Annotated in this window: 46 protein-coding genes (2 of these 46 only partly in view); 36 read left to right on the top strand and 10 right to left on the bottom strand. The window is 72.0% G+C overall.

What is annotated here, in order from left to right; all coding sequences use genetic code 11:
• The 9 genes from TR50_RS48030 to TR50_RS04700 all read left to right on the top strand — a co-directional run.
• Window positions 1-2,281, top strand: partial view of a RelA/SpoT family protein gene (locus TR50_RS48030; protein ID WP_439654200.1) — the 3' portion only. Its footprint begins 470 nt before the window's first position; only the last 2,281 of its 2,751 coding nucleotides appear in the window; the start codon falls outside the window, past its left edge; it ends in the stop codon at window positions 2,279-2,281.
• A gap of 27 nt (window positions 2,282-2,308) precedes the next feature.
• Window positions 2,309-3,856: a GTPase HflX gene (gene hflX, locus TR50_RS04735; RefSeq protein WP_042414328.1), complete on the top strand. Its 1,548-nt coding sequence runs from the start codon at window positions 2,309-2,311 to the stop codon at window positions 3,854-3,856.
• 274 nt (window positions 3,857-4,130) lie between these two features.
• Window positions 4,131-5,744, top strand: a complete 1,614-nt coding sequence (locus TR50_RS04730) for a diaminobutyrate--2-oxoglutarate transaminase family protein (RefSeq protein WP_152648241.1) — start codon at window positions 4,131-4,133, stop codon at window positions 5,742-5,744.
• A 269-nt stretch (window positions 5,745-6,013) separates the two neighbouring features.
• Window positions 6,014-7,624, top strand: coding sequence for a pyridoxal phosphate-dependent decarboxylase family protein (locus tag TR50_RS04725; protein ID WP_042414325.1), 1,611 nt, complete (start codon window positions 6,014-6,016; stop codon window positions 7,622-7,624).
• Complete coding sequence (locus TR50_RS04720; RefSeq protein WP_063774992.1) at window positions 7,621-9,780, top strand: IucA/IucC family protein; 2,160 nt, start codon at window positions 7,621-7,623, stop codon at window positions 9,778-9,780. The genes TR50_RS04725 and TR50_RS04720 overlap by 4 nt, the downstream gene beginning before the upstream one ends.
• Before the next feature lie 113 nt (window positions 9,781-9,893).
• A complete protein-coding gene (locus TR50_RS47865) occupies window positions 9,894-10,613 on the top strand; it encodes a GNAT family N-acetyltransferase (RefSeq protein ID WP_236654281.1) in 720 nt (239 codons plus the stop codon).
• A gap of 210 nt (window positions 10,614-10,823) precedes the next feature.
• Window positions 10,824-12,416 carry a lysine N(6)-hydroxylase/L-ornithine N(5)-oxygenase family protein gene (locus tag TR50_RS04710; protein ID WP_063774991.1) on the top strand — a complete coding sequence of 531 codons (1,593 nt, stop codon included), beginning with the start codon at window positions 10,824-10,826 and terminating at the stop codon, window positions 12,414-12,416.
• Window positions 12,417-12,449: 33 nt separating this feature from the next.
• Window positions 12,450-13,304 carry a carbon-nitrogen hydrolase family protein gene (locus TR50_RS04705; protein ID WP_042414323.1) on the top strand — a complete coding sequence of 285 codons (855 nt, stop codon included), beginning with the start codon at window positions 12,450-12,452 and terminating at the stop codon, window positions 13,302-13,304.
• A 12-nt stretch (window positions 13,305-13,316) separates the two neighbouring features.
• Window positions 13,317-15,434, top strand: a complete 2,118-nt coding sequence (locus TR50_RS04700; protein ID WP_084699727.1) for an ATP-dependent DNA helicase — start codon at window positions 13,317-13,319, stop codon at window positions 15,432-15,434.
• 322 nt (window positions 15,435-15,756) lie between these two features.
• On the opposite strand, the gene lexA is transcribed toward TR50_RS04700, so the two are convergent.
• A complete protein-coding gene (lexA, locus tag TR50_RS04695) occupies window positions 15,757-16,443 on the bottom strand; it encodes a transcriptional repressor LexA (RefSeq protein WP_042414319.1) in 687 nt (228 codons plus the stop codon).
• 568 nt (window positions 16,444-17,011) lie between these two features.
• On the opposite strand from lexA, the gene nrdR reads away from it, so the two are divergent.
• The 6 genes from nrdR (at window position 17,012) to TR50_RS04665 (ending at window position 23,629) form a co-directional block, all read left to right on the top strand.
• A complete protein-coding gene (gene nrdR, locus TR50_RS04690; protein WP_042414304.1) occupies window positions 17,012-17,494 on the top strand; it encodes a transcriptional regulator NrdR in 483 nt (160 codons plus the stop codon).
• Window positions 17,495-17,636: 142 nt separating this feature from the next.
• The gene (locus TR50_RS04685) at window positions 17,637-20,528 is read left to right on the top strand and encodes a vitamin B12-dependent ribonucleotide reductase (RefSeq protein ID WP_042414301.1); all 2,892 of its coding nucleotides are present in this window, start codon (window positions 17,637-17,639) and stop codon (window positions 20,526-20,528) included.
• Between the two features lie 414 nt (window positions 20,529-20,942).
• The gene (locus TR50_RS04680; protein ID WP_236654260.1) at window positions 20,943-21,839 is read left to right on the top strand and encodes a hypothetical protein; all 897 of its coding nucleotides are present in this window, start codon (window positions 20,943-20,945) and stop codon (window positions 21,837-21,839) included.
• A gap of 110 nt (window positions 21,840-21,949) precedes the next feature.
• Window positions 21,950-22,621 carry a hypothetical protein gene (locus TR50_RS04675; protein ID WP_042414298.1) on the top strand — a complete coding sequence of 224 codons (672 nt, stop codon included), beginning with the start codon at window positions 21,950-21,952 and terminating at the stop codon, window positions 22,619-22,621.
• A 43-nt stretch (window positions 22,622-22,664) separates the two neighbouring features.
• A complete protein-coding gene (locus tag TR50_RS04670) occupies window positions 22,665-23,297 on the top strand; it encodes a histidine phosphatase family protein (RefSeq protein ID WP_042414295.1) in 633 nt (210 codons plus the stop codon).
• Between the two features lie 32 nt (window positions 23,298-23,329).
• On the top strand, window positions 23,330-23,629 hold the full coding sequence (locus TR50_RS04665) for a YciI family protein (protein ID WP_042414291.1): 300 nt from the start codon (window positions 23,330-23,332) through the stop codon (window positions 23,627-23,629).
• Here the strand turns inward: TR50_RS04665 and dapA are convergent.
• Window positions 23,605-24,510, bottom strand: coding sequence for a 4-hydroxy-tetrahydrodipicolinate synthase (dapA, locus tag TR50_RS04660; RefSeq protein ID WP_042414288.1), 906 nt, complete (start codon window positions 24,508-24,510; stop codon window positions 23,605-23,607). The two genes, TR50_RS04665 and dapA, sit on opposite strands and share 25 nt — an antisense overlap.
• Window positions 24,511-24,643: 133 nt before the next feature.
• Window positions 24,644-26,161 (bottom strand): MFS transporter, encoded by a 1,518-nt coding sequence (locus tag TR50_RS04655; RefSeq protein ID WP_042414286.1) that lies wholly within the window; start codon window positions 26,159-26,161, stop codon window positions 24,644-24,646.
• 163 nt (window positions 26,162-26,324) lie between these two features.
• Here TR50_RS04655 and TR50_RS04650 point away from each other — a divergent pair, with 163 nt between their 5' ends.
• The 3 genes from TR50_RS04650 (at window position 26,325) to TR50_RS04640 (ending at window position 28,544) form a co-directional block, all read left to right on the top strand.
• On the top strand, window positions 26,325-26,942 hold the full coding sequence (locus TR50_RS04650) for a TetR/AcrR family transcriptional regulator (RefSeq protein ID WP_052440711.1): 618 nt from the start codon (window positions 26,325-26,327) through the stop codon (window positions 26,940-26,942).
• 95 nt (window positions 26,943-27,037) lie between these two features.
• Window positions 27,038-27,721: a ribonuclease HII gene (gene rnhB, locus TR50_RS04645; protein WP_042414281.1), complete on the top strand. Its 684-nt coding sequence runs from the start codon at window positions 27,038-27,040 to the stop codon at window positions 27,719-27,721.
• 316 nt (window positions 27,722-28,037) lie between these two features.
• Entirely contained in the window at window positions 28,038-28,544 is a 507-nt protein-coding gene (locus TR50_RS04640; RefSeq protein ID WP_152648240.1) for a hypothetical protein, read from the top strand.
• A gap of 185 nt (window positions 28,545-28,729) precedes the next feature.
• On the opposite strand, the gene TR50_RS04635 is transcribed toward TR50_RS04640, so the two are convergent.
• Both TR50_RS04635 and TR50_RS04630 read right to left on the bottom strand, forming a co-directional pair.
• On the bottom strand, window positions 28,730-29,257 hold the full coding sequence (locus tag TR50_RS04635) for a hypothetical protein (protein ID WP_052440709.1): 528 nt from the start codon (window positions 29,255-29,257) through the stop codon (window positions 28,730-28,732).
• A gap of 361 nt (window positions 29,258-29,618) precedes the next feature.
• A complete protein-coding gene (locus tag TR50_RS04630; protein WP_042414275.1) occupies window positions 29,619-31,832 on the bottom strand; it encodes a RecQ family ATP-dependent DNA helicase in 2,214 nt (737 codons plus the stop codon).
• 180 nt (window positions 31,833-32,012) lie between these two features.
• On the opposite strand from TR50_RS04630, the gene TR50_RS04625 reads away from it, so the two are divergent.
• The 7 genes from TR50_RS04625 (at window position 32,013) to TR50_RS04595 (ending at window position 40,855) form a co-directional block, all read left to right on the top strand.
• Window positions 32,013-33,215, top strand: a complete 1,203-nt coding sequence (locus tag TR50_RS04625; protein WP_052440707.1) for a DUF4192 domain-containing protein — start codon at window positions 32,013-32,015, stop codon at window positions 33,213-33,215.
• A gap of 42 nt (window positions 33,216-33,257) precedes the next feature.
• Window positions 33,258-34,004 carry an NUDIX hydrolase gene (locus TR50_RS04620; protein ID WP_042363883.1) on the top strand — a complete coding sequence of 249 codons (747 nt, stop codon included), beginning with the start codon at window positions 33,258-33,260 and terminating at the stop codon, window positions 34,002-34,004.
• Window positions 34,005-34,114: 110 nt separating this feature from the next.
• On the top strand, window positions 34,115-35,239 hold the full coding sequence (locus TR50_RS04615) for an ATP-binding cassette domain-containing protein (RefSeq protein WP_052440705.1): 1,125 nt from the start codon (window positions 34,115-34,117) through the stop codon (window positions 35,237-35,239).
• A 327-nt stretch (window positions 35,240-35,566) separates the two neighbouring features.
• On the top strand, window positions 35,567-36,367 hold the full coding sequence (locus tag TR50_RS04610) for a hypothetical protein (protein WP_042414272.1): 801 nt from the start codon (window positions 35,567-35,569) through the stop codon (window positions 36,365-36,367).
• Window positions 36,368-36,620: 253 nt separating this feature from the next.
• Window positions 36,621-37,511 (top strand): FadR/GntR family transcriptional regulator, encoded by an 891-nt coding sequence (locus TR50_RS04605; RefSeq protein WP_439654196.1) that lies wholly within the window; start codon window positions 36,621-36,623, stop codon window positions 37,509-37,511.
• Between the two features lie 470 nt (window positions 37,512-37,981).
• The gene (locus tag TR50_RS04600) at window positions 37,982-39,628 is read left to right on the top strand and encodes an RNA polymerase sigma factor (RefSeq protein WP_042414670.1); all 1,647 of its coding nucleotides are present in this window, start codon (window positions 37,982-37,984) and stop codon (window positions 39,626-39,628) included.
• 435 nt (window positions 39,629-40,063) lie between these two features.
• The gene (locus TR50_RS04595; protein ID WP_042414267.1) at window positions 40,064-40,855 is read left to right on the top strand and encodes a S1 family peptidase; all 792 of its coding nucleotides are present in this window, start codon (window positions 40,064-40,066) and stop codon (window positions 40,853-40,855) included.
• A 229-nt stretch (window positions 40,856-41,084) separates the two neighbouring features.
• On the opposite strand, the gene TR50_RS04590 is transcribed toward TR50_RS04595, so the two are convergent.
• The gene (locus TR50_RS04590; protein WP_042414264.1) at window positions 41,085-41,318 is read right to left on the bottom strand and encodes a DUF7455 domain-containing protein; all 234 of its coding nucleotides are present in this window, start codon (window positions 41,316-41,318) and stop codon (window positions 41,085-41,087) included.
• Between the two features lie 557 nt (window positions 41,319-41,875).
• Between TR50_RS04590 and TR50_RS04585 the strand changes: the two genes are divergently transcribed.
• From TR50_RS04585 to TR50_RS04550, 8 genes are all read left to right on the top strand, one after another.
• The gene (locus TR50_RS04585) at window positions 41,876-43,981 is read left to right on the top strand and encodes a DNA gyrase/topoisomerase IV subunit B (protein WP_042414260.1); all 2,106 of its coding nucleotides are present in this window, start codon (window positions 41,876-41,878) and stop codon (window positions 43,979-43,981) included.
• Window positions 43,982-44,163: 182 nt separating this feature from the next.
• Window positions 44,164-44,670 carry a DUF1453 family protein gene (locus tag TR50_RS04580; protein ID WP_042414258.1) on the top strand — a complete coding sequence of 169 codons (507 nt, stop codon included), beginning with the start codon at window positions 44,164-44,166 and terminating at the stop codon, window positions 44,668-44,670.
• Between the two features lie 52 nt (window positions 44,671-44,722).
• On the top strand, window positions 44,723-45,874 hold the full coding sequence (locus TR50_RS04575) for a sensor histidine kinase (protein ID WP_042414255.1): 1,152 nt from the start codon (window positions 44,723-44,725) through the stop codon (window positions 45,872-45,874).
• Between the two features lie 60 nt (window positions 45,875-45,934).
• Entirely contained in the window at window positions 45,935-46,735 is an 801-nt protein-coding gene (locus tag TR50_RS04570) for a response regulator (protein ID WP_042414252.1), read from the top strand.
• Between the two features lie 51 nt (window positions 46,736-46,786).
• The gene (locus TR50_RS50325; protein WP_052440703.1) at window positions 46,787-47,413 is read left to right on the top strand and encodes a DUF485 domain-containing protein; all 627 of its coding nucleotides are present in this window, start codon (window positions 46,787-46,789) and stop codon (window positions 47,411-47,413) included.
• A gap of 43 nt (window positions 47,414-47,456) precedes the next feature.
• Complete coding sequence (locus tag TR50_RS04560; RefSeq protein WP_042414248.1) at window positions 47,457-49,016, top strand: monocarboxylic acid transporter; 1,560 nt, start codon at window positions 47,457-47,459, stop codon at window positions 49,014-49,016.
• Between the two features lie 352 nt (window positions 49,017-49,368).
• Window positions 49,369-51,162 carry an ATP-binding protein gene (locus TR50_RS04555; protein WP_063774989.1) on the top strand — a complete coding sequence of 598 codons (1,794 nt, stop codon included), beginning with the start codon at window positions 49,369-49,371 and terminating at the stop codon, window positions 51,160-51,162.
• Window positions 51,159-51,863: a response regulator gene (locus tag TR50_RS04550; RefSeq protein ID WP_042414245.1), complete on the top strand. Its 705-nt coding sequence runs from the start codon at window positions 51,159-51,161 to the stop codon at window positions 51,861-51,863. The genes TR50_RS04555 and TR50_RS04550 overlap by 4 nt, the downstream gene beginning before the upstream one ends.
• Here the strand turns inward: TR50_RS04550 and TR50_RS50320 are convergent.
• On the bottom strand, window positions 51,848-52,687 hold the full coding sequence (locus TR50_RS50320; RefSeq protein WP_084699724.1) for a GbsR/MarR family transcriptional regulator: 840 nt from the start codon (window positions 52,685-52,687) through the stop codon (window positions 51,848-51,850). The two genes, TR50_RS04550 and TR50_RS50320, sit on opposite strands and share 16 nt — an antisense overlap.
• Window positions 52,688-52,934: 247 nt before the next feature.
• Between TR50_RS50320 and TR50_RS04540 the strand changes: the two genes are divergently transcribed.
• Both TR50_RS04540 and TR50_RS04535 read left to right on the top strand, forming a co-directional pair.
• Entirely contained in the window at window positions 52,935-53,600 is a 666-nt protein-coding gene (locus TR50_RS04540) for a DUF4097 family beta strand repeat-containing protein (protein WP_042414242.1), read from the top strand.
• A gap of 150 nt (window positions 53,601-53,750) precedes the next feature.
• The gene (locus TR50_RS04535; RefSeq protein WP_042414238.1) at window positions 53,751-54,566 is read left to right on the top strand and encodes an alpha/beta fold hydrolase; all 816 of its coding nucleotides are present in this window, start codon (window positions 53,751-53,753) and stop codon (window positions 54,564-54,566) included.
• Window positions 54,567-54,665: 99 nt separating this feature from the next.
• Here the strand turns inward: TR50_RS04535 and TR50_RS04530 are convergent, their stop codons facing one another.
• From TR50_RS04530 to TR50_RS48420, 3 genes are all read right to left on the bottom strand, one after another.
• Complete coding sequence (locus TR50_RS04530; RefSeq protein WP_042414236.1) at window positions 54,666-55,589, bottom strand: ferredoxin family protein; 924 nt, start codon at window positions 55,587-55,589, stop codon at window positions 54,666-54,668.
• 139 nt (window positions 55,590-55,728) lie between these two features.
• Window positions 55,729-56,886, bottom strand: coding sequence for an IucA/IucC family protein (locus tag TR50_RS43915; protein ID WP_269084781.1), 1,158 nt, complete (start codon window positions 56,884-56,886; stop codon window positions 55,729-55,731).
• A gap of 86 nt (window positions 56,887-56,972) precedes the next feature.
• Window positions 56,973-57,461, bottom strand: coding sequence for a hypothetical protein (locus TR50_RS48420; RefSeq protein ID WP_052440698.1), 489 nt, complete (start codon window positions 57,459-57,461; stop codon window positions 56,973-56,975).
• A gap of 135 nt (window positions 57,462-57,596) precedes the next feature.
• Here TR50_RS48420 and TR50_RS04520 point away from each other — a divergent pair, with 135 nt between their 5' ends.
• Window positions 57,597-57,671 carry the 5' end (the start) of an IucA/IucC family protein gene (locus tag TR50_RS04520; protein ID WP_162837949.1) on the top strand. The gene runs 1,773 nt beyond the window's last position, so only the first 75 of its 1,848 coding nucleotides appear in the window; the start codon lies at window positions 57,597-57,599; its stop codon lies off the right edge, out of view.

Below are 57,671 nucleotides of genomic sequence, written 5' to 3'. Positions count from 1 at the left end.
GAAGATGCTGGTCGCCACCGGGCGTGACGTCCGGGTCATGGTGATCAAGCTCGCCGACCGGCTGCACAACATGCGCACGATCCGTCATATGAAGCCCGCCAGTCAGATCCGGATCGCCACCGTCACCCGCGACGTGCTCATCCCGCTGGCCGAACGCCTGGGCATCCAGGTGGTCAAGACGGAGCTCGAGGACATCGTCTTCGCCACCCTCCACCCCGACGAGTACGCCGCCACCAGAGACCTGCTGACGGCCGACGGCGCCCGCCGCGGCCGGTTGGGTCCGCCCGCGGCCGAACCGGGTGCGTCCGCCTCGTCCCTTCCGGCCGCCGGGGGAGCCGCGGGAGCACGGGGAGCAGCCGGAACGGCCGGACCGACCGGACCGGTCGATGAGGCCGGTGCCCACGCCGGTGTCGGCGGAGGCGCAGGCGGAGGCCCGGGCGGCCCTGCCGCCGCTGCCGGTGCCGCCCCGGGTGCGGGCGCCGCGGACGGCCCGGCCGCCGAGCCGTTGGAGGCGTTCGCCGCGCAGCTGCGTCGGCAACTGCGGGACGCCCGCGTCTCCGCCGAGGTCAGCGTCCGTCCGCGCCACTGCGTCTCGCTGCAGCGGGCCAGACTGCGCCGCGGTGCCGAGCTCGGACCGGCCGACTTCGGCCGACTGCTCGTCGTGGTCGAGGAGAACGCCGACTGCTACGCCGTCCTCGGCGAGCTGCACACCTGCTGGACGCCGCTGCCCGGCGAGTTCAAGGACTACATCGCCGCGCCCAAGTTCAACCTCTACCAGTCCCTGCACACCTCCGTGGCGACCGGGCACGGCGAGGTGGTGGAGGTGCTGGTCCGCACCGCGCGGATGCATCAGGTCGCCGAGTTCGGCGTGGTCGCGCTCGGAGCCCCGGGCGCTGCCGCGCTGGGCTCCGGCGAGGCCGGTGCGGAGACCGCCGTGGAGACCCCCGCGAAGTCCGCCGTGAATTCCGCCGTGGACGCCGCCGCTGAGGCCGCCGCGGACGAGGCCGAGGGGCGCGACCCGCTCGACCACACCGATCCGGCGCGTCCCGGCTGGCTGGCCCGGCTGCTGGACTGGCAGCGCGAGACGCCCGACCCGGACACCTTCTGGTCCCAGCTGACCGCCGACCTCGCGGGCGACGGGGAGATCACCGTCCTCGCCGGTGACGTGGGCGAGGGCGGGCGGTCCGCGCGGCTGCAACTGCCGGCGGGCGCCACCGGGGTGGACGCCGCCTACGCTCCGGGCGAGGAAAACGGCCACCGATGTATCGGCATGCGGGTCAACGGCCGTCTCACCGCCCTGTCCACCCCGCTCCAGGACGGGGACACCGTCGAGCTGCTCACCGAGCCGCCCGGTGAGGAGACCGCCGGGCCGGCCCCCGAGTGGCTGGCCCACGCCCGGACGCCGGGCGCCCGGATCGCCATCGAGCGCTGGCTCGCGGGACACCCGGATCAGGAGCAGACCGCGGGGGCGTCCCCCGGGCCGCTGGCCGGGGCGCCGCGCGCCCGGCGTGGGGGCGTCGGAGCACTGCTCGGCGGCGGTCCCGTCGACGCGAGCCGTGCCGTGATCACCGCTCCGGCCATGCCCGACGCACCGGTCCGGCTGGCCCGCTGCTGCACGCCCGTGCCGCCCGACGCGCTGCTCTGCTTCGCGATCCGCGGCGGCGGCCTCGCCGCCCACCGCGACGACTGCCCGACCGGCACGGCCATGCGCGGCGCGGGACGCCCGCCCGTCGTGGCGCACTGGCTGGAGAGTCCCACGCCCACCGGCTACCGGGTGACCATCCAGGCCGATGCTCTGGGGCGCCCGCGGCTCCTCGCGGACCTCACCGCCGCCATGTCCGGCGCGGGCGTCGACATCATCTCCGCCGAGGTCGAGCCCCCTCGCGAGCTACAGGTCCGCCACACGTACACGGTCGAGCTCCCGGCACCGGAGGCACTGCCCGAGCTGATGCGGGCGATGCTGCGCGTCCCGGGGGTGTACGACGTCTACCGCGCCGCGGGAACGGGTGGTCGGGCGTCCGGCCGCGCGGCGGCCCAGGCCGAGGCCGCGTCGTGGGCCGAAGCCGTGTCGCTGGCGGAGGCCGCGTCGTTGGCGGAGGCGGCAGCCGGACGGGAGGCCGTCGGCACGCGAAATGATGGTGACCTGAGCCGGAGGGGCGTGCGACCATCGAGGGGAATGCGCGGCAGACCTGCTGCGTTCTCCTCCTTGGGGGATTCCTCGCAGCACCTGGTCGGCCACTCGCAGGACGAGCGGCCGGAGCCGGAGCTGTCGAGGGAGTAGGGCCCCGACCGACTGCCAAAGGATGCAATGACCTCCACGTTCGAAACCCGCGACGCCGACGCGAACGACAACGGCCGCGGCAACCGCCGCCCGGCCGACCTGCGCGCAGAGGCACTGATGGACGAGGACCTCGCGGGAATCGACGGGGTTCCCGGGCGCCTCTACACCAACGACTACGACGGCGACCAGTACGACCGCTCGGACCGAGCGTCGCTGCGTCGCGTCACCGGGCTCTCCACCGAGCTCGAGGACGTCACCGAGGTCGAGTACCGACAGCTCCGCCTGGAGCGCGTCGTGCTCGTCGGCGTGTGGACGGACGGCACCGCCGAGGAGGCCGAGAACTCGCTCGCCGAGCTCGCCGCCCTCGCCGAGACCGCCGGTTCCCAGGTGCTCGACGGCGTGATCCAGCGCCGCGAACGGCCCGACCCGGCCACCTACATCGGTTCCGGCAAAGCCGCCGAGCTGCGCGACATCGTGCTCTCCACCGGCGCCGACACGGTGGTCTGCGACGGCGAGCTCTCGCCCGCCCAGCTGATCCACCTGGAGGACGTCGTCAAGGTCAAGGTGGTCGACCGGACCGCCCTGATCCTGGACATCTTCGCCCAGCACGCCAAGTCCCGAGAGGGCAAGGCGCAGGTCTCGCTCGCGCAGATGCAGTACATGCTGCCGCGACTGCGAGGCTGGGGTCAGTCCCTGTCCCGGCAGATGGGTGGTGGCGGCTCCGGCTCGTCCGGCGGCGGTATGGCCACCCGTGGTCCCGGTGAGACCAAGATCGAGACGGACCGGCGCCGGATCCGCGAGAAGATGGCGAAGCTGCGCCGGGAGATCGCGGACATGAAGAAGGGCCGCGACACCAAGCGCCAGGAGCGTCGGCGCAACCAGGTGCCGTCGGTGGCCATCGCCGGCTACACCAACGCCGGGAAGTCCTCCCTGCTCAACCGGCTCACCGGCGCCGGTGTGCTGGTGGAGAACGCCCTGTTCGCCACGCTGGACCCGACCGTCCGCCGCGCCGAGACGCCCGGCGGCCGCGTCTACACCCTGGCCGATACGGTCGGTTTCGTCCGGCACCTCCCGCACCACCTGGTCGAGGCGTTCCGCTCGACCATGGAGGAGGTCGCCGAGGCCGACCTGATCCTGCACGTCGTCGACGGCGCGCACCCCGAGCCGGAGGCCCAGCTGGCCGCCGTGCGCGAGGTCATCGTCGAGGTCGGCGCGCAGAACGTGCCGGAGATCGTGGTGATCAACAAGGCGGACGTCGCCGACCCGCTGGTCCTCGCGCGCCTGCTGCGCCGCGAGCCGCACGCGATCGCGGTCTCCGCGCGCTCCGGCGCCGGCATCGAGGAGCTGCTGACGCTCATCGAGTCCGAGCTGCCGCGTCCGTCGATCGAGGTCACCGCGCTCGTTCCGTACACGCGGGGCGACCTGGTGGCCAAGGTCCACCGCGACGGCGAGGTGCTGGGCGAGGAGCACAACGGCGAGGGCACCGTGCTGCGCGCCCGCGTCGGCTCCGAACTGGCCGCCGAGCTCGAGGCGTTCGCGCTCGCGCCGCTGGCACTGGCCGCCGCCGAGAGCTGACGGCTGCGAGCGCCGGCGGCCGAAGGGTCGCAAGCGCTGAGGGCTGAGGGCTGAGGCCCGTGCGCCCGGGATTCGTTCCCGGGTGCGCGGGCCTCAGCCCTTTCGTTTCCGCGTCGTCCCACGTGCAGCTCGTGTGCGGGGTTTGTGCAAGGCCGTTTCTCCGTGGCGCTCATGGTCGTTAGCCCGATGGAACGTCACCCGAAGGGGGTGCGTACCACCGCAACCGGGGCTGCTCGTTCGGGTGGTTGCCCGTCCGCGAGGAGGTACTGAGCCCATGTCCACCAGGGCCCCCATGTCGTCCACGGCACCGACCATCGCCGCGACTTCCCCAAGGAGCGTTGCCGCCGGCACCGCCGGCGGCAACGCCGAGGCGATCCTGGGTCGGCAGGCCGCTCGTGAGTCCTCTGCCCGCACGTACGCGCGGTCCCTGCCGATCGTCCCGGTCCGTGCCCGGGGCATGACCGTCGAGGGCGCCGACGGACGCCGCTACCTCGACTGCCTGGCCGGCGCGGGGACCCTCGCCCTCGGCCACAACCACCCCGTCGTGCTGGAGGCGATCCGCGCGGTCCTGGAGTCCGAAGCCCCCCTGCACGTCCTGGACCTGGCGACGCCGGTGAAGGACGAGTTCACCACCGCGCTGTTCGAGACGCTGCCGCCCTCGCTGGCGCGCGACGGACGCATCCAGTTCTGCGGCCCGGCCGGGACGGACGCGGTCGAGGCCGCGCTGAAGCTGGTCCGCCTCGCCACCGGCCGTCACGGCCTGCTCGCCTTCACCGGCGGCTACCACGGTCAGACCGCCGGCTCGCTCGCGGCCACGGGTGACGTCGCCGTGCGCGCCGGGTTGGGCGAGGGGGGTGGCGCGGGCGCTTCGGTGACCCGTCTGCCTTACCCCTACGCCTATCGCTGCCCGTTCGGCATCGGCGGCTCCGCCGGGGCCCGGCTGGGGACGCGGTGGACCGCCTCCCTGCTCGACGACCCGAAGGGCGGCGTTGAGCGCCCGGCGGGAATGCTCGTCGAGGTCGTCCAGGGGGAGGGTGGCGTCATCCCCGCTCCCGACGAGTGGCTGCGCGAGCAGCGGGAGTTGACCGCCCGCCACGGCATCCCGCTGATCGTGGACGAGGTGCAGACCGGCGTCGGCCGCACCGGCGCCTTCTGGGCCGTCGAGCACTCCGGGGTCGAGCCGGACGTCATGGTCGTCTCCAAGGCGGTCGGCGGCAGCCTGCCGCTGGCTGCGATCGTCTACCGCTCCGACCTCGACGTCTGGTCGCCCGGCGCCCACGCCGGCACCTTCCGGGGCAACCAACTCGCCATGGCGGCGGGCGCGGCGACGCTCCGCTTCGTCCGCGAGCAGGATCTGGCCGCCCGCGCCGCCGAGCTCGGCACCCGCATGCTGGCCCGTCTGCGGGGCATCCAGCGCGAACTCCCCGTCATCGGTGACGTGCGGGGCCGGGGCCTGATGCTGGGCATCGAGCTGGTGGACCACCAAGCCGCCCCCGACGACCTCGGCGCCCGCCCGGCCGCCCCCGAACTGGCCCACGCCGTCCGGGCCGAGGCGCTCCGACGAGGCCTGATCCTCGAACTCGGCGGCCGATACGGCTCGGTGGTCCGCCTGCTGCCACCGCTCACGATGACGGACGAGCAGGCGGAGGCGGTGCTGGAACGCCTCGCCGACGCGATCGACTCAGCCGCGCGCCTGCTCCACGGCCCGGACTGGCTGCCCGCCGCGAGACCGACGCCGGCACTGGCCGCGCGGACGTCGGGACCGACCCCGCTCGCTGCCGCTTCGACCCGCTCGACGGCTTCGACGCCGTCGACTGCTTCGACCCGCGCGACCCTCCCGACGCGGGCCGACCGTGTTCCGGTTGCCCGCTCCGGCGGTGTGGAATGACCCCGGAGGGAGCGCGGGGCAGGCGGTCCGAGCCCCCCGACGCGAGAGGCGCTGCCGCTGTTGCCGCTGGTGGTGTCGGCGCCGGTGCCGGTGCTGCGCCGGGGGGTGGCGCGGACTCCGGGAAGGCGGCAGACGCCGCCGGTTTCGTGGGCGCTGGTGCGGGCGCGGGCCTGGGGCTGGGCGGCGGTGCCAGTGGTGGCCGTGGTCGTGGGCGTGGCGGTGGCGCAGGGAGCAGGGGGCTCGCGCGGGGCGCGGAGCTCGCGGGCGGGTTGGACGGCCCCGAGGCTCTGGCGCCTCTGCTGGCGCAGGTGTTGGGGGCGCTGCGGGTCGGGGCGGAGGCACGGGGCGGGCCGCTGCCCGCCGGCGGTCCGACAGGCGTCGCCCGTCTGCTCCGCGAACTGCTCACCCCCGAGGCCCTGCTCCCCGAGACCGGCGACCCCGAAGCCCTCGTCGAGTTGACCCGTGCGCTGGCGGCCACCGCGGCGGATCCCGCCGATCCCGCGTGCGCCGCCCATCTGCACGTCCCGTCCCTCGCCGTCGCCGCCGCCGCGGACCTGGCCGTGGCCGCGCTGAACCCCTCCCTCGACTCCTGGGACCAGGCCCCCGGCGGCACCGAGATCGAGACGGCCGTGCTGCGGCTCCTCGCCGAGACGGTGGGGTTCGAACGTCCCGACGCCGCACGCGGCGTCTTCACCACCGGCGGGACCGAGTCCAACCTGATGGCCCTGCTGCTCGCTCGGGACGCCGTGCTGGCACGCGAGTTCGCCGTCCAGGGGGGTGGCGCGATCCCCGCTGAGGCGGCAGGACGGCTGCAGGTCTTCTGCTCGGCCGCAGCGCACTTCTCGCTCGCCCGAGCGGCCGGTGTGCTCGGCCTCGGCTCCCAGGCCGTGGTCCCGATCGAGGTGGCCGACGACGGGGCCATGGATCCGCGCCTGCTCGACTGGAGTCTTGCCGACGCCCGTACCGCCGGGAGCATCCCGTGCTGCGTCGTCGCGACGGCCGGGACGACGGACCGCGGTGCAGTCGACCCGCTGCGTTCCGTCGCCGCCGTCGCCCGTCGCCATGGTGTGCCGCTGCACGTGGACGCCGCCTACGGGGGTGGCGCGCTCTTCTCGCGGACCCTCGCGCCGCTGCTCGACGGGTTGGGCCTCGCCGACACCGTCGGTCTCGACCTGCACAAGCTGGGGTGGCAGCCGGTCGCGGCCGGGGTTCTGCTGGCCGCCGACGCGGCGACGCTGAGCCCGCTGGAACAGCGCGTGGCGTACCTCAACGCGGTCGACGACGAGGAGGCCGGGTACACCTCGCTCCTCGGCCGCTCCCTGCGCACGACCCGCCGACCCGACGCCTTCAAGGTGGCCGTGACCCTGCGGAGCCTCGGCCGGACCAGACTCGGCGCCATGGTCGACCGCTGCCACGAGCTCGCACGTCACGCCGCCCGCGTGATCGCCGCCGAGCCGCGCCTGGAGCTCGTCGCGCCACCGGTGCTGACCACGGTCCTCTTCCGTTACCTGCCCGAGCCCGGGTCCGGGCCCGATGCCGCGTCTGCCCGGGTCCGTGACCGCGACGGTGACGGCGGCGTCGTCCTCGGCGTCGGCGGGCTCGGTGTCGACGGGCTCAGCGTCGCGGACCTCGTCAACGCCGAGCTGCGCCGACTGCTGCTCGCCAACGGCACGGCCGTCGTCGGTCGCACCGAACTGCCGGGAGCCGGCGGAGGTGTGCGGCTGAAGCTCACCCTGCTCAACCCTCACACCACAGAGGCGGATCTGGACCGACTGCTCGCTCTGGTCGTCGCGGCGGGAGCCGCGGTCGAGCACGAACGGGCCGGCCGCGCCGGGTCCGACCGGCCTCACCCGAGTAAGACCCAGGAGAAGCCCGCGTGACCACCCTTCCCGCGCAGCAGCCCCTCACGTCCCCGCCCTCGACCGCACCGGCGGGCGGCGTCACCCCGCTCACCGCCCCCGATCCGTTGCACCATCCGGATCCGGTCGCGGTCGCGGACGCCGCCGCGATCGAGAACCTGCTGCGCTGCTGGGTACGTGAGACGGGCACGGAGGTACCCGCCACGGGGCGGTGCCTGGAACTCCCGCTGGAGGACGGCCTGCTGCTGCGCGCGCCCGTGCGCTACCGGTCGCCCGCCGGCTGGCACCGGTTCGGGCCTGCCGAACTGGTGTGCCGAGCGGACGAGGCGGCATCCGCTGCGCCCGCCCAGTCCGGCACGTCCGGCACGTCCGCCCCCTCCGCCATGCCCGCCGCCCCCTCCGTCTCCGGTGTCGTCTCGGCCCGGCCGGCTGACGCCGTGACCGTCGCCGCCCTGCTGGCGCGAACGGCTGGATCCGCGAACCAGGGTGGCGGCGCGGTGGTGACGGCCGAGGGGGAGGCGGCCGGGGTCGGCTCGGAGCACGTCGCCGATCTGGCAGGGCGGGTCGCCGACTCGGTGCGGCGAACCGCGCAGTTCGTCGCCGTGCGGAGAGCCACCGCCGAGCCGGGGCCGAGCCTCACGCCGTTCCTCCGCTCCGAGCAGGCCCTGCTGCTGGGGCATCCGCTCCATCCGACGCCGAAGAGCCGCGAGGGCCTCGGTGACGCCGAAGCCGCCGCCTACTCACCGGAGTTGCGCGGCGCGCTGCACCTGCACTGGTTCGCGGTCGACCGTGCGCTCGTAGCCGCGGGTGAGGGGACGCTGCCGTCCTGGGCCTCGTCCGGCCGACGTGACGACGGCGCGCCGGACGGTCCGTCGGCGGACCTGCTCGGCGTGGCCGGAACGGCCCGGATCACCGCGGCCCTGCGCGGCGCGGACGCCTCTGCGCCGCCGGAGGGAACGGTCCTGCTGCCTGTCCACCCCTGGCAGGCGCGGGAGCTGAGCAACCGTCCGGACGTCCGCGCGCTCCTCGACGCGGGCCGCCTGCGTGACCTGGGTCAGGCGGGCGGGCTCTGGTATCCCACCTCCTCCGTGCGCACCGTCTACCAGCCGGGGACACCCTGGATGCTCAAGCTCTCCCTTGGGCTGCGCATCACCAACTCCCGCCGCGAGAACCTCCGCAAGGAGCTCCTGCGCGGTGCCGAGGTGCACCGGCTGCTGGAGGCCGGGTTGGGCGCCGAGTGGCGCGGCGCCCACCCCGAGTTCGACATCGTCCGCGATCCTGCCTGGATCGGCGTCGACATGCCCGGTGCGGCGGAGGGGGAGGCGGAGTCCGCCGTCGCGAACGGCTTCGACACCGTTCTGCGCCAGAACCCCTTCGGCGCCGAGGAGCGGGCCCACTGCCTGGCCGGCTTGGTGGCCGAACGCCCCTGGGCCGGTGGGTACGCCTCCCACCTCGCCGAACTGATCCACCGGCTGTCCGCCCGAAGCGGCCGCCCCGTGCCCACCGTCGCGGCGGAATGGTTCCTGCGCCACCTCGACGCCGTGGTGCTGCCCATCCTCTGGCTGGACGGGCACGCGGGCATCGCCCTGGAGGCCCACCAGCAGAACAGCCTGGTCGTTCTCGATGCGGACGGCTGGCCCGTCGGCGGCCGCTACCGCGACAACCAGGGCTACTACTTCCGCGACTCCGCGGCCGCGGCACTGGAGCGGCGGCTGCCGGGGATCGGCCGGACCAGCGACACCTTCGTCCCGGACGCCGTGGCGGACGAGCGCTTCGCCTACTATCTGGGCATCAATCACCTCCTCGGTCTGGTGGGCGCGTTCGGCGCCCAGGATCTGGTCGACGAGCGGGTGCTGCTCGCCGCACTGCGAGGCTTCCTGGCGAGGCAGGGCGCGGCCACTGGTTCCCCCCTGTCCGCCCGGCTGCTGGAGACGCCTCTCCTGCGTTGCAAGGCGAACCTGCTGACCCGGTTGCACGGCATGGACGAGCTCGTCGGGCCGGTGGAGACACAGTCGGTGTACGTCCCTTACGCCAACCCGCTCGTGCTCTCCGCTCCGGCGTCGGTGGTGCCTTCTGTGCCTGCACAGCCCGGGCTCGCCTTCTCGGCGGGACCCGCCTCCTCGTCGATGTCCGCCGCGGAGCCGGGGACCGGCGCGCTGGCCGGGGCGGACGCGTGAGCGACCAGCAGCGCGCACGGGGCGTTCACAGTGCCGCCGTGACGTCGACCGTGCAGGCCGTGCAGGCCGTGCAGGCAGCGCAGGCCGCGTCTGCCGCCTCGGCTCCGTCGGGGGTGCCTCCCGGGACGGCGCCCGGGACACCGCCCGGGGCGTCGCCTGGGGAGTCGCCTCGGGCACCTGGGGCGTCGCCGGGGGTTCCGACGCAGCATCGGGCTCCTGGGCAACCGAGGACCGTTCACCCGCCGTGGCAGCGACCGCACTGGGCCCGGCGGGACGATCTCCTCGACGGTGTGACCCGTTGGGGCGTGATGCACACCCGGCACGGCGACTTCCGTCTCCAGCCCGTCCGGCTGCCGCGTGACCTTCCGCTGCTGGTGGACTGGATGAACGATCCGGTGGTGTCGGCGTTCTGGGAGCTGTGCGGACCGCCCGAGCTCACCGAGCACCATGTGCGCGCCCAACTCGACGGGGACGGGCGCAGCCTGCCCTGCCTCGGCCTGCTCGACGAGACGCCCATGAGCTACTGGGAGATCTACCGGGCCGATCTGGATCCGTTGGCCCGGCACTACGCCGCGCGCCCGCACGACACCGGTCTCCACCTGCTCGTCGGCCCGGCGGCCCAGCGTGGTCGCGGCGTCGGGAGCACCCTCCTGGCCGCACTCACCCGGCGCATCCTCCGCGAGAGACAGGCGGCCCGGCGGATCGTCGCCGAACCGGACGTGCGCAACCTGCCGTCCGTGCGCGCCTTCCTACGGGCCGGCTTCCGTTTCGAGTCCGAGCTGCTGCTGCCGGAGAAACACGCCGCGCTGATGGTGTTCGACCGGCCGAGTTGAGCGGCGCAGCCCCGGAGCGTCCCGCGAACGCGCGCCGGACCAGCCCCGTCGGCTCCCCTCGGGTGCTGCCAGGTCTTCTCGCATCGCCGGGGCGCTCGGCGGTTCTCCGTCTGTCTCCTCCTTCCCGTCAGCCCCCCGTCACCCCAACCGCCATGCCCTCCGTCACCCCACCCGTCCCCCTTTCCCGTCACCGTTCGAAGGAGCCAGCCAGTGGATCCCTCACGTTCACCGGGCGGAGCCGCCGCCCGTCGGTCGGCGACGCGCCGCGCGTACACCGACGACAGCCGCGCCCATGAGGTCCACGACCTCGTCGGCGTGGGTCTCGGTCCGTTCAACCTCTCGCTCGCCGCCCTGGCCGATCGCGTGCCGGGCCTGCGGTCCGTCTTCCTCGAAGCCAAGCCGGAGTTCAGCTGGCACCCGGGCCTGATGATCGAAGGCGCCCGCATGCAGGTGCCCTTCCTCGCGGACCTGGTCTCGCTGGTGGACCCGACCAGCCCCTGGTCGTTCCTCGCCTACCTCGGCGACCGGGACCGTCTCTTCCCCTTCTACTTCGCCGAGCAGTGGCACCTGACACGCCGCGAGTACGCGGACTACTGCCTCTGGGCCGCCGAACGCCTGCCGAACTGCCGCTTCGACAGCCCCGTCACGTCCGTCCGCTGGAACGACGACCGCCGCGTCTTCGAGGTGGAGGTGCCGGGCCGGGACCCCTACCTCGCCCGTCATCTCGTGCTCGGAGTCGGTACCGAGCCCGTCATCCCGCCGGCCTTCGCCGAACTGGTCGACGCCGCAGGCCCGGCCGTGCACTCGGGCGAGTACCTCACTTCTCCCCGCTCACCCCTGACGCTAGCGCGGGGCACTGACAACTGCGGTGCGCTCCGTCCGCTCGGGGACGTCACCGTGGTCGGCTCGGGCCAGTCCGGCGCCGAGGTCTTCCTCGACCTGCTGCGCCGTCGCGGGAGGGACGCAGGTCCACACCTGCGCTGGATCACCCGCACCGCCGCATTCGCGCCGATGGAGTACTCCAGGCTCGGTCTGGAGCACTTCACTCCGGACTACACCCGCTACTTCCACTCGCTCCCCGAGCCCACCCGCGACGCTCTCGTCCCGCGTCAGTGGCAGTTGTACAAGGCGGCCAGCGCCGAGACCCTGGCCGCCGTCCACGAGGCCCTGTACGAGCGCACCACGGCCGGCGGCTCGGCGGACGTGGAGATCGTGCCGGGCACGGAGGTGCTGGCGGCCCGCCGCAACCCCGGTGGCGGGCTCGAACTGCGCTGCGGCCACCCGCAGTCGGGTGCCGCCTACGCGCTCCGCACCGATCTCGCCGTCCTGGCCACCGGCTACGCGGCACGTCGGCCGGCGCTGCTCGACCCCGTCCGGGACCTGGTCGACTGGGATGCCAAGGGGCGCTACCGGGTGGGCCTGGACCACCGGGTGGGCCTGCGGGCGGACATCACCGCCGGGCTCTTCGTGCAGAACGCCGAACTCCACACCCACGGCGTCGGCACGCCCGATCTCGGCCTCGGCGCGCACCGTGCCGCCGTGATCCTCAACGCCGTCTGCACCGAGGTGCTCGGCCGCCCCGTGTACCGGCTCCCGGAGGAAACGGCGTGGACCACCTTCGGCCGCCCGCGCAGCGCGCTGGACGTGCCGCCGGACGCCGGCGGCCACTCCGTGACCTGTGCCACCGCCCGTTCCGGCGCCCTGGCCGCCGCCCACACGCGGGCCGCCGATCTCGCCGACGGCCCTGTGCACGTGGCGCACCTCGGCGCCCATGAAAGCCCCGCAGCCCTGGTTCACCCCTGACAATCGGCCGTCCATGACGCTAGGCTCCGCGCCATGGATGATCAACTGTCGCTGCCTGCCGCGCCGCTGACCGTGGCCGCCGGACAGGCCGTCTGCGCTTCGCTCGACCTCGTCGCCAACGCGGCCACCGCCGCCGACCTGGTCCGCCGCGCCGCCGATCGCGGCGCCGACCTGCTCGTCCTGCCGGAGCTCTTCCTCACCGGTTACGAGCTCCCGGGCATCACGGCCGACCCGGGCCGGCACACCACCGGCGCAGACGACTCGCGTCTCGACCCCCTGCGCGAGGCCTGCGCCGCTCATCGCACCGCCCTCGTCGTCGGTGCGCCGACTCGCGCCGAGGACGGCACGCCCCGGATCTCCGCGCTCGCCTTCGACCGCGACGGCAAGCTGGCGGCCACCTACGACAAGCAGCACGCGACGCCGAGCGAGCGCGACGCCGGAATCGCGCCCGGGAGCTGCGGCACCACGTTCGTGCTCGACGGCTGGCGCTTCGGCCTCAGCATCTGCTGGGACTCCTCCTTTCCCGAGCACGCCCGCGCCGCCGCCCTGGACGGCTGCCACGCCTACCTGAACGGCGGCATGTTCAGCCCGGGCTTCTCCGCCAAGGCCAACTCGTTCCTGTTTCCGGCACGGGCCATGGACAACACGTCCTACGCGGTGCTCGCCAACCACTGCGGGCCGAGCGGCCCGTACTCCGGCGGCGGCCACAGCGCGATCTGGGGACCGCTCGGCGAGCTGCTCGCCGACGCCGGCACGGCCGATCCGGGTCTGGCCGTCGCCGAGTTCGCCCCCGAGGTGCTGCGTGCCGCCCGCGCGGAGGAACCCGTGCTGGTGGATCCGAGCCTGACCGCACCGGTCCGGCCGCGATTTGTCGGTGGTGCCCTCTAGGGTGGGAGGGCCATGAGTGACAGCATCCTTGAGCCAGACCCGGCCGATTCCGGCGCCGCCTCCGAGCCCTCCGGCGCAGCGCCCGACGCGCCCTCCGGTGAGGCCGCCCCCGCCGGCGCAGACGCCCCTTCGCGCATTCGCGAGCTGCTCCACGCCGCCGTCACGGCGGTGGGTGGAACCGAGCGTCCCGGCCAGGTGGCGATGGCTGAGGCCGTCGCCGCCGCGGTCGGGAACGGCGAGCAACTGCTCGTCCAGGCCGGCACGGGGACGGGCAAGTCGCTCGCCTATCTGGTCCCCGCCCTCGCCCACGGCGACAAGGTGGTCGTCGCGACGGCCACGCTGGCCCTGCAACGGCAGCTCGTGGAACGCGATCTGCCGCGCACGGTCGACGCGCTGCATCCGCTGCTGCGTCGCAAGCCCACCTTCGCGATGCTCAAGGGTCGCTCCAACTACGTCTGCCTGCATCGGGTCCACGAGGGCGCGCCCAGCGACGACGAGGCCGGCCTGTTCGATCCGGCCGAGGTCCTCGGCGGCCCGAGCAGCAAGCTCGGGCAGGACATCGTCCGCCTGCGCGACTGGGCCGACGAGACGGAGACCGGGGACCGCGACGACCTGTCACCGGGTGTCTCCGACAAGGCGTGGCAGCAGCTCTCGGTCAGCTCCCGGGAGTGTCTCGGCGCGACCAAGTGCCCGTACGGCGGGGAGTGCTTCGCCGAGAAGGCGCGCGAGCGGGCCAAGCTCGCCGACGTGGTGGTCACCAACCACGCCCTGCTCGCCATCGACTCCCTGGAGGGCGCTCCCGTCCTGCCGGAGCACGGGCTGCTGATCGTCGACGAGGCGCACGAGCTGGTCTCCCGGGTCACCGGCATCGCCACCGCCGAGCTCACCACCACGGGCGTGAACCGCGCGGTCAAGCGTGCCGCCAAGCTCGCCAACGAGAAGTCCGTCGACAAGCTCCAGGCGGCGGCGGAGAACTACCACGGCCTGATGGAGATCGCCGACGGAGGACGCGTCGAGGAGCTCCCGGAGAACCTCTACTTCGCCGTCGCGGCGATCCGGGAGGCGGCCCGTGAGGTGATCACCTCGCTCGGCGAGATCCGCGACCGCGGCGTCAGCGACGAGGACGCCGTGCGCAAGCAGGCGATGGCCTCGCTGGAGACCATCCACGACACCACGGACCGGCTGCTGGAGGGCAGCGTCTACGACGTCGTCTGGATCGACCGCAACGACCGGTTCCTGGCCGCTCCCGCCTCCTTGCGGGTGGCTCCGTTGAGCGTCTCCGGGCTGCTGCGGGAGAACCTCTACACGGACCGCTCGGTCGTGCTGACCTCGGCCACTCTCAAGCTGGGCGGCGATTTCACGGGCGTCGCGTCCTCGCTCGGCCTCTCCTCCACGGGGCGTGACGACGTGGGGGAGGCGATCGAGGGCGCCGGCGCCGTTCCGGTCTGGCGCGGCCTGGATGTCGGCTCGCCCTTCGACTACCGCAAGCAGGGCATCCTGTACGTCGCCCGCCATCTGCCCCCGCCGGGTCGCGGTCCGGAGCGTCCGGAGATGCTGGAGGAGCTCGCCGACCTGATCGGCGCGGCGGGCGGCCGCACCCTCGGTCTCTTCTCCTCCATGCGTGCCGCCCAGGCGGCGGCGGAGGCGCTGCGCGAGCGCGTTCCGGGCGAGATCCTGCTCCAGGGCGAGGACACCCTGGGGGAGTTGATCAAGCGCTTCGCCGCCGATGCGGCGTCCTGCCTCTTCGGCACGCTCTCGCTCTGGCAGGGCGTGGACGTGCCGGGCTCGGCCTGCCAACTGGTCGTGATGGACCGCATCCCGTTCCCGCGGCCGGACGACCCGCTGATGAGCGCCCGCCAGAAGGCCGTCGAGGAACACGGCGGCAACGGCTTCATGGCGGTGGCGGCCACGCACGCCGCTCTGCTGATGGCTCAGGGCGCCGGCCGTCTCGTCCGCTCCGGCGACGACCGCGGCGTCGTCGCTGTCCTGGACTCGCGCCTGGCCACGGCTCGTTACGGCGGATTCTTCCGCTCCTCGATGCCGGAGTTCTGGTACACGACGGACCGCAACCAGGTCCGGCGCTCCCTCGCCGCGATCAACGCCTCGGCGCCCCCTGTCCGGGCACGCTAGCCGGGCGGGGCGAGCGGTACCCGCGAGCCGCCGGCGCCAGGAGCGGACCCAAAGACCGACTGCGAAGGCCGGAGTGCGAAGGGCGGAGTGCGAAGTCCGGAGGCTTCGGCGAATGACCGGGCGCAATGGCCGGGCTGGGGGAGCCGGCCCGCGGCGGAGATCCGCCGGCATGCGCCCGTGAAACGGCGGCGGGCGCGGGCGAAATCCGGACCGCCCGGATTTCGGCTGCGCCGCGCGTCCCACGGTGCCCCGGCCGACGCACGGTGTCGCACGGTGTCGGTCGGGGCCCAGGTAGTTCGGGCCCCAGATCAGGAGCCCGGGGTCACAGGCGGCGGAGGACCGCGACGACCTTGCCGAGAATGGTCGCGTTGTCGCCCGGAATGGGCTCGTACGCGGCATTGTGCGGCATCAGCCAGATGTGTCCGTCCTCGCGCTTGAGGCGCTTCACCGTGGCCTCCCCGTCGATCATCGCCGCGACGATGTCGCCGTTCTCGGCGACGGGCTGGCGGCGGACGGTGACCCAGTCGCCGTCGCAGATCGCGGCCTCGATCATCGAATCGCCGCTGACCTTCAGCACGAAGAGCTCACCGTCGCCGACGAGCTGGCGCGGCAGCGGGAAGACGTCCTCGACGGACTGCTCGGCGAGGATCGGACCACCGGCCGCGATCCGGCCGACCAGCGGGACGTAGGACGTGGCCGGGCGGCCGCTGTTGGCCTCGGGGACCGGGCGGGCCACCTCCATGCCGCGCACCTCGTAGGCGCGCGGGCGGTGCGGGTCGCGGCGCAGGAAGCCCTTGCGCTCCAGCGCCATCAGCTGGTGGGCGACGGAGGAGGTGCTGGACAGGCCCACGGCCTGACCGATCTCCCGCATGCTGGGCGGATATCCGCGTCGCTGCACCGAATCCCGGATGACCTCGATGACGCGGCGCTGGCGCTCGGTCAGCCCCGCCTCGTCGGTACGGATGCCCGGCGGGCGCCCTGGGAGCGCGCGACCGGGGCTTTCTTGCATATCCAAGGAGTGTCCCGAGGAGTGCGTGGCGGAAGGGCCGCTAGCCTGGTCCGGAACGAGGCCGGAGGCAAGGTTTCGCGTTTCTTCCTGGGTGGCGAACTGGGAGCGTTCCTGCACCGGGACGGTGCTGCTTTCTGCGATGGTCACGGCGGCCCCTCTCTACCTACGGACGTTCTCCCTTGAATAGGCCAACGGTAGGTCCTATCGAAAGGTTGCGCCAAACACACGTTCGAGTGAATTATTGCCAGAAACCCTGAACTGATCAAGGTTTCGGGTGTATTTCTACTCGCTCGTACGATCGCTTGTTCGAGTCGAATCCTCTCATGGATCACCTCCGAGCGTGCTCGAAACCCCCCTCTTCGACCTGTCCCGCGCGTCGTTCCGCGGGCGGTCGCGAGGGTCCGACGGGTGACCTGCGCCGATCGCGAAGCGTGAACCGATCGACACGACACGCGGTGGCGAGGTGGTGCGTGACACACCAGATCTAGTGGTTAGATAGGGGACCGCAGCCCACAGATTGTGGTCTGCCGCGGAGTGAGCACAGCCACAGTCAGGAGGGGAGCGGGACGTGCACTGCCCCTTCTGCCGTCACGCGGACAGCCGAGTCGTGGACTCCCGTACCACCGAGGACGGCAGCTCGATCCGACGCAGGCGCCAGTGTCCCGACTGCAACCGCCGGTTCACGACGGTGGAGACCGCCGCCTTGACGGTGGTGAAGCGCAGCGGGGTCACCGAGCCCTTCAGCCGCGACAAGGTGATCAACGGGGTCCGCAAGGCCTGCCAGGGCAGGCCCGTCACCGAAGACGCCCTCGCGCTGCTGGGCCAGCGGGTCGAGGAGGCGGTCCGCTCCACCGGGAGCGCCGAGCTGTCGGCCCACGACGTCGGACTGGCCATACTGGGCCCCCTCAAGGAGTTGGACGTCGTGGCCTACCTCCGGTTCGCCTCGGTGTACCGGGCCTACGACTCGCTCGAAGACTTCGAGGCCGCCATCGCCGAGCTCCGTACCGAGCTGCCCGGCGAGCGGCCCCCCGTGCCCGCGCCCACGCCCTGAACCCTCGGCACGTTCCAGGGTGCGCGCGGCACCTACTCAGCACTTCTTCTCTCTATGTGGTGCTGATCAGCAAGACACGAACCAGCAGGCGACCCCGGGAAGCAGCGGGGCGCTCAGGGCGTTTGCCCAGGAGGAGGCGGCAATGACAGACACCACGAGCGGCTCCCGAGCCGGCCGGAGCGGAGCGGCCAAGGGCAAGGCCGACGCCAAGGCCAAGCCGGGCGTCGGGCTGACGGTCGAGCGCATCTTCACCACCCCGGGCGTGCACCCCTACGACGGCGTGACCTGGGAGCGTCGTGACGTCGTCATGACCAACTGGCGCGACGGCTCGATCAACTTCGAGCAGCGCGGCGTCGAGTTCCCCGACTTCTGGTCGGTGAACGCGGTCAACATCGTCACCAGCAAGTACTTCCGCGGCGCGGTCGGCACCCCGCAGCGCGAGTGGAGCCTGAAGCAGATCATCGACCGCGTGGTGAAGACCTACCGCGCCGCCGGTGAGCAGAACGGTTACTTCGCCACCGCCGCCGACGCCGAGGTGTTCGAGCACGAGCTGACCTACGCCCTCCTCCACCAGGTCTTCTCGTTCAACTCGCCGGTCTGGTTCAACGTCGGCACCTCCCAGCCCCAGCAGGTCAGCGCCTGCTTCATCCTGGCCGTCGACGACTCCATGGAGTCGATCCTCGACTGGTACAAGGAAGAGGGCATGATCTTCAAGGGCGGCTCCGGCGCCGGCCTGAACCTCTCCCGCATCCGCTCCTCCAAGGAACTGCTCTCCTCCGGCGGCAACGCCTCCGGCCCGGTCTCCTTCATGCGCGGCGCCGACGCCTCCGCCGGCACCATCAAGTCCGGTGGCGCCACCCGCCGCGCCGCCAAGATGGTCGTGCTCGACGTGGACCACCCGGACGTCGAGGCCTTCATCGAGACCAAGGTCAAGGAGGAGGAGAAGATCCGCGCCCTGCGCGACGCGGGCTTCGACATGGACCTGGGCGGCGACGACATCACGTCGGTGCAGTACCAGAACGCCAACAACTCCGTGCGCGTCTCGGACGAGTTCATGCAGGCCGTGGAGAAGGGCGAGCAGTTCGGTCTGCGCGCCCGCATGAGCGGCGAGGTCATCGAGACCGTCGACGCCAAGGGCCTGTTCCGCAAGATGGCCGAGGCCGCGTGGGCCTGCGCCGACCCGGGCATCCAGTACGACTCGACGATCAACCACTGGCACACCTGCCCCGAGTCCGGCCGCATCAACGCGTCCAACCCCTGCTCGGAGTACATGCACCTGGACAACTCCAGCTGCAACCTCGCCTCGCTGAACCTGATGAAGTTCCTGCGCGACGACGACACCTTCGACGCGGTCACCTTCGCCAAGGTCGTCGAGCTGGTCATCACGGCGATGGACATCTCCATCTGCTTCGCCGACTTCCCGACCGAGAAGATCGGCGAGACCACCCGCGCCTTCCGCCAGCTGGGCATCGGCTACGCCAACCTCGGCGCCCTGCTGATGGCCACCGGCCACGCCTACGACTCCGAGGGCGGCCGCGCGCTCGCCGGCGCCATCAGCTCGCTGATGACCGGTACCGCCTACAAGCGCTCCGCCGAGCTGGCCGGCATCGTCGGCCCGTACGACGGCTACGCCCGCAACGCCGAGCCGCACCAGCGCGTCATGCGCCAGCACGCCGAGGCCAACGACGTCGCCCAGCGCATGGACGACCTGGACACCCCGGTGTGGGCCGCGGCCACCGAGGCATGGCAGGACGTCGTCCGCATCGGCGCGAAGAACGGTTTCCGCAACGCCCAGGCCTCCGTGCTGGCCCCGACCGGCACCATCGGCCTGATGATGGACTGCGACACCACCGGCGTCGAGCCCGACCTGGCCCTGGTCAAGTTCAAGAAGCTGGTCGGCGGCGGCTCGATGCAGATCGTCAACGGCACCGTCCCGCGGGCGCTGAACCGCCTGGGCTACCAGGACGAGCAGGTCGAGGCGATCGTGGCCTTCATCGGCGAGCACGGCAACGTGGTCGACGCCCCGGGCCTCAGGCCCGAGCACTACGAGGTCTTCGACTGCGCCATGGGCGAGCGCTCCATCTCCCCGATGGGCCACGTCCGCATGATGTCCGCGATCCAGCCCTGGATCTCCGGCGCCATCTCCAAGACCGTCAACATGCCGGAGAGCGCGAGCATCGAGGAGGTCGAGGAGATCTACTTCGAGGCCTGGAAGCTCGGCGTCAAGGCGCTCGCGATCTACCGCGACAACTGCAAGGTCGGCCAGCCGCTCTCGGCCAAGAAGAAGGCCTCGACGGAGAGCAAGGCCGTGGAGCCCGCGTCCGCTTCGGCGCCGGCCCCGGTGACCGAGAAGGTCGTCGAGTACCGCCCGGTCCGCAAGCGCCTGCCCAAGGGCCGTCCTGGCATCACCACCTCCTTCACGGTGGGCGGCGCCGAGGGCTACATGACCGCCAACTCCTACCCGGACGACGGCCTCGGCGAGGTCTTCCTGAAGATGTCCAAGCAGGGTTCGACCCTCGCGGGCATGATGGACGCCTTCTCCATCGCCGTCTCGGTGGGCCTCCAGTACGGCGTGCCGCTGGAGACGTACGTCTCGAAGTTCACCAACATGCGCTTCGAGCCGGCCGGTCTGACCGACGACCCGGACGTGCGGATGGCGCAGTCGATCGTCGACTACATCTTCCGCCGCCTGGCTCTGGACTTCCTGCCCTTCGAGACCCGCTCCGCGCTCGGCATCCACTCCGTCGAGGAGCGCCAGCGTCACCTGGAGACCGGCTCCTACGAGCCGACCGACGAGGAGGACGTCGACGTCGAGGGCCTGGCCCAGTCCGCTCCGCGTGCCTCGGCTCCCGTGGTCATCCAGACCACCCCTGCCGTGTCGGCCCCGGCCCCGCACAACACCGCGGAACTGCTGGAGATCCAGCAGGGCGTCAACTCCGACGCCCCGCTCTGCTTCTCCTGCGGCACCAAGATGCGCCGCGCCGGCAGCTGCTACGTCTGCGAGGGCTGCGGCTCGACCAGCGGCTGCAGCTGAAACCGGGCGGTCCCACCGCATCCGCCGCAACGTGCGCGGCGGGCGGGTGAGGTAGGCCGTGCCTGATCAGAGGGGCGTCAGCTTTGCGCTGACGCCCCTCGCTTGTGAGCCGTCCGGTCACGGTGACATGATCAAGGCCATGTTGAAGCGAATCGAGCTTTCCCGCACCTGGTGAGCGTGGTTGGCGGGCATGGGCTGCCCGAGCCACGGACGAGCCTTTTCGATCACGCGATGCGGCTGCATCAGAAGGCTCCCGACAAGCCCCTCCCTCGTGACGGCTCCCCCTACCCGGACGACGGGCTCCACCGTTGTCAGCCTCGGCCGAAACCGCCGAAGAACCCCCGTGCCCGCGGCACTGCCGTCGCCCGCATACTGAGCAGGCACTTCGCTCAACCATCGAGCCAACCCTCTGCCTTGGCCGACGCCTTTCACGACGTCTATGTGCCGGTGCACCCGAACGACGAGATCACCCGGGCGGCGCTCGGGGCCGCCGACGATCGTGTCCGACAGACCGGGAGATGGCTGGTCCGCCATGGGACCGACCGATGTTCGGTCACTGTGGGTCTGGCGTTGACAGCCGCTGTGGGCACGGCGGACGACATTCCGCTGATTCAGACGATCGGGCTTCTCTCGGACCGGTTCGGTCCGTTGGCGTCGCATGCCCTCGAGCGGCTGCCAGGTCGACCTGAATCCCTGCTCTGGCTGGCAGACCGGGTCACCGGCTGGGGCAGGGTCTATGTCGTCGAGGCGATCTGTCGCCTCGACGATCCAAGAGCCCGTCCCTGGTTGCTGCGGAAGGCAGTCGACGGTGACTACCTCAATGGCTACTTCGCGGCCGAAGCGGCCACGGTTGCCCGCCTGCATGAGGCGCTTGCGGAATCCGAGTGCGACAGCGAACTGGTCGACCACTCGGGCCGGCTGCTGCATGTGATGACGTACTGCGGGGGCATGGGAGAGACACTTCATCACTACCCCCATTCCGCGGCGGTCTTGGAAGCCCACGCCCGGCATCTCGGTCGCCTCGCCCCGACTGTCGCGCGCTTCTTCAACGTGGCCGTGCTGGCCCAGCACCTCACCACCGAGCCGCCGGAGAAGGTGGGCTGCACGGAGGCGCAACGGGACGCGGTTCTTGCCGCGTACCTCGCACTCCTTGATCGTGAGGACTGGTGCGAACTCGCCCGCACCGGGCTCGCCGCGAAGGACAGCCGGCTGCAATGGCTTGCGGGCTCGGGGGCGGCTCAGATCCGCGCCCGCCTGCGGGCGTTCGCGGCCCCCGACGCGGCTGCCCAGGAACAGCGCACGACGGGGTGACTGAAAGCGGCGGTGAAGTCGGTCACGGCTGCACCGCCGCCGTCAGCGTCCAGAAGCTCGACGACCGGGCGACTTCGGTCGACCCACGATCATGAAGAAGGTTGGTACCCATGTCTTCGACTGACACCGGCACGGCTCAGGACGTCCCCGGCCCGGTGACGGCGGACGATCTCGCGCTCGGGGTCGGGCTCGCGGTGGCGCTGCTGCGGCAGCCTGCCGCGCTCGCTGCCGACTGGAGCAGGGCTGCGGGATCGCTCAGCTGGGACTGCTGGGAGACTGCGGAGCACCTGGCCGACGACCTGTTCGCGTATGCCGCGGAGCTCGGCTCGTCGGCGCCGACCGGCGAGGAGCCGTCGCCGGTGCCGTTCGTCGTGGTGCGGTCGGCCCCGGGCAAGCCCGCGAGCACGGTCTTCGTCCAGCGGGAGTCGGGGCCGGCGGGGCTGGCCCGGGCGCTGGAGGCGTGCGGGGCGCTGCTGGTCGCCATGGTGCGGACGGCGGCTCCCGAGGTCCGGGCGTTTCATGTCTTCGGCGCCGCCGATGCCGCCGGTTCGGCGGCCATGGGGCTGGTCGAGACCCTGGTGCACGCCGATGACATCGCCCGGGGGCTGGGGTTGGAGTGGGAGCCGCCTGGGGGCCTGTGCGAGCGGGTGCTGCATCGGCTCTTCCCCGATGTGCCGGGCGGCTTCGACCCGTGGGAGACGCTGCTGTGGGCCACGGGACGCGGTGAGCTGCCGGGCCTTGCCCGGCGCGAGCGGTGGCGCTGGGACAGCTCGGTGCGGTGAGACGGCGAGGCTCCTCGGCGCGGCCTGGGTTACGGTGGCCGGTATGGCGCGGCCGAGGCGAATTGTCCTGCTCCGACACGGCGAGTCGGAGGGGAACGCGGACGAGACGATCTACCAGCGTGTCCCGGATCATGCCCTCACTCTCACCGCACGCGGGCGTGAGCAGTCCCGTGCGGCCGGTGTCGAGCTGCGCGAGTTGTTCGGTGGGGAGCGGGTCCAGGTCTACGTCTCCCCCTACACCCGGACCTGGCAGACGCTGGAGTTGCTCGGCCTTGAGGCGGCCCGAATACGGGTGATGGAGGAGCCGCGGCTGCGTGAGCAGGACTGGGGGAACCTCCAGGACGTCGAGGACATCCGCCGGCAGCGCAAGCTGCGGGACGAGTACGGCCACTTCTACTATCGGTTCACCCAGGGGGAGTCCGGCGCTGACGCCTACGACCGCGTCGGTGCCTTCTTCGAGACCCTGCACCGCAATTTCCAGCGGGCCGACTACCCACCGAACGTGCTCCTGGTCTGCCACGGCCTGCTGATGCGCCTGTTCTGCATGCGGTGGTTCCACTGGAGCGTCGACGAGTTCGAGGCGCTCTCGAACCCGGACAACGGGGCGATGAGGACCCTCAACCTCGGTCCGGACGGGCGCTATACGCTTGATCGTCCGTTCGACAGCTGGAGCTGACCTCTGGGTCCGCCCGGGCAAGGAGCCACACCGTGTTCGTCGCCACCCTCTCCTACACCGCGCCGATCGAGCAGGTGGACGCGCTCCTGCTGGAGCACCGGGCCTGGTTGGACGACCAGTACGCCAAGGGCGTCCTGCTCGCCTCCGGCGCGAAGGTGCCGCGGACGGGCGGGGTGGTCTTGGCGGGCGGCCTGGACCGGGCCGCCCTGGACCAGGTGCTCGCGGAGGACCCGTTCGCCAAGGGTGGGGTCGCCCGGTACGACGTGGTCGAGTTCACCGCGACCAAGACGGCGGAGTGCCTGGCCGACTACCGCGAGCAGCCGGCTTCCTGAAGCGCGGCGCGGAGCCGGTCGAGCAGCGCCCGGTCGGCGTCGACCAGCGGTAGCCGGACCGGGCCGGCGGGCAGGCCGGCGTCATTGAGCAAGGCCTTGGCGGTCACGGTGCCCGGTGCCTCGTCCATCATCGCCCGCACGAGGGGGAGCAGCCGCTGGTGCAGGAGCAGTGCCTCGGCGTTGGCCCCTCGCGCATGGGCGTCGAGCACGCCCCGGGTCGTCGTCGGGACGACGTTGGCGACGGTGCTGACCACGCCGACGGCTCCGATGGCGAGCAGCGGCAGGTTCAGTTCGTCCGCGCCGCAGTAGTAGTGCAGGCCCGTCTCGGCGATGACGCGCGCCGCCCCGGCGAGGTCGTAGCTGACGTCCTTGACGCCCACGATGCGGGGGTGCTCGGCCAGCGCGTGCAGGGTCTCGGCCGAGAGCCGGGTTCCGGTGCGGTGCGGGATGTCGTAGAGCATCACCGGCAGTGAGACCGCGTCTGCGACGGCGCGCAGGTGACGCCGCACGCCCTCCTGCTGGGGGCGGCTGTAGTACGGCGTCACCACCAGCAACCCGTCCGCGCCCGCACGCTCCGCCGCCTGGGCGACTCGAGTGGTGTGGGCGGTGTCGCTGCTGCCCGCCCCGGCGACGACCCTGGCCCGTCCGCCGACGGCCTCGACGACGGCCCGGACGAGGCGCTCCTTCTCGGCGTCGCTGGTCGTCGGGGACTCGCCGGTGGTGCCGCTGAGTACCAGACCGTCGCAGCCGGAATCGACCAGGTGGACCGCGAGCTTCTGAGCTCCGTCGGCGTCGAGGGAACCGTCGGGCCGGAACGGGGTGATCATGGCGGCCAGGCAGCGGCCCAAGGGGAGATCGCCCCCGGCATGGGTGTCGTTCATGCACTCCAGCCTGGGCGGCGATCGCCGTGAAGCACTAGCGATGATTGCTGTACTGGACTGTTCACGCCTGCTAACGGATGTGCCTCGGTGTGCCCCAGCGCCCCCTGCTGGTGTGCCCTGGTGGCCGGTGCCCTCAGGCTGCTGTGGCGTGCGGCGGATCCGAGGAGGCCGACGGTTCGCCAGGAGGTGCGGGGGGCGCCGAGGCACCCAGCCGCTGGGGAGGCCTCATGACGAACAGCGCCATCAGCAGCGCGATGCCCGTGAACACCAAGGCCATCTGGAACGCCGTGGTCATCCCGTGCACGAAGACCTGGTTCGGATCGTGGGCAGGCAGGAGCGCCTTGGCCTCGTTGCGTTGTGCGGTGGCGAAGACCGTCACCAGGATGGCCAGGCCGAGAGAGCCGCCGACTTGCTGGGTGGTGTTGAGAAGCCCCGTCGCGGAGCCCGTCTCGTGCGGTGCGACTCCGGATACGGCGGTCAGCATCACCGGGACGAAGATGAAGCCCATGCCGAGCCCGAAGATCACCGTCGGGCCGAAGACGCCTCCGATGTAGCTGCTGTGCACGTCCAGTTGGGTGATCCAGTAGGCCCCCGCATTGACGAGGATCGTTCCGACGATCATGAATGGTCTGGCTCCGAACCGCGTCTGGAACCGTGCGGAGATCTGGGCGGCCAGGATGATGGCCAGGCTCATCGGCAGGAACCCGAGGCCGGCCCGGATGGGACTGAATCCCAGGACGTCCTGGATGAACTGGGTCATGAAGAAGAAGATCCCGAACATCGCGGCGGCCAGGCAGAGCATCAACACGTAGGCGCCGGAGCGGTTCCGGTTGCGGAACATGTGCAGCGGGGTGATCGGTTGCTCCGTCCGCGACTCGATCAGCAGGAAGGAGATCAGCAGGACGACGGCAGCGGCGAACGAGGCCAGTGTCCAGATCTCGGTCCACCCCTTGTCCGCGGCGCGGATGAAGCCGTAGACGAGGCTGACCATGCCGAGCGTCGAGGTCAGTGCGCCTGGGAGGTCGAAGCGTCCGGGGTGGCGCTCGGAGTCGTTGATGTAGAGCGGCGCCAGTGAGGCCAGAGCCAGGCCGATCGGCACGTTGACGAACAGGACCCAGCGCCAGGAGAGCCAGGACGTGAGCATGCCGCCGAGCAGAAGCCCGATCGCGCCGCCTGCGCCTGCCACGGCCGAGTAGACGCCGAAGGCGCGGTTGCGCTCGGGGCCTTCCTTGAAGTTGGTGGCGATCAGTGCGAAGGCGGTCGGGGAGGCGATGGCGCCGCCGATCCCCTGGAGCGCCCGCGCGGCCAGCAGCATCCAGGACGCGGTGGCCAGCCCGCCGAGCAGGGAGGCGCAGCTGAATATCAGCACGCCGGTGATCAGCGTCGGTCTGCGGCCCAGGATGTCGCCGATGCGTCCGCCGAGCAGGAGCAGGCCGCCGAAGGTCAGGGTGTAGGCGTTGAGCACCCACGACAGGCTGGTCGGAGTGAAGTGCAGAGCTGTCGAGATGTGCGGTAGCGCGATGTTGACGATGGTGATGTCCAGCACGACCATCAGCTGCGTGGTCGCGATGACCGCCAGGGAGATCCCCGGGTGCTGGCCACGCCTGGCCTGGGCCGGAACGTTGCGGGTGAGGGTCTTCGAAGTGGCCACGGGTCCCCCTGGGATGTGCGCCACGGTGGCTGGGAAAAGGAAGGGGTTGGAATGAACGGAGGCGTTCACTAGGCTCGACACTAGACCCGGACAAATCGGGACACAACCCTCTGCCGAGCACGCCGTCCGGTCAGGTGGCGCCATGTTCGGGGGTGATCAGGCAATGCGCAGGACGACCTACCCCGTCGTGCTTCGACGCCGTGGCCCGGCACTGGAACGGGCGATCTTCGAGGCGACGCTCGAGCAGTTGATCGTCACCGGCTACGCGCGGTTCAGCATGGAGGCCGTGGCTGCCGCCGCGCAGACCGGCAAGGCGTCCCTGTATCGGCGTTGGGGCAGCAAGGAGCAGCTCGTGCTCGACGCGCTGAGCGCCAGCCTGCCGCCCGCCATGGAACCGCCCGACAACGGAAGCCTGCGCGCCGACCTTCTCGCCGTCATCGGGGCCCTGCGCGCGGCGATGACCTCCCGCACCGGCTGCGCCGCCAGAGCCGTGATCAGCGAACTCGACCACGAGCGGGCTGCCGCCTTCATCGGCCTGGTGCATCAGCAGATCCTCGACCCGGCGCACCTGGTGCTGCTGCAGGTGGTCAAGGCGGCGGCGGAGCGCGGCGAGGCGAACCTGGAGGCCGCGACGCCCACGGTGCTGGACGTCGTGCCCGCGATGATGATGTACCGGCACAAGACCCAGCAGGGCCGATTCACTGAGGAGGATGCGCAGGCCCTGGTCGACCAGGTGCTGCTTCCGGCTCTCCTGCGTCCCTCGCCCAGGGAAGCAGGCTGATCGGAGTCTGGTCGCCGCTGCCGGGCCCGACCGCTGTGTGCCTGAGCCCGATCGGGGGGGCGTTCGGGCCTCACCAGGGCCGTTAGGCTGAGGGTATGGCCGTCGATCCGCCCTCCCATTCCGTCGAGCGCTCCTTGCGCCGCACCGGCGCCCGGTTGGTGGCCGGCGTCGACGAGGTGGGGCGCGGGGCGTGGGCCGGGCCGGTCACCGTCTGCGCCGCGATCACCGGCCTGCGCAAGCCGCCCGCCGGGCTCACCGACTCGAAGCTGCTCACCCAGCGGCGGCGGGAGGAGCTCGAGCCGGTCCTCGCCGGCTGGGTGCACGCCTTCGCTCTCGGGCACGCCAGCCCGCGTGAGTGCGACGAGCTCGGGATGACCGCCGCGCTGAGGCTCGCGGCGGTGCGCGCCCTGGAGGCGCTGCCGGAGCAGCCCGACGCGGTCATCCTCGACGGCAAGCACGACTATCTGGGCGGCCCCTGGCGGGTCCGGACCGTGATCAAGGGCGATCAGTCCTGCGTCGCCGTCGCTGCCGCCTCGGTGATCGCCAAGGTGCGCCGCGACGCCATGATGGCGGATCTGGGAGAGCGCTACCCCGACTTCGCCTTCGCCGACAACGCCGGTTACCCCTCGCCGGTGCACCGCGCCGCGTTGGAGCGACTGGGGCCCACCGACCAGCACCGCCTCTCCTGGGCCTATCTGGACGACCTGCCGGAGTGGCGGCACCTGCGCGTCCACCGCGAGCCGGTCGATGCGGGCGAACAGCTGTCACTGGGCTTCTGACGGCGCGTCGCCGAGCGGTGGCGACGGTTCCGGTATCCGGCTCCGATGTCCGGGAGGCGACCACTGACGGGCCTTCAGGAAGCCGCCCGATGCATGTTCGGCCATCGTCCTGCGCAACGGGTGGTCCCCCCTATCGGCTGCTCACAGGCAACGAGTAAGCTCTGGGGCGCTGTCCGGCGCCGTCGAGTGCGTCGCCAGAAATCGTGCCGAGGAGCTGGAGATCCACAAGACCGACTCGGGCCAGGGCGTTCCATCCACCGACGAGACGGACCCGGTAGCCCGCACCGCCGCGACCACAGTCCCTTCCCCGACCAGCGTGGCCGCCACGCCGCGACCCGGGCCCCGGCCCGGACCGCCCGCCCGGCGACCCGTCCCCGGCCCTCCGGCCGGACCCACGCGCACGGCCAAGCCGGGCGCTCAGGCCCGCAGGGGCGCCGACTCGCTGCCCACGCTGCCCGAACTGCAACTGCTCCCGGCCACGCCGGAAGCCGCGCTCGACCGGGCGGACGAGGCAGTCGACCTGCTGCTCGACGCGGGGCGGGCGCCGGGACAGATCCTGGTGCTCACCACCGCCGAGTCGCACCCCTGGCAGCAGCATGAACAGACCTTCGGGGCTGAGCGCTACTGGGCCCAGCTCGAGGCGGCGGACGACGTGTTCTACGCCGACGCCGCGGACTGCCGACCGGTGCGGCGTGAGGTCGTCGTGCTTGCTGTGAACGGTGGCGACACCGGCGCCGTTCAGGACGCGCTCGCGGTGGCGCTGGCCCGTGCCGGCTCCCTGCTGATCGTCTGCGGCGAGACCCCGCTGCCCGCACAGCGGTAGACGATCGACCGAGGGCGCCCGCGTGGACGCGCCCGACGGGGGCCGGGGTCGGGAGGCACTACGCGAGGCCGTGCTCCCCGACCGGCGGGTCCGGGCCTGGTCGGCTCGGGCCCGGTCGGTTCAAGCCCGGCGGGTCCAGGTGTGACTGGTCCGGGCGCGGCCGACTCGGACCTGGCGCGATGAGCTCAGTGCGCTGCCATCTGCGCCACCGGCGCCGCAGGCAGCAAGGCGGGCCGTGGCCGGCTCTCCGCAGCGGCGGTCAAGGCCGGGAGGTGTTCTCTGCTGGGCAGTTCGCGGACCGTGCTCACCGTCCGCCGGGCCCAGGAACCGGCCTGGGGGCTGCGGCCGTGACGGCTCTCGCCCAGAACCTGCCAGCCGTCCTCGGTCAGGGTGATGTAGGCACCGCAACGCAGACCGTGCAGAACCGACGCGTCCCGCAGCGCCCACATCCAGGCGCCGTCGAGGTCGGTCCAGTCGGCCGGGGTGTCGCGGCACTGCAGGACGACCGCGCTGTGCATCGGAGAACGCCGACGCAGACCGTGCGGCACGACGTGTCGCAGGTGTGCGAGGAGGACGTTTCGCAGGTGCCACCCGTCGGTGATCCGCTCGGGGACCACGAACGAGGCACCGGCCGCGACGCGTCCGTCGGCGGTGAGCACGCCGAGGACGGTGACTCCGGGATGGGGGAGGTGGATCCGGTGCAGCTCTCCCACTACCGATCGAGGGTCGAGTAGCGTCGGGAGCCCGCCGTCGGTCCAGGCAGCCAGGTCGACGGAGCGCCCTGGAGTCGAGGCGTGCGGCTCCCTGGACAACTCGAGGGGATGGCCGATGCTCAAGATCCTCCTTCCCCGTGCCCGTTTTGGGCACCTCGCACACCAGCCATGGACGGACCGTCTGGCCGGGATACCTGCCAATTCTCACCGGCTCCGAGCAGACCGGCAACGGTGATCCCGCCGGAAGTGTCCCTGCTTCTGGTGATCCGACAGATAAGTCCCATCGGCGTGCCGTCCCCTCTCCACCGTTCGGCTCTCGGCCGTTCGGCTGTGCCCGCCCTCCGTCGGGCGTCGGCACGGGTCAGGAGGACTGTGCGAGAACCAGCGGGAGGACCCCCGACGCCCCGGCCCTGCGCAGCAGGCGGGCGGCGACGGCCAGGGTCCAGCCGCTGTCGGAGTAGTCGTCGACCAGCAGCAGCGGTCCGCTGCCCGGCCCCGCCCCGTCGCCACCCGCAGCCAGGGCGGATGCCAACTCGGGTGACAGGGCGAAGGCGTCGTGGAGTTGCTGGAGACGTTGGGCGCTGTTGCCGCGCCCGCCCCGGCGCGGATCGGCCCCGGGGGCGTACTCGATCTGGCCGAGCAGCGGCAGCCTGCCGATTCGGGCGATCCCGGCGGACAGACTACCGATCAGTTCGGGCCTGGTCCGTGAGGCGATGGACACGACGGCTGAGGGGCGCTGCTCCCAGGCGGAGGGACCTCGGGACCAATCCGCCAGAAGGGTGACGACGCCGTCCAGAACCTGTGGCGGGACGGGGGCGTCGGGTGTCTCCGGCGACAGCAGGGCACGCAGCCGGGTGCCCCAGCCGATGTCGGACAGGCGTCCCAACGCCCGGCCGGGGGCGGCCTGTTCGCCCGCCGGAATCCGGCCCTTGAGCTGGACGCCGACCGCCGGCATGCCCGTGGGCCACATGCGCCGAGGCTCGATCTCCAGGCCCGGACGGCCGAGCGCGGCCCGCGCGGCGGCCAGGGTGTCGGCCGAGACCTCCGTGGATCGGTGCCTGCCGGTGCAGTTGTCGCACCGACCGCAGGGCGCCGCCTCCGGGTCGTCCAGTTGGCGACGGAGGAACTCCATCCGGCACGAGCCGGCGGCCGCGTAGTCGAGCATCGCCTGTTGCTCGGCCGCCCGGGTCTCGTTGACCCGGGCGTATCGCGCCGCGTCGTAGGCCCAGGGCTGCCCCGTGGTCACCCAGCCGCCGCGCACGCGACGCACCGCGCCGTCGACGTCCAGGACCTTGAGCATGGTCTCGAGCCTGGTGCGCCGCAGATCGACCCGTGCCTCCAGGGCCGGGGTGGAGAGCGGCAGCGGCTCCCCTGCGGGGGAGGTGTGCGCGGCCAGAGCCTCCAGCGTCGTTCGGACCTGCTCCTCCCGAGGGAAGGCGAGGGAGGCGAAGTAACGCCAGATGGCGGCGTCCTCGGCTCCGGGGAGCAGCAGCACCTCCGCGTGCTTGATACCGCGCCCGGCCCGGCCGACCTGCTGGTAGTAGGCGATCGGGGAGTTGGGCGACCCCAGGTGGACCACGAAACCCAGATCCGGTTTGTCGAACCCCATGCCCAGGGCGGAGGTGGCGACCAGCGCCTTGACCCGGTTGTCGAGCAGGTCCGCCTCGGCGGCCTGCCGCTCGGCGTCCTCGGTGCGGCCCGAGTACGAGGCGACCTGGTGGCCTCGCTGGCGCAGGAACGACGTCACCTCCTCGGCAGCCGCCACCGTCAGGGTGTAGATGATGCCGGAACCGGGGAGCTCGTCCAGCCGGTCGGCGAGCCAGGCGAGGCGGTGTGCCGGGTCGCCCAGGGGGAGGACTGCGAGGCTGAGGCTCTCCCGGTCCAGCGGGCCGCGCAGGACCAGGGCCTCTTCCCGGGCGCCGGACTCCGCGGCGGGGCCGGCGAGGGTGCCGAGCTGTTCGGCGACGTCGGCGGTGACCCTCGCGTTGGCCGTGGCCGTCGTGGCCAGGACCGGGACACCGGCCGGAAGGTCCGCCAGCATGGTGCGCAACCGGCGGTAGTCGGGGCGGAAATCGTGGCCCCAGTCGGAGATGCAGTGTGCCTCGTCCACCACCAGGAGACCCGTGGCGGCGGCGAGCCGGGGCAGTACCTCGTCCCGGAACTCCGGATTGTTCAGCCGCTCCGGGCTGACCAGAAGGACGTCGACCTCTCCGCCGGCGATCTCGGCGTGGACCGACTCCCACTCCTCGGTGTTCGAGGAGTTGATGGTGCGCGCCGTGATCCCCGCCCGGGCGGCGGACTCGACCTGGTTGCGCATCAGGGCGAGCAGCGGCGACACGATGACCGTCGGCCCCGCGCCCGCGGCCCGCAGCAGGGCCGTGGCGACGAAGTAGACGGCGGACTTGCCCCAACCGGTGCGCTGCACGACCAGGGCTCGGCGCCGGTCGACGACGAGCGCCTCGATCGCGCGCCACTGGTCCTCGCGCAGTCGGGCGTCGCCGCCGGCCAACGAGCGCAGCACCGCGTCGGCCTGCGCCCGCACGGCGGTGCGGTCCTGGAGCTGGGTGTCATCCATGCGGTCATTGATAGTCGGCCGCGCCGACAAAGGCGAACCCGTGACGTCAAATCTGTGGAGAAACGATTCGGCCGCTCGCGGCCCACTCGATCGGGTGGCGGGGTTTTCCACACCTCCGGGTTGTCCACAGATTTCCGTCCGACTGGTGCGCGATCTCGCGCTCCTCGCCACGCTCGCCCCATGAACGAGCACAACAGCCCGCCGCCCCCGGCGTCCCCGCAGCCCTCCTCCAACGAACCGGTCCCGGCGTTCTCCGCCTTCGAGCGGCCCGTGGTCCGGATGAAAAGCCCGGCAGACATGGCCGACGCGCTGCCCTACCTGCTCGGCTTCTACCCGAGCGACAGCGTGGTGGCGCTCGGCCTGCAGGGGGCGAGGCGCCGACAGGGCGGCTCCGTCCGGGTCGACATCCCGGTACGGGCAGCCTGGCCCGCGGCGGCACAGGAAGTGGTCGGCTTCCTGCTGGCGCTGTCCGAGCAGCGGGATCGCCCTCCGGACGCGGTGATCCTCTACTTCTGCCAGGATCCGGAGCCCGGCGGCGACGCACGCGAGGTCGCGGAGCGGTTGCGCCCGCTCGCCGCACTGATGGCCGAGGGCTTCAGCGCGGCCGGTGTGCCCGTGCACGAGTCCCTGTGCGTGTCCGACGGGCGGTGGTTCTCCTACACCTGCGCTGACCCGTCCTGCTGTCCGGCGGAGGGCGCGCTGGTCCGGCCACCCGGCAGCACCTCGGCCGTTGCCGCAGCCGCGGCCTTCGCCGGGATCCAGGTCCGCGGCAGCCTGCGCGACCTCCACCGGGAGCTGGAGCCGGTGGCCCGGGAGGCGGCGGCGACGCTGGTGCACGCCTTCGAGCGGGAGATGCCCCTCGTGGCGGCCGAGCTCGAAAGGGAGGGAGGTCGGGAGCGGCTGCGCGAGGCGACGGCCGCGCTGGTCGACGCCGCGGTCCTGCGCTTCGGCCGGGGCGACATCGAATTGGACGACCATGACGCGGCGCGGATCATCCTCGGCCTGCAGGACAGGCTCGCCCGCGACCGGGCAGCTGAATGGCTTGATCCGCCCGACGTCGCGCATGCGGCCAGGCTCTGGCGGTACCTCGCCCGCCGCTGCGTCGGCCCGTTCGAGGCCCACGCCGCCGCGCCGCTCTCGCTGCTCGGCTGGACGGCCTGGGTGACGAGTGACACGGTCACGGCCCGCGTGGCGCTGGGGCGGGCGCTGGCCGTCGACCCGACTTACACCTTCGCGGGTCTCCTCTACGAAGCGATCAACTGCGGAGCGGTGCCGGACACGCTCTGTGCCACGCTTCGGGCCGAACGAGCGGCACGGACCCGCGGGGCCGCGCGCCGCAGACGCGGCAGGCTGCCGCGTTGCCTGGGCCGATCGAGCGATTAGGCCCCGCTGTTTATCGTCACTGAGACGACTATGATGCGGCGCATGTCGCGTTACGATCCGTCGGCCTTCCCCCCTTTCGCGGTCACCGTTGACCTGGTGGTCCTGACCGTGCGCGACCATGCCCTGTGCGCATTGATGGTCCGCCGGGGTGAACCGCCGTTCCAGGGCTTCTGGGCGCTGCCCGGCGGCTTCGTCCGGCCGGACGAAGGGCTCGTCGAGGCGGCCGCCCGCGAGTTGGCCGAGGAGACCGGCCTGCGTGCTCACGGGGCCCCCGGCCAGGGGCCCGGCGTTGGAGCCCACCTGGAGCAACTGGCCACCTACGGGGCTCCGCAGCGCGATCCGCGGCTCCGTGTGGTGAGCGTGGCCTACCTGGCCCTCGCACCGGACCTGCCCACCCCGAGGCCCGGCGGTGACGTCCGCAGCGCCCGCTGGGCACCGGTCGAGGAACTGCTCGGGGGCAAGGACGACGACGGGATGCTGCTCGCGTTCGACCACAGTGCGATCCTGTCGGACGGCGTGGAGCGGGCCCGGTCCAAGATCGAGTACTCGGCGCTGGCCACGGCCTTCTGTCCTGAGGAGTTCACCGTCGGGGAGCTGCGCCGGGTGTACGAGTCCGTCTGGGGCGTGCAACTGGATCCGCGCAACTTCCACCGGAAGGTCACGGGAACGCCGGGGTTCCTGCTTCCCGCGGGCGGCACGACGACCCGTCAGGGCGGCCGACCTGCACAGCTCTTCCGGGCCGGCGGGGCCACCGTGCTCAACCCGCCGATGCTGCGCCCCGAGAGCTGATCGGGGCGGAGTACGGATGCCTACGCGCCGTACGGGTCAATCCCACGCAAAGTAACTATGTCGGTCTATCGTGCTGGCGATGGGGGTGATCAGCGCGGAGGTGCCCGACCGTGGCTCAGACTGTCCAGACCGAGACCGACCAGGCCGTCGGGGATCAGCAGGTGCGGCAGGTCCATCACCCGTTCCAGGCGATCGGCCTGACCAAGGCGGGTAGGCGCGGTCGGACGCCGACGCTGCTCGACCTGTCCTTCGACGCACGCGCGGGCCAGGTCACGGTTCTGCTCGGCCCGGAGGGGTCGGGACGCACCACGGCCCTGCGGCTGGCCCTGGGCCTCGAACGCGGACAGGGGACAGCCCTGTTCCACGGGCGCCCCTACCGGCGGTTGCCGCGTCCGGAGCGTGAGGTCGGCGTCGTCCTCGGCGAGGGCGACCGGCCCGCCGGACACCCGGGGCGGCGGGCGCGGGCACACCTGCGCATGATGGCGGCGGCGGCCGGGGTGCCGGCCCGCCGAGCCGACCAACTGCTGGAGCAGACCCGCCTCGGACCTGCGGCCGAGCACAGGTTGCGCACCTACTCGCCGGGGATGAACCGGCGCCTGCAACTGGCACAGGCGCTGCTGGGAGATCCGCGCACTCTCCTGCTGGACGAGCCCACGGAGGGTCTGTCGCCCAAGAACGTCGAGTGGTTCCATGCCTTCCTGCGCGCTTTCGCGGCAGGCGGCGGGGCGGTCCTGGTGACCTTGCGCAGCCCGCAGCAGGCGGCGCAGCTCGCCGACCGGGTGGTCACCCTCGAGCTCGGCCGACTGCTGGCGGACCAGCCCGTGGAGGAGTTCCGCCACACCCGGCTGCGCGACGAGGTCAGCGTTCGCGGGCCGCAGGTGGCCCGTCTCGCGGACCTGCTTACCGCGGCGGGCGCCACGGTCCGGCACGAGGGCGGCAACGTGATCTCCGTCGAGGGACTGGCCAGGACCGAGATCGGCGAGCTGGCCTTCCGCCACGGCGTCCTGCTCCACGAGCTGGCCGATCGGGTGGTCGAACACGCCCCCGCCCCCGGGCCCAGGCCGCCCGAGCCGGCAGGCGCAACGCTCGCCAGGGCCACTGTCGCCCTCGGGCCGGGGGAGACGGTCACCACGCAGGTGATCGTCCCCACGCCACCTGCGCCCCTTGCCCATGTCCTGCCCGCGCGGCGCGACTCGACGGTCCTGCACCCGCTCTTCTTCGACGAGGACGACTGAGTGGGCGGCCGCCCGCGGTGCGGCGGCTCGTCAGGCACTGAGGGAGCCTGACGCCCCGACGGGTGCGGCCGGCGTCGCCGCAGCGAGGGGCGCCGGTGGCACCGACACTGCACCGGCGCCGGCACGGCACGGCACCGGCGGGCCCGCGTGGTCTCCCCGCCCCCGTCTCGCCGGAAGGCCGTGGTCGGCCCCCGGGCGCGGCGGTGGGCGATCCGGGCCGGGGCGGGCCGGAGCGCCACGAGATGACACCAGCCGCTGGGCCTCACCACAGCCCAGCAGTAGAACCACGACCGCGCGGGAGCGCGGGAACACGAGAGCGAGCGACCCGTGCACGCACTGACCTACGAGCGTCGGCGGCTGACCGGCGTGCGTTCCAGTTGGTTGGTTCCGGTCGTAGTGCTGGGCACCAGCGCCGCGGTGGCGATGCTGACGCTGCGCCAGGGGGCGGCGGCCGGGTCGCCGGCGGCCGACCCGCTCCGGGTGCTGACCGCAGGCCTGCCACTGCTCCCGCTGCCGATCGCCGCCTTGGGGGCCGGGGTGGTCGGGGCGCTGTCGGCCGGACACGAGTTCCGGCATCCCGCACCGCTCGCCCTGCTCCGCCCGCTGCGTCGACGCCTGGCACTGCTGCTGGCCAAGCTGGTCACGGTCGGCGTCTTCGGCGTGCTGCTCGGGGTGGGCACGCTGGTCGTGGACGCGGCGGTGCTCCACGTCGGCGATCACGCGGCGGCGGTCCGGTTGGAGACCGCGGCGCTGCACGGCCACGTGCCGGCCGCGCTGGGCGGCTACCTCGCCCTGGTCGTGGCGGGCGGCTGGATCGGGCTGCTCGGCGCCGTGCTGCTGCGCAGTGCTGCGGCGGGGATGCTCGTCCTGATCACCGTGCCGGTGCTCATCGAGCCGGTCGCCTCCGCTCTGCTCGGCAACGCGGCGCCTGGCGGCAGGACGGGCGCCCTGCGCTGGCACCGGCTGTTCCCGGTGGACGGCACCCACGCCTGGCTGTACGGCGCCCTGTCGGGGCTGCACAGCGGGACCACCGTCTCCGACGCCGGACTCGCGGTCGCGGTGGCGGCGCCCGTGGTGCTCTTGCTGCTCGTGTACCTGGTGCTGCTGCCGCGCCGCAGCGCGTTGTGAGGGCTGCGGGCATCCCGGGGCGGGGGCGCGAGCGCCGGTCGAAAGGCGTGGTCGCACGTCAGGGCCGGGGTGCGTAGGCGGTCGCGCGGGGGCGTGTCGAGGGGACTGTGGGAGCACGGACGGGCGCACCGGAGCGTCAGAGGGGCAATAACAGCCGATATGGCGTCAATTGTGTAGTGATGCGCGATCACCCTTTCGTGTGCTTTTCACGAAATTCCTCAAGGGCACGCGCGCCATCGCCGACAAAGGAGACGTGAGTACCGTTGCGCACCCCACGATGCCCCCCACCCAGATGATGTCCACTCAGCTGGACCGCTTTCCCGTCGGCGCCCCGCACAGCTCGGCCCCTGGTGTGTCCCACACCTCGAGCGGTGTTGCGCTGCACTGGGAGAGCACCGACCCCGAGCTGGGCCGCGTCGGCCGCCGCGCCGCCGGAAGTCGCGGACGCGGACTGCACGGACAGCTGGTCCAGCAGCTCGGACAAATGATCGTCTCCGGTGACCTCGGAGCCGATCGCCCGCTTGTGCCCGAGGAGATCGGGCAGCGGTTCGAGGTCTCCCGAACCGTCGTCCGTGAGTCCCTGCGCGTGCTGGAGGCCAAGGGCCTCGTCAGTGCCCGCCCCAATGTCGGCACCAGGGTCCGCCCGGTGGCGGACTGGAACCTGCTCGACCCGGACATCATCGAGTGGCGTGCCTTCGGGCCGCAGCGCGACGACCAGCGCCGTGAGCTGTTCGAGCTGCGCTGGGCCATCGAGCCGCTGGCCGCCCGGCTCGCCGCCGGACACGGCCGGGACGAGATCCGGCAGCGCATGCACGACATGACCGAGATCATGGGCCACGCCGCCGCCCAGGGTGACGCGCTCACCTACAGCCGGGCGGACGCCGAGTTCCACACGGTGCTGTTGGAGCTCGCCGGCAACAAGATGCTGGAGCACCTCGCCGGGATCGTGGCCTCGGCGCTCCAGGTCTCCGGCGGGCCGGTCATCGCCTGCGACCGGCCCTCGGAGCCCTCGGTCGGTCTGCACGTCCGGCTGGTCGACGCCCTGGCCACGGGCGACGGCACCGCTGCGGAGTCCGCCATGCGCGCCCTGCTCACGGTGCACCCGGACGTCGACCCGCTCGTCCCCGGTCCGCGCGAGCACTGATCCCACGATCGCGCGTCCTGACAGCGATCGGGACCGCTGAGGCAGCCCTGCCTCGCCACCCACTGCACAGGCCGCCGCCGTCATGAGCCGCCACCACGCCATGACTGCGGCGGCCTGCATCGTTCTCCGGCGCGCGACGTCCGAGCGTGCGACGTCCGAACGCCGGGCGCCCGCCGGACGCCCGGAGGGAGCCGCGCGCACGGGGCTCACCGGGTCGCCGGCGCTACCCGATTCAGGCGACACTCGGAATGAGCCCGGATCTGGCATCGTTGAACGGGGTACACCTCCGTTGGCAAGGGTCTCTCGAACTATGTGACCTGCGCCACGTAAGTAGGGCGTAACGCTTTGCCGTGCGGAGCGATGTGTACCAGGGCGGTGACAGATCCGAACTGATCCGCCAGCTCAACAGCATTTGCAGTTTCCAGAGGGCCGCCATGCGGCCGGCCTTCTGTCCACTCACGTCCGAGAGGTTGTTCGTGTCGGCCAGCACATCCCGTTCGCTCCCTCCCGAGATCTCCGAGTCCGCCGCTCTGATGGCGCTCATCGAGCGGGGTAAGGCTCAGGGGCAGATCGCCGGTGATGACGTGCGGCATGCCTTCGAGGTGGACCAGATCCCGGTCACCAAGTGGAAGAACGTCATGCGCAGCCTCAACCAGGTCCTCGATGAGGAGGGTGTGACGCTGATGGTGAGCGCTGCGGAGTCGTCCGCCCCCAAGCGCCCCCGAAAGAGCGTCGCGGCGAAGAGCACTGCCACGAAGACGACGGCCACCAAGCCCGTCGCTCCGCGCCCTGCGGCTGCCGCGAGCACGACCCGTACCGTTGCTCCGCGCGTTGCCGCCGCGGCGCCGGTGACCGCCTCGGTCACCGAGTCCGTGGCATCCGTCGAGGTCGAGGCGACCCTTGTGGCCGCCCCGTCCGAGGCGGCGAGGAAGGCCGTGGCCAAGAAGGCCGTGGTGAAGAAGGCCGCTCCGGCCGCCAAGAAGACCGTCGCCAAGAAGACCGCCGTCAAGGCAGCTCCTGGCAAGGCCAAGGCCGAGGGGGCCGAGGGCGAGGAGGAGCTGCTCGGCGACGAGGAGCTGCTCGAGGACGCCGCCGCTCCGGCCGCGCCCGAGGGCGAGCCTGCCGAGGGCGAGGAGGAGTCCGAGGGCTTCGTGCTCTCCGACGAGGACGAGGACGACGCCCCGGCGCAGCAGGTCGCCGTGGCCGGCGCCACCGCCGACCCGGTCAAGGACTACCTCAAGCAGATCGGTAAGGTCCCGCTGCTCAACGCGGAGCAGGAGGTCGAGCTCGCCAAGCGCATCGAGGCCGGTCTCTTCGCCGAGGACAAGCTGGCCTCCGAGGACAAGCTGGCGCCGCGCCTGCAGCGCGAGCTGGAGATCATCGCCGAGGACGGGCGCCGCGCCAAGAACCACCTGCTGGAGGCCAACCTCCGTCTGGTGGTCTCGCTGGCCAAGCGCTACACCGGTCGCGGCATGCTCTTCCTGGACCTGATCCAGGAGGGCAACCTCGGTCTGATCCGTGCGGTCGAGAAGTTCGACTACACCAAGGGCTACAAGTTCTCCACCTACGCGACCTGGTGGATCCGTCAGGCGATCACCCGCGCGATGGCCGACCAGGCCCGCACCATCCGTATCCCGGTGCACATGGTCGAGGTCATCAACAAGCTGGCCCGCGTCCAGCGCCAGATGCTCCAGGACCTCGGGCGCGAGCCCACTCCGGAGGAGCTGGCCAAGGAGCTGGACATGACGCCTGAGAAGGTCGTCGAGGTCCAGAAGTACGGCCGCGAGCCCATCTCCCTGCACACCCCGCTCGGCGAGGACGGCGACAGCGAGTTCGGTGACCTCATCGAGGACTCCGAGGCCGTGGTCCCGGCCGACGCGGTGAGCTTCACCCTGCTCCAGGAGCAGCTTCACTCGGTGCTGGACACCCTGAGCGAGCGCGAGGCCGGCGTGGTCTCCATGCGTTTCGGTCTGACCGACGGTCAGCCGAAGACGCTGGACGAGATCGGCAAGGTCTACGGGGTCACCCGTGAGCGCATCCGCCAGATCGAGTCCAAGACCATGTCGAAGCTGCGCCACCCGTCGCGTTCGCAGGTCCTGCGCGACTACCTCGACTGAGGCCGACTGCCTCGACTGACGGGACCGCTCAGGCCCCCGACAGGACAGAGAAGGCCCCCGCTCCGCCGTTCCGGCGGGCGGGGGCCTTTCCGCGTTTCCGGACAGCCCCGGGATCGCGGTTCTCGGGAAAGCGGTCCTGGGCTCGTTGGCTTGTCCGACCGAGCGGCGACCGAGCGGCGACCAGGCGGCGACCGCGCGGCGCGCCCGGCGCACCGTCATCTGGATGCGCCGCTCACGTGGACGCGCCGTCACGTGAGCGGCGTCACCCGGGGCACAGATGTGCCCGGGGTGGACTGTGCGCGGCGACTGGGCACACAGGGTGCTCGTCTCGCTACCCTGAGGCGCGACAGGAGTGCGGGTCGCGACGGAAGGATCAGGGTGGGAGCCAGGCTGACAACCCCCGGCAGGCGGACGGGCCCTGGGCGCAGGCGGACGATGATGGTGCTGTTCGCGGCCTTGCCGGCGGCGTTGGCGGTCCCGGCGACACCGGCGGCCGCGATCGTCGGCGGGGTGGCGGCGAGTACGTCCGACCACCCGTGGATGGTCGCGGTGGCGAGCCGGTCGGTGTACGGCGACTCGCGCTCCGGGCAGTTCTGCGGCGGCACGCTGGTGAGCCCGACCAAGGTCCTCACTGCCGCGCACTGTCTCTACGACGAGACGACGGGACAGCGCGTCGACCGGCCCGACCTCTCCGTGGTCCTCGGACGCACCGATCTCGCCGGGTCCGACGGCAGGGAGGTGCCGGTCGTCGACACCTGGGTGGATCCGAAGTACGACCTGTCCACCAATGAGTGGGATGTGGCGGTGCTCACGCTCGCCGAGCCGCAGGATCCGCGCAGTGTGCTGCCGATGGTCGGTCAGGGTGCTACCGCGCCCTACGCCGCGGGGACGGGCGCCACCGTCTTCGGCTGGGGGGATCTGCGCGGCAACGGGAGCTATCCGACCACGCTGCACGAGGTCCAGGTGCCGATGGTGGCCAACGCCACGTGTTCGGCCGACTACCACTCCGGTCCGTCGGGCACCTACGACTCGCACACGATGGTCTGCGCCGGGGAGCAGGCCCTGGGCGGCAGGGATGCCTGCCAGGGGGACAGCGGTGGACCGCTGGTCGTGGCCGGCCGCCTGGTCGGCATCGTGTCCTGGGGCGAAGGCTGCGCCGAACCGGGACACCCCGGCGTCTACGCCCGGCTCGCGGCGATGGTGGACGCGGTCCGCAGCCAGCTCTGACTGGGCGCCGGCCCCCCGCGGTCGTGCCGACGTGACGAAGGCCACAGTGGGTCAGATCGCCGGCGCACGGCGGCGGAGCCAGGGGCAGGAGAGAGAACGACGGTGGGCGGCGAACCCTTCGGTCCGCCGCCCACCGTCTCAGACAGCTCTGTTCTTCAGTTCAGCTCGTCGTCAAGCGAGGCGCTGAACCCGGGCTGCGCACTGGGCGTGCCCGCGTGACCGCACAGGGTCAGCGCTCGTCCGTGGACGCAGTCGCCGCGGTGGCCGTCAGGCGGCCGCTCTCGTCCTGTATCTCAGCGGCGATCTTCTTCAGCTCCGGCTCGAACTTTCGGCCGTGGTGAGCGCAGAAGAGCAGCTCTCCACCGGACACGAGCACGACGCGGAGGTAGGCCTGAGCGCCGCAACGGTCGCAGCGGTCGGCCGCGGTCAGCGGGGTCGCGGGGGTGAGAACGTTAGTAGTCACGTCGCCTCTTCTCTAGCTCGACGAGCTGTCTTACCAGGGTCAACATCCAACCAGGCCGGATTCGTTCCCGCTCGGTCTTTCTTTTTGAGCGGTACCCGGGGCGGGATGGAGACGGCGGTCTTGGTAGCGATGCTGTCGGTGGTGCTTGGTGCGGTGGTGCGTTGCGATGCGTTGTCGTTGTGGAGGACGTGCCCGGAGCGGGAACGGTTCATGCCTGCCGCCGTCGAAGACCGACCTTCACTCGAACGTGTTATCGAACGCTCGTGCGAGGTGCGCGTAGCATAAGCCACGACGAGCGTGGAGCAATAGCCCCAGCCCACGCACCGGTAGCCTGCATCCCGGCAGCATTCCTGCCATGGTGCCTTGGCCCCCGGGTCGGAGGCCAGGGAAGGGGCTCTTGTTCGCAGCCAGCGGAAGTCGGCATGAGTTCCGTCACTCCGAACGCCCAGTCCCGGACCGCAGGCGAGTAACTGAAGTACCTGAAGTAGCTGAAGCAGTGCCAGTAGCCGAAGTGACCGAAATGACCGAAGGTTCAGAAGGTTAAGGAGCAGGACCGCGTGACCGCCGAACAGACCGTGCCCGCCAGTGCCCAGCAGGACGGCTCCAACTACACCGCGCGGCACCTCCTCGTCCTCGAGGGTCTCGAAGCGGTCCGCAAGCGCCCCGGCATGTACATCGGCTCCACCGACAGCCGAGGCCTGACCCACTGCCTGTGGGAGATCATCGACAACGCCGTGGACGAGTCCCTGGCCGGCTTCTGCGACCACATCGACGTGCTGCTGCACGGCGACGGCTCGGTCGAGGTCCGCGACAACGGCCGAGGCATCCCGGTCGACGTCGAGCCGAAGACGGGTCTGTCCGGCGTCGAGGTCGTCATGACCAAGCTGCACGCCGGCGGCAAGTTCGGCGGCGGCTCCTACGCCGCCTCCGGCGGCCTCCACGGCGTCGGCGCGTCCGTCGTCAACGCCCTGTCCTCCCGTCTCGACGTCGAGGTGGATCGCGGCGGCCACGTCCACGCGCTCAGCTTCCGCCGCGGCACGCCCGGCTCGTTCAAGGGCGAGGGCCCGGACGCGGCGTTCACGCCGGGCAGCACGCTGGACAAGAGCCGCAAGGCCCCGCGCGGCAAGACCGGCACCCGCGTCCGCTACTGGGCGGACCGGCAGATCTTCCTCAAGGACGCCAAGCTCTCCCTGGAGAACCTGCACAACCGCGCCCGGCAGACCGCCTTCCTGGTGCCCGGCCTGACGATCGTGGTCCGGGACGAGCGCGGCGTCGACGGCGCGCCCGTGGACGAGCAGGTGTTCCGTTTCGACGGCGGCGTCGCCGAGTTCTGCGACTTCCTGGCGCCCGACAAGCCGGTCTGCGACACGCTGCGCTTCACCGGGCAGGGCACCTTCAAGGAGACCGTGCCCGTCCTCGACGAGCTCGGCCACATGACTCCGACGGAGGTCGTGCGGGAGCTCGGCGTCGACATCGCGCTGCGTTGGGGCACCGGCTACGACAGCACGATCCGCTCCTTCGTCAACATCATCTCCACCCCCAAGGGCGGCACCCACGTCGCCGGCTTCGAGCGCTCGCTGACCAAGACCTTCAACGAGGCGCTGCGCGCCGCCAAGCTGCTGCGCGTCGCCGAGGACGACATCACCAAGGACGACGCGCTCGAGGGCCTGACCGCCGTGGTCACCGTGCGGCTCGCCGAGCCGCAGTTCGAGGGGCAGACCAAGGAGGTGCTCGGCACCTCCGCCGCCCAGCGGATCGTGGCGAACGTGGTGGCCAAGGAGCTCAAGGAGTTCCTGACCTCCACCAAGCGCGACGCCAAGGCCCAGGCCCGCACGGTGATGGACAAGGTGGTCGCCGCCGCGCGCACCCGGGTCGCCGCCCGTCAGCACAAGGACGCACAGCGTCGCAAGACCGCGCTGGAGACCTCGTCGCTCCCGGCCAAGCTGGCCGACTGCCGCAGCGACGACGTCGACCGCAGCGAGCTGTTCATCGTCGAGGGAGACTCGGCGCTGGGCACCGCCAAGGTGGCCCGCAACTCCGAGTTCCAGGCGCTGCTGCCGATCCGCGGCAAGATCCTCAACGTGCAGAAGGCGTCCGTCTCGGACATGCTCAAGAACGCCGAGTGCGCGGCGATCATCCAGGTGATAGGGGCCGGCTCGGGCCGCACCTTCGACATCGACCAGGCGCGTTACGGCAAGGTCATCATGATGGCCGACGCCGACGTCGACGGCTCCCACATCCGCTGCCTGCTGCTGACGCTCTTCCAGCGCTACATGCGGCCGATGGTCGAGGCCGGGCGGGTCTTCGCGGCCGTCCCGCCGCTGCACCGGATCGAGCTGACCAACCCGCGCAAGGGCCAGGAGAAGTACATCTACACCTACTCCGACAGCGAGCTGCGCAACACGCTGCTGGAGCTCCAGCGCAAGGGCCAGCGCTGGAAGGACCCGATCCAGCGCTACAAGGGCCTCGGTGAGATGGACGCCGACCAGCTCGCGGAGACCACCATGGACCCGCGCCACCGCGTCCTGCGCCGGATCAACCTCGGCGACCTGGACGCCGCGGAGAAGGTCTTCGACCTGCTGATGGGCAACGACGTCGCGCCGCGCAAGGAGTTCATCGTCGACTCCGCCGCGCTGCTCGACCGCTCCCGCATCGACGTCTGACCTGCGGCGGAGCGAGGGATCCGGGACGGGTCCACCCGGGGGTGGAGAGGCGGCCGCACCGCTTCTCCACCCCCGTCTCCATCCCTGCTCCGAGGTCCGGCGGGCCGCCGCTCCGTAGCTTCGTAGGTGTCGGCGGAACCCCGCCGGAACGCCCGGAGAAGTCGAAGCAGGAGACGATCGAGATGCCCGCCGTTGCCAACGTAGTGCTCATCATCGCGGTGGTCGGATACGTGCTCTTCCGCCAGTTCCAGGCGCGGCGTTGGAACCCGAACCCGCGCAGGCTGCTGGTGGTCCCGGCGGTGCTCGCCTTCATGGCCCTGCGCGACCCGCACCTGCTGGACGCCCACCACCAGGCGCTGTCGGTGGGCTTCCTGGTCGTCGGCGTCCTGGTCGAGATCGGCCTCGGCGCGGCCTGGGGCTTCACCACCAGGGTCTGGGCCGACGCCGACGGCGTGGTCTGGTCGAAGGGGACCACGGCCAGTTTCTTCGCCTGGATCGGCATGATGGCCGTCCGGATCGGCCTCTACGCGGCGGCCGCCGCACTCGGCGTCGCCCAGGGACAGGCCGGGCTGCTGCTCGCGCTGGCCGCGCTGCTGCTGGTCCGCGGAGCCGTGGTGACGTGGCGGGCACGGGAGTTCGCGCCGGCCCCGGCGTACGGTACCTACGGTGGCCCTGCCGGAACGCTCTGAGGAGCCAGGCGCTCCAGGAGACTCGGGGCAGGCCGTGAGCGGCAGGAGTGACGTGGACAGTTGGACGGACTGGCCCTCCCGGGAGGCTCTCTCCCGGGAGGGCCTCACCGTGGGCCGGCGCTGGGTCGGGTGGGCCGGCCGGATCGGCGGCCTGGTCGGCGGGTTGTGGGCGACATTCGCCAACGAGCAGTTGAACGCCCCGCAGACCGCCGTGGTGCTGGTGAACACCGCTCTGGGCGTCTTCGCCTTCATGGGATTCGTCCGCTCGGCGCCGCGGAAGGATTTGCGGCGCAGCCTCGCCTGGCTGACGTTCGCCGTGGTCGAGGCGATCCTGTGCGGGCTGAACCACGCCCCCGTCATGGGCGTCATCTTCATGTGCGCCATCGCGACCGGGTCGATCCAGCGCCTCCCGGTCATCGCGGCCGCGCCGTTCACGCTGCTGAGCACGACCGTCTTCCTCCTGGTCGTCCCGCACGACGTACGGAACTGGGGCAACGCCGTCACCATCCTCGGGCTCGGCATCCTCGGCTATGTCACCCGCCAGGACTGGGAGGCGCGCGCGCAGACGCAGCGCACGCTCTCCCAGGAGCGGGCGCTGCGCACCGCGGAGGCCGAGTCGGCCGCGCTGGCGGAGCGGGCCAGGATCGCGCGGGAGATCCACGACGTGCTGGCCCACAGCCTCTCCGCGCAGCTCGTCCACCTGGAGGCGGCCCGGCTGATGGTGGACGGCGGAGCGGATCGTGAGCAGATCCGCGAGCGGATCGTGGCCGCGCGGCGGATGGCCCAGGACGGCCTGCTGGAGACCAGGGCCTCCCTCTCGGCGCTGCGCGGCGAGTTCACGCCGATCGGGGAGTACCTGGTGAAGCTGACCGGGGAGGAGTCGGCCCGGCTCGAGGTGAGCGGGACGCCGCGCCCGCTCACCGCGGAGGCGGGCGTCGCCGTCCGGCGCACCGCCCAGGAGGCGCTGACCAACGTCCGCAAGCACGCGCCCGGAGCGGTGTGCAGCGTCCGGTTGTCGTACCTGGACGACAGCGTCGAACTCGAGGTGGTGGACGAGGGCGGCACCGGCGGTGGTGAGCTGGCCTCCTCCGGCAGCGGCCTCGGGCTGCTGGGGATGCGGGAGCGCGCGGAGCTGCTCGGCGGCTCGCTGGAGGCGGGGCCCACGTCGGGCGGGTTCCGGGTGCTGTTGCGGATCAAGGGCTGACCGTCCCGTCGGTCCCCTCCCGTGCCCGTGATGTCGGCGACCTTGATTACGATGGGTCAGATGAACGATCAGCCGGTGCGGGTGGTGGTCGCGGACGACCAGCAGGTCGTGCGTGAGGGAATCGTCATGCTGCTGGGGCTGCTCCCGGGCATCGAGGTGGTCGCGGCGGCCGCGGACGGCGAGGAGGCGGTGGCCCTCGTCGCCCGGCACGCGCCGGAGGTGGTGCTGATGGACCTGCGCATGCCGCGGGTCGACGGGGTCGAGGCCACCCGCCGGATCCGGGCCGAGCACCCGGGCACGGCGGTGATCGTGCTGACCACCTACGCGGACGACGACTCGCTCTTCCCGGCGCTCCAGGCGGGGGCCCGCGGCTATCTGACCAAGGACGCGGGCAGCGAGGAGATCGCCCGCGCGATCCGCGACGTGCGGTCGGGCGCGGCCGGGCTGTCGCCGCAGGTGCAGGCCCGGCTGCTGGAGCGGCTTTCGGCGGGGGAGCCGCCGATGCCTCCGGCATCACCGCCGACATCAGAGTCCGTGGCACAGTCGGCATCGCAGCCCACGTCTCAGCCCACGTCTCAGCCCACGTCTCAGCCGACGTCTCAGCCCGTGTCACGGCCCGCGCCCGGTACGTCGGGTCCGGCGTCGGCGGCGTTGCCCGACGGCCTGACGGCCCGTGAGGCGGAGGTGCTGGGCCTGATCGCGGCGGGGCTGTCCAACCAGGAGATCGCCGCGCGGCTCTTCGTCAGCGTCGCCACGGTGAAGACCCACATCAACAACCTCTTCGCCAAGACGGGGGTGCGCGATCGGGCCCAGGCGGTCGGGTACGCGTACAAGCACGGACTCCATCACCTGATGGGGTGAACGTCCGTACACCGGACCACAAGGGTCGGTTGGGCTCCCCATTCTTGTGACGTGAGTCCTCAAGAACTGGCCGCCGAGTCGTCGGCCGAACAACTGTCGACGGCTGAGCCGTCGAGGGCGCCGGGGGAAGAATCCTTCGACTGGTGGTCGGCGCCCACCGAGGCGCGGGAGAGACAGGAACAGCGGCGGGAGAGCGAGCCCCCAGGCGAGGACGCGGAGGCGGGCGAGGGCGCGGAGCCGGTCGGCCACGCCGAGGAGCTGGGCGTCGACGCCCGGTCGGGCGACGGCATCGCGCGGTCCGAGGCCGGAGTTGCCGACGCCCACGCCGACGCCCGCGCCGACGCCGACGCTCGCACCGCTGCCGATCAGGCCGTCATCTACCGGGCCGTCCACGAGAGCCCGGAGTTCCGGGAGATCCGCACCCGGTACCGGCGGTTCGTGCTGCCCGCCACCGCCGCCTTCCTGCTGTGGTACCTGCTGTACGTCGTCCTGGCCGTCTCCGCGCCGCAGTTGATGGCGCGTCCGATCGCGGGACCGCTCAACACCGCATGGCTGCTGGGGCTGCTCCAGTTCGCCAGCACCTTCCTGCTCGCCTGGCTGTACGCCCGGCACGCCCGCGCCCATCGGGACCGCGCCGCGCTCGGCCTGCGCTGGGAGACCCAGGACCGACTCCGGTGAGGCCGCCGCGGAGCGCGGCAGGCCCCACCAGGGAGGATTGACCATGGCCGCTGGCCTTTTCGTGTTCGTCGTCCTGGTGACGCTGGGCATCACCTTCTGGGCCGGTCGGCGCAGCCGCGCCGCGGAGGACTTCTACGCCGCGGGGCGCGACTTCAGCCCGCTGCAGAACGGTTTCGCCATCAGCGGCGACTACATGTCGGCCGCGTCCTTCCTCGGCGTGACCGGGCTGATCGCGCTGTACGGCTACGACGGGCTGCTCTACACCATCGGCTTCATGGTGGCCTGGCTGCTGGTGCTGATGCTGGTCGCCGAGCTGGTCCGCAACTGCGGCCGCTACACGCTGGCCGACGTGCTGACGATGCGCAGGCGCGAGCGTCCGGTCCGGGTGGCCGCCGGGGTCTCCGGGATCGTGATCTCGCTGCTCTATCTCCTCGGGCAGATGGTGGGCGCGGGAACACTGGTCTCGTTGCTGCTGGACCTGCACTCCTCGGGTGCGCGGGCCGGGTCGATCGTCGGGGTCGGCGTGCTCATGGTCTTCTATGTGACGGTGGGCGGAATGAAGGCCACCACGTGGATCCAGATCGTCAAGTGCGTTCTCCTGCTGAGCGGAACGCTTCTGCTGACGGTCCTGGTGCTGCTCCGCTTCCATGGGGACGTCGGCTCGCTGATGCGCTCCGCCGCCCAGGGCAGCGGCCACGGGGCGGCCTACCTGCTGCCGGGCCTGCGCTTCGGGCACGGGCTGACCGAACAACTCGACTTCGTCAGCCTCGGCCTGGCGTTGGTGCTTGGCACGGCGGGGCTGCCGCACATCCTCTCCCGCTTCTACACCGTCCCGACCGCGCGAGCCGCGCGGCGCTCGGTGATGTGGGCGATCGGCCTGGTCGGGGCGTTCTACCTGATGACGATCGTGCTCGGCCTCGGCGCCTCGGCCGTCATCGGAGCGCCCGCGATCGAGGCGGCCAACAGCGCGGGCAACACAGCCGTCCCGCAACTGGCCGACTCGCTGGGCGGAACGGTGCTCTTCGGTGTGACCTCGGCCGTCGCCTTCGCCACCATCCTCGCGGTGGTGGCCGGGCTGACCATGGCCGCGTCCGCCTCCTTCGCCCATGACCTGTGGGCGCACGCGTTCCACCGTCCGGAGAAGCAGCCGCCGAGCGAGCGGCAGGAGGTGGCGGTGGCCAGGATCGCGGCCGTCGTCATCGGCTGTCTCGCGATAGGACTGAGCCTCTACGCGCAGAAGCTGAACGTGGCGACGCTGGTGGCGCTGGCCTTCGCGGTCGCGGCCTCGGCCAATCTGCCGGCGTTGCTGTTCACGCTGTTCTGGCGGCGGTTCACCACGCGCGGCGCGGCCTGGGCGATCTGGGGCGGGCTGCTCCCGGCGCTGGTACTGGTGGTGCTCTCGCCGGTGGTCTCGGGCAATGCGGCTGCGATCTTCCCCACCGAGCACTTCGACTGGTTCCCCTTGCAGAACCCGGGTCTGGTCTCGGTGCCGTGCGGATTCCTGGCCGGTTGGCTGGGCACGGTGACCTCGCGCGATCGGGCGGAAGCCGATGCCTACGCGGAACTGGAGGTCCGGGCGCTCACCGGTGCCGGCGCTGTCTGATCCCAGGACTGATCCCCAGGACAAAACGCCCGGGACTTTGAGCCCATCCGGACTCCGAGCCCGCGTTCCCAGCCCTCGGGCCTCGGGCTACGGGCCCCGCACCCCGCGCTCCGAGCGGGAACGACGGGGCCCCCGGGCGCGACGGGGGAGGCGCGCCCGGGGGCTGACTTCCAGCGTAGCTCCCACCGGCCCCAGGAGTGTGGGAGTTGTGCATTTCTCGCGTTACCGAGGGTTCTGCGCATTCTGCGCACGGTGACAGGGGTAGGCAAGGGCGGCCCCACCAGGCACAATCGCCGGGACATGGGCGTGGCAACGGGGCTTTCGCCCCAGTTCACCCCGGTCGGAGGCCGACTTGTTCTCGCGTCGCAAGCTCTCCGGCCGGATCCTGGTGAGCCAGCTCGCCATCCTCGCCGTCACCAGCGTCATCGGCTTCGTGCTGCTGGCCTTCGCCCAGCGCTCCCAGATCGACCACGTCAACGAGCAGCGTGCGCTCTCCATCGCCCAGATCGCCGCGGCGGACCCGCAGATCGTGACGGCCATGAGCGCCGGGGACCCGGACAAGGGCGCGCACAGCCCGGTCCAGACCGCCGCGACGAGGATCATGAACGCCACGAAGGCCCGCTACGTCGTGGTGATCGACCGTCGGGGTGTCCGGCACTCCCACCCGATCGTGGGGGAGATCGGTCAGACGGTCACCGAGCCCGTGGTGGCCCTCGACGGGAACGATCACTTCTTCATCGACAACGGCTCGCGCGGGCGGTCGGCCAACGCGCGCGTCCCGCTGAGGGACCCCTCGGGACGGATCGTCGGCGAGGTCTCCGTCGGCATCGACGAGCGGGACGTGGTCCACAGCCTGCTCGGTGAAATGTCCGCCTTCGCCCTCTACATCGGCATCGCGCTGGGCGTCGGCGTGCTCGCCTCCTACGCGCTGGCCTGGCGGCTGAAGCGGACCACGTTCGGGCTGGAGCTGGAGGAGATCGCCGGGCTGCTGCAGGACCGCGAGGCGATGCTGCACGGCATCCGCGAGGGCGTGGTCGCCTTCGACCCGAGCGGCCGGGTGAGCGTGGTCAACGACGAGGCCCGACGCCTGCTCGGCCTCGGCACCGCGCTGGGCTCCCGGCTGGAGGACCTGCTGCCCGAGGGGCGCCTGCGACGAGCCCTGGCGGGCGAGCTCGGGCCGGACGAGATCCACGTCCTCACCGACAGCCACTGCTTGGCGATCAACCGCATGCCGGTGGTGCTCCACGGGCGCGCCCTGGGCGCGGTCGTCACCGTCCGGGACCGGACCGAGATCGTCGGCATGCTGCGCGAGCTCGACTCGGTGCGCGGCCTGACCGACGCGCTGCGCGCGCAGCAGCACGAGTTCGCGAACCGGATGCACACCCTCGCCGGCCTGCTGGAGCTCGGCGAGCAGGACCAGGCGCTTGAGTACGCGGTCGAGCTGGCCTCCGCCGACCGGACGCAGGCGGCGGAGATCCGTGAACGGATCGCCAACTCGCTGATGGTGGGCCTGATCGTGGCCAAGTGCACCGTCGCCGCCGAGCGCGGCGTGCGCCTCGCGCTGGACCCGGCGTCCAAGCTCGGCGCCGAGCCGGGCCATCTGCGGCGACTGCTCACCGTCGTCGGCAACCTGCTCGACAACGCCGTCGACGCCGCTGCCGCCCCCGGCCCGACGGTGAGCGGACCGCCCGAGGTCGAGCTGCTGATCCTGGAGACCGCGGACGAGATCACGGTCCGCGTCGCGGACAACGGGCCGGGAGTCGCGGACGAGGCACGTCCGCATATCTTCGAGGACGGCTGGTCGACCCGACCCGACCGGGGCACCGCCCGGCGCGGGCTCGGCCTGGCCATGGTCCACCGGCTGGTCACCCGGCACGGTGGGGAGATCATGGTGAGCGAGGGGGCAGGGGCGGTGTTCACCGTCCGTCTGCCGCTCCCCGACGCCGACCCGGCCCCGCTCGGGGCGGTGTTCGTCTCCGCGCCCCCGGCGCTCGAACCGGAGCCGGGGACCCCGGCCCGCGGGCCGCACGCGGCCGATGCGGTGGGCGTGGGGACCGCGGGAACGCGCCGCCCCCACGGGGGGACACGCACGAACGCGGGAAGAGACACGACGGCAGGACTGGACTCGGGAAGGACGCGGTGGTGATCAGAACCCTGGTCGTGGACGACGACTTCCGGGTGAGCGGCATCCATGCGGCGTATGTCGCCAAGGTGCCCGGCTTCGAGGTCGCCGGGCAGGTGCCGACCGTCGCGGCGGCCGAGGAGGCCGTCCGCACGCTTCAGCCGGAGCTGCTCCTGCTCGACGTCTACCTGCCCGACGGCACCGGTCTCGACCTGCTGCGCCGCCTCGCCGCGCGGCAGCCCGACCCGTCGCTCCCGCAGGCGGGCCGCCCCGACGCCATCATGATCACGGCCGCGCGCGACCTGCACTCGGTGCGCGAGGCGATGCAACTCGGCGCCATCGGTTACCTGGTCAAACCCTTCGGCTTCACCGCGTTCGAACAACGGCTGGTCGCCTACGCCGAGCTGCGGCAGCGGATGGACGCGCTCGTCGACGCGGAGGAGACCGACCAGGCCGACGTCGACGCCCTGTTCAGCGCGGGTCGCTCCGCGCCGCTCCCGGCGGTCCCGCCCAAGGGTCACTCCGCGCCCACGCTCGCCCTGGTCCGCGACGCCGTCCGCGCCGCACGGCGTGACCTCTCCGCCGCCGAGGTCGCCGAACTCACGGGGGTCTCCCGGGCGACGGCGCAGCGCTACCTCTCCTACCTGGTCCGCGAGGGCATGGCCCGCCTCGAACTCCGCTACGGCTCCACCGGCCGACCGGAGCACCGCTACCGGGCGGCCTGACCGCCGGCCGCCGACCCGTCGTCCGGAGCCGTCCCGGTAGTCGCGATGGTGCCGCCGGCGCCCGTGCTTCCGGTCGTGCCGGTAGCGCCGGTAGCGCCGGTGGTGATGGCTGACGCCGCTTCGGGCTTGCTGTGAAGGATGTCGCGGACCTGCTCGGCTGCGCGGAGCATGGTCTCGCTGATGAAGTCGCTGAAGCGGGCGATGTTCTCCAGCCGGGCGGCGGCCGGGGTGTCGCGGCCGAGGACGGCGACGCCCTGCCGTGCGGTCTGGGCGACTTGGGCGATGCCGTGGGCGCCCGCGATGGTCGACTGGTACCAGACGTCCTCGTCGACGATGTAGCGCTCGCGACGGCGTTCGTCGCGTTCGCGGCGGATGAGGCCCTGCTCTTCGAGGAACGTGATCGCCTTGGAGACGGAAGCCGGGCTGACCTGGAGGTGGCGGGCGAGCTCGGACGCGGTCAGGCTGCCGGTGTCCGCGATGAGCAGGCAGGTCAGCACTCGCGCCGTCATCCTCGGCAGGCCCTGGTGCATCAGCAGGGTGGTGAACGTCTCCTCGTACTCGCGTACGGCCTCGTCGTCGCGTCCGTGTCCCCGCGCCTCCGGCGGGCGGGGCGTGGCGGGCTTGCGTCGGCGGGCGCGCTGTTCGGTGGCGCGGTGGGCCAGGTCGGCGCGGTAGGCGTTGGGGCCGCCGTTGCGGTCCACCTCGCGCGTGATGGTCGAGGTGGGGCGGTCGAGGCGTCGCGCGATCTCCGCGTAGGCGAGGTCGTCGGCCAGGCCCAGCGCGATCTGCTGGCGTTCCTGCTGGGTGAGTCTGCCTCCCGACAACGCGGTCTCCTATTCCCGTGGTTCTTCTCCGTGCTTCCCTGCCGCTCGTCAGCATAGCGTTCACGCTCACCTCAGTGCAACGATCGTCGCCATGCTCATTGCGTTAAATCTATACTCGCTGCAACGAAATATGAGGTATGACCTGCATCGATGCTGGTTAGATGCAACAAGCTTGTTGCCAAATCCATGAACGCAACGTAGCGTTCTCAATGTCAGAAACGACGAGCGCACATCACAGGAGAGAACGATGCAGAAGTTCGCCACCCTCGCCCCGGTCTCCGCCGTCGTCGAGATCGCCGCCGGGCGCATCCAGGTCATCGCAGCCGACCGGGCCGACACCACCGTCGAGGTCCGCGCCTTCGACGCCGCGAAGGGCCGTGACGTGAAGGCGGCCGAACAGACCGTCGTCGAGTTCGCCGACGGCGTCCTGCGGATCCGGGCCGCCGAGCCGAAGAACCAGTACTTCGGTCCGACCGGGGCGGTGGAGGTCACCGTGCAGGTGCCCGCCGGCTCCAGCCTCGAGGCCCGCACCGCCTCCTGCGAGCTCCGCGGGGTCGGTCGCCTCGGCGACATCGTCTTCGAGGGCGCGTACCGACAGATCAAGATCGACGAGGCCGCCGGCGTCCGCCTCACCGCGGTCGACGGCGACGTCGAGGTCGGCCGCCTCGGCGGCCCGGCGCAGATCAGCACCGCCCGGGGCAGCATCAAGATCGGCGAGGCGGCGGGCGGCGCGGTCGTGCTCCACACCCAGATGGGCGACATCTCGGTCGGAGCCGCCGCCGGCGTCTCGGCCTCCCTGGACGCCGGCACCGGCCACGGGCGCGTCAGCAACTCCCTCAAGAACGACGGCACCACCGCACTCGACATCCGCGCCACCACCGGCCACGGCGACATCACCGCCCGCAGCCTCTGACAGAGCGGAACCGGGCCCGTCCGGCCGGGTCCACGGCACGTCGCCGACGACCCGGCCGGCCCTCCGGAGCCCAGCGCCACCCCGCACCACCCCAGCACGACCCCGCTCGACCAGCACGACGAACGCGACCAACACGACCTGGGGGACCACATGACGAACAACAGCACGCCCTCGACCGACGCGACGTGGACCGGCATGGTGCCGGTCGAGGACACGGCCCTGGCCGTCACCGACACCGGCGGCCCCGGCATCCCGGTGGTCTACCTGAACGGCCAGTTCGCCACGCAGGGGTACTGGCGGCGCGTCATCACCGAACTGGGCTCAGGGTGGCGGCACATCACCTACGACGAGCGGGCCCGTGGCCGGAAGTCGCAGCGCTCGAAGGACTACTCCTTCGAGGCCGCCGTCCGCGACGTCGACGCCGTCCTCGCCGCCCGGGGTGTGGACCGGGCGGTGGTGGTGGGCTGGTCCTACGGCGCGCTGGTCGCCGCCCACTGGGCCCGGCGGAACCCCGAGCGCGCTCTGGGCGCGGTCCTGGTCGACGGCGCCTACCCCTACGACTGGCTCGACGAGGCCATGGAGCTGCGGATTCGCAAGCTCTTCCGCCGTATGGGCTGGTTCACCCCGCTGCTGCGCCCGACGGGGATCACGCCGCGGATGACCGCCGAGCAGCAGGCGATGAGCAACATCGAGCTCGGCAGGCTCTCCCGCGAGAGCGAACTCGGCCCCGTGCTCGACGACATCACTGTGCCGGTGCGCTACGTGGTCGCCTCGGGTGCGTCCTTCGGGAGCCATGGGGACGAGCAGGAGCAGATCCGCACCAGCCTTGCCACGGTGACCGCCCGCAACCCGAACATCCGCAGCACGAAGGTCGCGTCCAACCACGGCGCGATCCTGAAGAAGGACTTCGGCGCCGTGAGCGAGGCCGTTCGCGAGGTCGCCGCCTCCGACGGCGGCGGGCGTTGAAGGCAGTAGCCGACGACCCGCAGACCCAGACCCCCGCGCGTGGGCACGCGGGCACGTGACACGTGGGCGCGTGCGCACGTGGCGACGGTCGCGACGCGATCAGGTGGCGGTCGCGGCCAGGGGGCCGAGGGAGACCACGTCGTAGCGGTCGGGGGTGGTGGGCGCCTTCAGGCAGCTCTCCGGGCGGGCCGGGGAGGCGGCGGAGCGGCGGACCTCGGCCTGCCAGGCCCGGCCGTCGGTGTGGCGGACCTGGACGGACCAGGTGTCCGCGGTGACGGGGTCCGGGGTCTGGGTGACCGTCAGCGCCTCGGCCCCGTCGACCGCGTAGTTCTGGCGGACCGCCAGTTCCGCGGCCTGGCCGGGGCGGTCCCAGAAGGAACGGCCGCGGCAGAACTCCGCGACGACGCGGCCGTGGTGGGTCGCCTCCAGGACCTCCTTGGCGTCGGGCGGGGTCAGCCGGCCGTAGGTGAAGCCGTAGGGAAGGACCAGCATGGTCGGGGCGAAGCGGTGGCCGCCGAGGTGGGTGACCTCCCAGACCTGGGCGTGGCCGGCCGCGGCGAGTTCGCTCGCGAGCGGGCGGCCGAGCAGGGCGCAGCAGCGGTCGCGGCGGCCGTTGGTGCAGACGAGGGCGAGCGGGTCCCCTGCGTAGGGGGTCCCGAAGCCGCCGTGCTCGCCCGCGCCGATCGCGGCGAAGTCGAGGTCGCGCAGCGCGTGCGGGTCGGCGAGGTGGGCGGTGCGGACCCAGCTGCGGCCCGGGGCGGTGTGGGCGAGGTAGACGGCGCGCTCACCGGTCGGCGGGCGGTCGGCGTGCTTGCCGGGGCGGCGGATCAACGCGATCTCGACACCTGTGCCGCGGGTGAGCTCCTGCAGTTCGCGCCCGAGCTCGGGGTGGAAGTGGCTCTCGGTGAGCGCGCGCGGCCCCCACGGGCCGGACTGCTCGATCAGCAGCCAGGCGGCGGCCCGCGGTGCACTGCCGGCCAGCGGTTCGGCCAGCTCCTCCGACACTCTCGCACAGATGCTCACCAGGCAAGGTTAGCCTTACCAACATCACCACTGTCCAGCCGAGCGGCACCCACTGAGAGCCGCCTCAGAGCCGGCCCGTACCGGACCGGCCCTGTACCGGACCCAGGGCGGCCAGGATCAGGCCGGGACCGAGCCGGGATCAGGCGAGCGGGTTCGGCACCTCCGTCCACTCGTCCCCGGCCGGTCGGCCGTCCAGCCGCATCAGGGTCAGTGCCTTGACCGGCAGCGGCTCTTCGAGCAGCGCGCGGCGGTCCGCGGGGTCGTGCAGCAGTTCGGCCGCCGCGCGTCGCGCCTCGGCGGCGATCACCCGCCACAGGCGGTCCTCGACCTGGCGGTCGCCTCCGCCGAATCCGGAGACCAGGCCGCCGAAGGCGCTGCCGACCAGTGATCCGAGCAGCTTGCGGCGCAGCACCACCGGGTCGTCGCTGATGACGTGCCCGGTGACGGGCGCGTTCGGCGTGGGGCCGCCGAGCCGGGCGCGACGGGCCAGACGCTCCGGGCTGACCCGGACGTCGTTCAGGTCCCGGTACACCAGCCGGACCGGGCGGTCGCCGAGGTCCAGCACGAGCAGCAGGTTCTGCCCGTGCGCCTCCAGCGCGACGCCGCCGTCCCAGAGCGTCAGCAACGGCGGCCAGGTGAGCCGCGCGAAGACGCCGAGCCAGGCGGCCGGATCCTCCGTCTTCAGCGGATGGGCGGCCAGGGCGGCCAGGGGAACGACGCGCTCGCCGGGCCGCAGGCCGGCCGCCGGGGACTCACGGACGATCGCCGCGAGGTCGGCGCAGGGCTCGCCGTCGACCAGGGCGGCGGCCGCCGCCAGGTTGCGGGTGATCCGCAGGGAGCCGTCCAGGGGCGCGACCACGTGCTCCAGCAGGGCGGAGATCGCGGGCGCGTTGCGCACCGAGCCGCCGGAGATGTCCCGGACGGCCGAGGTCATGCGCAGGGAGAGCGAGGTCTTCAGATGGGGGCCGCCGTCCAGCGGGGCCAGGGTGCGGACGGACATCAGCGGCGCGGCGGAGAGCGTGCGGCCGGTGGGCGTGAAGCCGAGGCCCGGCAGCACCTCCCTAGCCTGCCAGGGATGGACGGGCAGCAGCGTCCCGCCTCGGTCGTCGCGCAGCGAAGCGGGCCAGGCGCCGACGGCGAGCGCCCGCCGCGCCGGCAGCGCGAGTAGTTCCAGCGCGACGTCAGCGCCGTGTTCGGGGGCGAAGGCGAGCTGGTCGGCGACGGTGAAGCCGGGACGGCTGCGGCAGCACGGGTGGTAGGGGTGCCCGTCGACGATCGACCGCTCGGCCGCCTCCAGCGAACCGGCTGCGCCTAGCGAACCGGCTGCGCCTAGCGAACCGGCTGCGCCTAGCGAACCGGCTGCGCCTAGCGAACCGGCTGCGCCTAGCGAACCGGCTGCGCCAGCGAACCGGCTGCGCCTAGCGAACCGGCTGTGCGCAGCGGGCCGGACGCGTCCGCTGGATGATCCGTCGGCAGCGCGCAGGTTCCGGCACGGGAGAGTGCGAGGGAGACCACGCTGTGCTCGATCTCCGCGAGCAGGGTTCCGGCGCCCGGCAGTGACAGGGCCTCCAGCAGCGCGCCCGGGTGGGTGTACGCGGCGCCGTCGAGGTTGACCGTGTAGCCCGCGACCGGCGCGTCGACGTCGTAGAAGCGCCGCTCGGGACCGTTCAGGCTTCGGCGTACGCCGGGCGCGAGCGGCAGCGGCTCGATCTGCAGCGCCCGCCACAGCCGAGCCAGTACCGCCGCGCGGGCGCCGGGCAGGGCGGCGGCGAACGCGGCGTCGAGGTCCGGCCGCACAGAGTGGAGCTCGGCGGCGAAGGCCGACTCGGCGTGGCGGAGTGCGGGCGGCTGCAGGTGGTCCGTGGCGCGCATGAAGGTGAGGTACCCCGAATTGGGAAGGATGCGTCTGGGCAGATCATCATCTGTCGGATTCGCGGTGGACGAACGGTCCGCTGCGGCGATCGGAGCGGCCCGCCACAGCGGGACCGACGGGGTGCGGAGGCAGTTATGCACGGCGGGGCGGCGTACGACCGCACGGGGAACGGCGGGGCGCCGAGCGGCGGCGCGGCCGATCCTGCGTCG

It is taken from the genome of Streptacidiphilus anmyonensis (assembly GCF_000787855.1).
GTDB lineage: Bacteria > Actinomycetota > Actinomycetes > Streptomycetales > Streptomycetaceae > Streptacidiphilus > Streptacidiphilus anmyonensis.
This window is presented reverse-complemented; position numbering and strand designations above follow the sequence as displayed.

What these genes read in the sequence shown, in the direction of transcription:
- hflX (WP_042414328.1), top strand. Translation starts at nt 2,309, where the DNA reads ATGACCTCCACGTTCGAAACCCGCGACGCCGACGCGAACGACAACGGC.
- TR50_RS04730 (WP_152648241.1), top strand. Translation starts at nt 4,131, where the DNA reads ATGTCCACCAGGGCCCCCATGTCGTCCACGGCACCGACCATCGCCGCG.
- TR50_RS04705 (WP_042414323.1), top strand. Translation starts at nt 12,450, where the DNA reads ATGGATGATCAACTGTCGCTGCCTGCCGCGCCGCTGACCGTGGCCGCC.
- TR50_RS04700 (WP_084699727.1), top strand. Translation starts at nt 13,317, where the DNA reads ATGAGTGACAGCATCCTTGAGCCAGACCCGGCCGATTCCGGCGCCGCC.
- lexA (WP_042414319.1), bottom strand. Translation starts at nt 16,443, where the DNA reads ATGCAAGAAAGCCCCGGTCGCGCGCTCCCAGGGCGCCCGCCGGGCATC.
- TR50_RS04685 (WP_042414301.1), top strand. Translation starts at nt 17,637, where the DNA reads ATGACAGACACCACGAGCGGCTCCCGAGCCGGCCGGAGCGGAGCGGCC.
- TR50_RS04675 (WP_042414298.1), top strand. Translation starts at nt 21,950, where the DNA reads ATGTCTTCGACTGACACCGGCACGGCTCAGGACGTCCCCGGCCCGGTG.
- TR50_RS04670 (WP_042414295.1), top strand. Translation starts at nt 22,665, where the DNA reads ATGGCGCGGCCGAGGCGAATTGTCCTGCTCCGACACGGCGAGTCGGAG.
- dapA (WP_042414288.1), bottom strand. Translation starts at nt 24,510, where the DNA reads ATGAACGACACCCATGCCGGGGGCGATCTCCCCTTGGGCCGCTGCCTG.
- TR50_RS04650 (WP_052440711.1), top strand. Translation starts at nt 26,325, where the DNA reads ATGCGCAGGACGACCTACCCCGTCGTGCTTCGACGCCGTGGCCCGGCA.
- rnhB (WP_042414281.1), top strand. Translation starts at nt 27,038, where the DNA reads ATGGCCGTCGATCCGCCCTCCCATTCCGTCGAGCGCTCCTTGCGCCGC.
- TR50_RS04630 (WP_042414275.1), bottom strand. Translation starts at nt 31,832, where the DNA reads ATGGATGACACCCAGCTCCAGGACCGCACCGCCGTGCGGGCGCAGGCC.
- TR50_RS04625 (WP_052440707.1), top strand. Translation starts at nt 32,013, where the DNA reads ATGAACGAGCACAACAGCCCGCCGCCCCCGGCGTCCCCGCAGCCCTCC.
- TR50_RS04620 (WP_042363883.1), top strand. Translation starts at nt 33,258, where the DNA reads ATGTCGCGTTACGATCCGTCGGCCTTCCCCCCTTTCGCGGTCACCGTT.
- TR50_RS04595 (WP_042414267.1), top strand. Translation starts at nt 40,064, where the DNA reads ATGATGGTGCTGTTCGCGGCCTTGCCGGCGGCGTTGGCGGTCCCGGCG.
- TR50_RS04580 (WP_042414258.1), top strand. Translation starts at nt 44,164, where the DNA reads ATGCCCGCCGTTGCCAACGTAGTGCTCATCATCGCGGTGGTCGGATAC.
- TR50_RS04570 (WP_042414252.1), top strand. Translation starts at nt 45,935, where the DNA reads ATGAACGATCAGCCGGTGCGGGTGGTGGTCGCGGACGACCAGCAGGTC.
- TR50_RS04560 (WP_042414248.1), top strand. Translation starts at nt 47,457, where the DNA reads ATGGCCGCTGGCCTTTTCGTGTTCGTCGTCCTGGTGACGCTGGGCATC.
- TR50_RS04540 (WP_042414242.1), top strand. Translation starts at nt 52,935, where the DNA reads ATGCAGAAGTTCGCCACCCTCGCCCCGGTCTCCGCCGTCGTCGAGATC.
- TR50_RS04535 (WP_042414238.1), top strand. Translation starts at nt 53,751, where the DNA reads ATGACGAACAACAGCACGCCCTCGACCGACGCGACGTGGACCGGCATG.
- TR50_RS48420 (WP_052440698.1), bottom strand. Translation starts at nt 57,461, where the DNA reads ATGCGCGCCACGGACCACCTGCAGCCGCCCGCACTCCGCCACGCCGAG.